The following is a 57,671-nucleotide window of genomic DNA, read 5'->3' on the forward strand; positions in this document are numbered from 1 at the left end:
CTTGTCCACATCATTTGACCATGTACCTGCAGCGCTCAGAATGAGCGGCCTCTTCGCGCTCGAACGCGAGATGCTACGCGTCGACCCTTCCGGAGGACTCGCCTTGACGAACCATCCGGAAGGTCTCGGTGATAAAGCGGTTCATCCGTACATCACGACCGATTTCGCGGAGAGCCAAGTCGAACTGATCACACCGCCATTCACACGGGTAGAGGATGCCCATGACTTTCTCGATGCCTTGTATGATATCGTCTCGAACGAATTGACCGATGAACTCCTCTGGCCGCAATCGATGCCTTGCCGCCTGCCCGATGACGGGGTGATCCCGCTTGCCGACTTCGGGGATGCCGGTCTCGCAGCCACAGATTATCGCCGTCATCTGCTTGAAAAATACGGTGCCAAGAAGCAACTCATCTCAGGCATCCATTTCAATTTCTCGTTCCCTGACGAATTCGTCGCAGCGCTCCATGCCGGTTCTCCCGAAAGAATCGAGCAGTTCAGGTCGGATCTCTATCTGAAGCTGACACGTAACTTCCTGCGCTATCGCTGGCTCATCGTCTATCTCTTCGGCAGTACGCCGCTCGTCCACTCGACCTATGAGCAACGCTGCGTCAGTCAGATGCAGGCCTTGTCTTCCGATGCCTTTTCGAACGAAGTCGCTTTGTCCTACCGAAATAGTGATTGCGGCTATACGAACGCGGAACCGCTTTTCCCGGACTACTCGTCGCTTTCACGTTACATCGACAGTGTGCAGGCGTTCATCGACGACGGCCGGATCGCTCAGCCGAGCGAGCTCTACTCGCCGATCCGGATCAAGACCTCGAACGGACGCAACGACCTGTCTGCGCTCGCGGATCACGGAATCGAGTACATCGAGATCCGCAACATCGACCTCAACCCGTTCGAGAAGGCCGGCATCGCCCTCGACGATCTCCGATTCCTCCACCTGTTCCTCCTCTACATGGCGCTGAAGGAGGAAGCCGATTCGGACGATTGGCAGCGTGAAGCGTTCCATAATCAGCAGCTCGTCGCGAAACATGGTCTACTGCCTGAATTAAAACTTCTCTCTTCCGGCAGGGAGGTCGACTTCAAGGAGATGCGGGAGGACCTGCTCGATCAGCTCATGGCGTTCGCGAAGCATTATGAGCTCGGAGGCAGTGATGTCCTTGCGTCCGTCCGCTCTCGCCTGTCGGACACGCACAACACCTACTCACACCTTGCAAAGGAAGCAGTCCGTACATCCGGTTTCATCGAATGGTCGCTCGAGCTCGCCCGGGACTACCAGCGACAAGCTTTCGAAAAGCGCTTCTCCCTGAAGGGATACACCGACATGGAACTCTCGACCCAGATCGTCATGAAGTCGGCCATGAAACGCGGTCTTCGGACGGAGGTGATCGATCGGGCCGATCAGTTCATCCGCATCCACGGCAGGAAGCGAACCGAATATCTCAAGCAGGCGACGAAGACGTCGCGCGATTCCTACATCAGCGTCCTGATGATGGAGAACAAGACGGTGACGAAACAGGTGCTCGCTGAAGCAGGCATCCGTGTGCCGACAGGCGTCGAACTCCGGAACGAGGACGAATTGACGGCCATTCATGCCGACTATTCGTCCGGTATCGTCCTGAAACCGAAATCGACCAACTTCGGACTCGGCGTCACGATCTTCCCGGGTCGGGCGACACTCGAGGACGCGCTTGCTGCCTTTCGATTCGCGAGGACGTTCGACGACACCGTCCTGCTCGAGACGTTTCTGCGGGGCAAGGAATACCGCTTCCTCGTGATTGATGATGCGGTCGAAGGCGTCCTCCACCGCGTCCCGGCAAACGTCGAAGGCGACGGTCACTCGACGATCAAAGAACTCGTCAACCGCAAGAATGAGGATCCGCTCCGCGGCAAGGGCTACAAGACGCCGCTCGAGAAGATCGAGCTTGATGCGATCGCTCTTCACTTCCTGCAGCAGCAAGGCAAGTCGGTCGATTCGATTCCCGTGCCGGGCGAGACCGTTTTTCTGCGCGAGAATTCGAACATCAGCACGGGCGGCGACAGCGTCGATTATACGGACAGTGTTCCCGACTACTATAAACAGATTGCCGTCAAGGCGGCGAAGGCCGTCGGTGCGAAGGTATGCGGAGTCGATATGATGATTCCTGACTTGACGAGCGAAGGGGAATACGGCATCATCGAGCTCAACTTCAATCCGGCGATCCACATCCACTGCTTCCCTCACATCGGGCGTGAACGGGACATCGGCAGCAAAGTGCTCGACCTCGTCTTCAACAAGAGGACTTGATTCGCGTATAATCCTCTTTGCTCACCTGCAACGGGTTCTATGCTATACTGTTTGCAGAATTCTAAAAGGACGCAGGTGAGTCAGATGAAAATCGGAATCGATATCGACGGCACGATCACACATCCGTCATCGTGCTTCAACTATATGAACAAATATCTCGGTACGACGATCGACTTCGCGAACGCTGCCGAGTACGAACTCCACACGTATACGGACATGGAGCAGATCGAGTTTTGGGAGTTCATGGTCAAGTCCGGGCATGAATCCGGCATCTACCGGGAGTCCCTCCCGCAAGACCTCGTCAAGGAACATCTGTGGCAACTACGGAAACACTACTCGCTCCATTACGTGACGGCTCGCTCCGAAGCTGTCCGTCCAGTCACGGAGGAGTGGATCAAGCAGCATGAGTTGCCGCTCGATTCGCTCATCATGACCGGCAGCCACGACAAGGTGCAAGTCGTCCGGGACCTCTCGCTCGACCTGTTCATGGAGGACCGGCTCGAGAACGCGCTGCAGATTGCCGAGGAGACGTCGATTCCGGTCATCCTGTTCGACGCTCCATACAACAGGAAGTCCCTGCCGAGCGGTATCGTCCGTGTCAACACATGGGACGAGGCCGTGCAAGAAATCCATAAGTTCGCACCGACCCGTTAAGCAAAAGAATGGCCCTCGTTCCGCCACTGGAACGAGGGCCATTCTTTTGCTCTATCGAAACGGTCGAATTCACCGAATCAACGCTCTGCGAGATTCGCGTGCAGGAGACGGAACTGGACGTCCTCGTTCCCTTTCAGCTTCGCCTCGAAGACGGTCTCGTCCTTTTCGATGTCGTGGATCTGGACGAAGACGATCCCCTCCTTCGCATCCTGCTTTTGCTGTGCCAGGACGAGCTTGCCGTCGACCACATCGATCATCCGGTCACCCTCCTTCGCCGTCGAACGGGCAGGAAGCTTTAATTCTTTTCCTTTCATCGTTCTCAGATCGAAAATCGTCACCTCATGTCTCGGTTCATTCTCCTCTTCGTTCGGCAGCTGGACGAGCAGATCGCCATATTGCGAAAGACCGTATGAGTCCTTCCTGACGAGACGGTCCAGTTCAGGGAACGGGACGAGTTTCCCAGCTTCGAGCACGAAATGGCTCTGCGATTCCACTTCTTCCCCGTCACTGATGGTTCGCACGAAGATCGCATTCTCCCGAGTTGTCCGTTCCTGGTCGAAGATGACGGTCAAATCCCCGTTGTGAGACGTACCTTCCTCGATCATGCGCTTCGACATCCGTTTCCCCTTCAAATCGACGGTCACGATCGAGAACTTGCTCGTCACCTCCTCGTTCTGATAATCGAATTCCTCGAGCAGCAGGTCGGCGGTATTCCCGTCCGCTGAGATCAGCCGGTGCAGTGTCGCATCTTCAGCGATGTCCTGTTTCGGAATGACTGTCGTCGTCAGCTTCGATTTCTTTTTCTCCCATACTCTCACTTCGATCGTCTTTTCATTCAGTCCGTAAAGCGAGACTCGTTCCTCCGATTCCGAGACGACGTTCACATACGGTTGCCCGCGCATCAGTTCAGGATAAGCCGCGTCCATCTCGTACATATCATTCCCGAGTGTCTGGTCTGCGAGGAAGAATCTCGATGATGTCTCCACCTTTCCGTTCCCCCGGACAGTGAACCAGTCTTCATCATTAATGACCCCCGTCAGTTCGAGGCGATCTTTCCAAGAAATGTCTCCCTGTTGCTCTACGAGGCGGAATCTAAGATCCGGCTGAGCCGCAGCATAGCCGAAGAACGACCCGATCCCGATCGTGATGACGGCGAGCATTGCTGTCAAGTGCATGTATTTTCGCATAGATTTCTCCTTATACCGTTATTTTTTTCGAGACTGTCCGTAAACCGATGATGACGAGGAACGCCAGATAGAGGAAGGTGAACGCGAGGAAGAGCATCCCCTTCTCGTTCGCGAATAGATGATCACTGTTGATCACTAACAGCGTCGCCCCATATACCGCCCCAAGGATCACAAATTGAAGAAAAATACGGATGACTTTTTTTCCTTTGCGGTAAGACCGTTCAATCAAGACGAGAGTGAAGATGAAGACGATCAACAATAACGCAAACAGGTAGATGAGAGCAAAATTCGGTAAGTAGAAGTCGTACAGATACATCAGACCTGAGCGTTCGAGCACCGCCGCGATCGACACCCGCTCGAACAGCTCAGGCGGAAGCAGCAAATCATGCAACGGGGCAAGAACGAAGAACATCAGCCACTGGATTGCGACGAATCCGAACATCAGCAGGACGATCGTCGTCAATTTAGCGAAGTAGATCGACGAACGGCTTCCCGGGAGCAACAGCAGACGATATATGTAGTTTGTCTTGCCGAACCAGTCCCGATACCAGATGACGAACGCGCTGATCAAAATGACCATCATCCCTGCTCCGAGAATGAGCAGGAACGGTCCGGACGCGACGACTTGCGCGAAGGACGACTTCCCGTAAGCGTCAATCGCCTCCTGCATCGACACGCCATTCTCCCGCATGAAGGTTTCGATTTTCCCCTCGTGCATTTTTGTGATGGCTGCCGTCAAGATGAACTCAAGCAACATGAGGACGGCGACTACGATCAAATATGGTTTCGCAGTCCGCTTCAGTTCCTCGTTCGTAAGCAACAGATACTTCTTCATCGCGCGTACACCTCCCGCATCCGGTCCTGGACCGATTTTCCGTGCAGTTCCCGCATCTCTTCCGCGTCGTGTTCGTCGATGACCCGGCCGTCCTGCAGAAAGATGACGCGGTCGATCAAGTGCTCGATCTCGTCGATCTCGTGCGTCGTCATCAGAATGCCCCGTCCTTCCATGAATTCGCTCGTGAAGATCCAGGCGATTTGCTCCTTCGTGAAGATATCGATGCCTGCGAGCGGCTCGTCGAGAATCAAATAGGGACGGTCGAGCGCGAATCCGAGAATCAGGTTGAACTTCGCCTGGTTTCCTTTCGACAGGTCGGTGATCACGTCGGTCCGCATCAATTGGAACGTCCGGAGCAGACTTTCAGCCGTCTCACCGTTCCAGTCCGCATAGTGGTCGTTCATATAGTCGAGAGCATCTCCGACCGTCATATGACCGGGCATCGTCTGGAGGTCTGGTATGTAGGCGACGGCATCCTTACTGCCTGTGCCGTCGATGAGGACTGTTCCAGAGTCGAGCGGGATCAGCCCCATGATACCTTTCAAAATCGTCGATTTCCCTGCACCGTTCAATCCGATCAGGCACGTCAGCGTATTCGGTTGGACGGTGAACGAGACATTATCAAGCACGTTTTTTCTTCCGTAACGTTTCTTTAATCCGTGTACCTCAAGCATGCTGTTTCCCCCTGTTCGCGTAAGCTTGTTCGATCTTACCTACCACTTCCGGAAGCGGTGCGCCGATCGCCTGGACGGACTGAATGAATTCAGTGACTGCCGCCTCCAGAAGCTCGCTCCGGATTTTCTCGACGATTCGTTCATCCATCGTGATTCGGCTCGGTACGTTTCGTTCGGTCGTGATCAATTGTTGTTCCTCCATTTCCTTATATGCGCGCTGCGCAGTGTTCGGGTTGATCCCGAGCTGTGCCGCCAGTTCACGCCGGGACGGAATCTCCTGACCGGGCGCGAGTTCCCTCGTCGCGATGCGTTGCTTGAACAGCGCGATGACTTGAAGATAGACGGGAATCCGTTGGTCGAATTCGTAGGACATCCGGGCATCATCCTTCCTTACTGTATTAAGTGAGTAATACACCTGTTAACTGTATGATATGCATAATACACTTTTTCGTCAACAAAAAAACCACCTTTTTTGTAAAAGGTGATTCACGATTCCATCCCGAGTGCATCAATCACATCCGTCGCGAGCATCGTCGAGGGCGCCTTCCGGACGGCGGTCGAGGCCGCCGCGTACCAGGCGACGCCCGCAGCGAGCAACCGTCCCGTCTCCCAGTCACTGTAATGGCTCCTGCTTTGTGCAAGGAGAGCAGTCAACAGACCGAACAGCGCATCGCCCGTCCCGCCTTTCGCGAGGCCACTCGATCCGCCTGCGACGACATACCCATTACCGTCAGGTTCCGCGATGAAGACGCTCTCTGTCTTCAAGACGACGTAGACACCGTGTTTCGCCGCGTACCCGCTTGCATGACCGATCGGATCATCGGCGACGTCACTCGCATGTATGCCGTTCAGTTTCGCGAACTCGCCAAGATGAGGCGTGATGACGAGCGGTGCCGAACGTTTCGGATAATCTGCGTGCAAGAGTGCCCCCGCGTCGAGGACGAGCGGGATTTCCGACTCGAACAACACGCCGAGCCATTCGCCGACCTTTCGTTGATCATCGAGCCCGGGACCGATTCCTGCCGCGGTCGCTTGGTCCAACATCTCGCTAATCGCCTGCGTCTCCTGCTCGATCAGCATCGCCTCCGGCAAATTCACTGTGATCGCAAGACGCGATGCCTCCGGACAAGCCACCTGCAGTTTTCCCGCACCTGCGCGCAGACAGGCTCTCGCGGCCATCTGAATCGATCCTGGCATCTTCCTGCTTCCGCCGACGAGCAGAGCCGTCCCGTACGTCCCTTTGTGACCGAACTTGTCACGCGCGAGCAACGGTTCGATTTCCTGCGCTTCCACCAAGCGCCAATCCGACTGATCAGGAAGACCGATGTCGATTCGGACGAGCTCACCATAATAAGGGGATGTCTTTTTCAGGAAGGCTGAGAATTTGTAGGCATGGAGAGAACAGGTGACATCCGCCATGATCGCCTTACCTGTGAATCCGTTCGCATCGTCCGCCGGTACACCGCTCGGGACGTCGATCGCGTATAGTACCGCACCATTCTCCCGCATCCGTCCAGTCCGTTCGATCCATTCCGCGAGCACCGGGTTCTCCCGGCTTGGATCATAACCGATACCATACATGGCGTCGACGATGACATCGTAGTGGTCTTTTTCCTCGCGATCGATCCCGAAGTTCGCCGCATATTCCGCGTGGATCCGTGCATGTTCCGTTTTCGGCTTGCCGGCGGGTGCGACGACCGTGACGGCATGGCCGTCCCGTGCAAGTTCGCGAGCGACGACGTAGCCGTCCCCCCCATTATTGCCTGTACCGCAGAGGACGAGGATGCTATTCTTACCGTTTATCCGCTTTTTCATCTCGCCGGCTATCCCCGCGCCGGCCCTCTCCATCAACACGGCCGGAGGAAGCCCCTTCTGTTCCGACCACGCGTCGATTCGTCTGATTTGTTCAGAACTGCATATCACGAACCTCACCTCCACTCGGATATTCCCCTTCACCAGAAATGAAAAACGCCCTTCCTCTCGCAAGGATGGGCGAATCGTACATCAATTCTTCAGGCATGCCGCGCAGCGGCCGTAGATTTCGAACTTGTGGTCCTCGATCTCGAAGCCCGATTCATTGACCGGGCCGAGCCACTCCATCGGACAGACGTCGAGCGTCTCCGTCTTCCCGCATGAGCGGCAGATCAGATGATGGTGATGGGTGCCGGAGACGCAGGCAGCCCGGTATTTCATCTCTCCGTCAAGTTCGGTCGTCTCGAGTATGTCGATCGCAGCGAAATCGTTCAAATTGCGATAGATCGTATCATAACTGAGCGACGGGTGAGAGAGGCGCAGTTCCTCAGCGACCTCCCGCGCGCTGACGTAACGGTTCGCTTCGAACAGGTAGCCGAGGAGGTCTAGCCGCTTCGGCGTCATCTTGAACCCGGACGTCTTCATGCGTTCACGCGCTCTTTCGAGTTGTTTTCCCATGGTGCTTCCCTCCTACGAATCGTTCAGCGGACATGACGATGATAAGTTCAAGTACGGCGAGCATGACGATCATCCCGCCCGGCGCGAGATCGAACTGGTAGGCGAGGATGAGTCCGGCGATGGTCGCGACCTCCCCGAACACGATCGACCAGAAGATGGTCGCCTTGAAGCTCTTCGCGAAGCGGAGAGCCGCTGCGACCGGTAAGGTGATCAGGCTCGACACGAGCAGAATACCGACGATCCGCATGCTGATCGCGATGACGAGAGCGACGACAATCATGAAGACGACATGGACGAGCTGAAGCCGGATACCGGACACCCGTGCCTGCTCCTCATCGAACGACAGGAAGAGGAGCTCCTTATAGAACAGGGAGACGAAGACGATGACGATGACCGCTACGATCAAAATCGTATAGACGTCGGTCAACGTCACAGCCGACACCGTCCCGAACAGGAAGGAGACGAGGTCCATCGAGAACCCGTTCGCCATGCTGATGAAAATCGCGCCGAGTCCCATACCGGTCGCCATCATGATCGGGATGGCGAGCTCCTGGAAATGACGATACTTCGAGCGTAGCCAGTCGATCAAAAGCGCCGCGATGACCGCCGTGACGATGCCGAGATAGAGCGGATTGAGACCGGCAAGGCTCGACACCATCCCGGAGATGAGCAAGCTGAGTGCGATTCCGGCAAGCGTCACATGTGACAGGGCATCCGCGATCAGACTCATCCGGCGGACGACGACGAATGATCCGATGAACGGTGCCGTGAATCCGATCAAGAGCGCTGCGACGAGTGCATATTGCAGAAATTTGAAGGTCATGAACGCTTCGATCATACGCGTTCACCTTCGTGGACGAGGACGCGTCCCGGAACAGGATAGAGTGACCGTATCTCCTTCTCGTCGAGCTCCCAGTATTCCTTGATGCCGCAATTGCAGCCGAGCTTACCGTCGATCAAGTGGACGACGTCGGTGACGAGCCGGCTGACGAAGTGGATATCGTGAGTGACGAGGACGAAAGTCCGCTTCTTATCCGCCCGCAGTTCTTCGAGTATCTCGTAGAACTCCTTGACGTAACGCTGGTCGACTCCGACAGTCGGTTCGTCGAGGATCATCAGCTCGGGGTCATTGACGAGCGCACGCGCGATGAAGACCCGTTGTTGTTGGCCTCCGGACAGGTCTCCCACCTTCGAGCTCCTCCGGTCCCACATCCCAACCGTCTCGAGCGCCTGGCGGACCTTAGTGCGATCCCCCTTCTTCAGCCGCTTGAACAGCCCTTTCTTTGCATATAATCCCATCTCGACTACCTCTTCGACGGTTACTGGAAAACCTGAATTGAACGAGGCCGCCTTCTGTGAGACATAGCTGATCCGCCACCACTCGTCGAACTGGTCGAGTTCGCGACCGAACAACCTGATCGACCCTTCAGGCTTCAGCAGGCCGAGTATACATTTGATGAGTGTCGATTTTCCCGAACCGTTCTCTCCGACGATCGCCAGGAACTCGCCTTGCCGGACGGCAAGCGAGATGTCGCTCAGAACACGGCGGTCTGGATAGTCATAGGACAGATGATTGATTTCGATGATTGGTTCTGACATGTCGTTCCTCCTTCCGTTCGCTTGTGACAAAACGGAATAATTACGTCTTACATAGCCCACTCATTATAGCGCCAAGCTTGAAAGAGCGCAATCACAGGGATTCGTCCACACTTCTTCCCCATGTTTCTCCCGTTTTCAAGAGGGGTTATGAGGGAAAGCATGGAAGTGAGAGTCTAGTGAACTGAAAGGGGTCGAACGATCGTGAAGAACGAACTTGCTGTCATCGATATCGGATCGAACTCGATTCGATATGTCATCTTCCACGCGACGGCCTCCCGTCGGCTTGAAGAAAAAATCAACGTCAAAGTGGTCGCCCGGCTGTCGGCGCATATCGACAAGAAGGGTGCTCTAAGCATTGAAGGAATCGAACTGCTGATCGATACGCTGAACCGCTTCCACGCGCTCGGTGAGTCCCATGCCGTCGAGGAGACGCTAGTCGTCGCGACGGCAGCAATCCGGAATGCGAGCAATCAGGAAGAGATCTCTGCTGCCGTAGAGACAGGCACTCCCTATGCGATGCGCATCCTGTCGGACGAACAGGAGGCCTACTACGGCTATTTCGCCATCATCAACTCGACGTTCCTCCGTGACGGATTTTCCGTCGACATCGGCGGCGGGTCCATGGAAGTGACGTGGATCGAGGATCGCGAAATGGTCGCTTATCACAGTTTTCCGTTTGGTGCCGTGACGCTGACGAAGCGCTTCGTCTCCGGTGAGACGATGACTGAGACGGAACGGAAACAACTGACGAAATTTTTAAGGAGCGAATTCGCGAAGCTGCCCTGGCTAAAGGGCAAGAAGCTTCCGCTGATCGGGGTCGGGGGGTCTGCCCGTAACTTCGTCAAGGTCCATCAGGCGAAGACCGACTACCCGCTTCCTGACGTCCATCAATATCAGGTCAAGGAGAAGGAACTCGAGAAGGTGATCGATGATTTGTTCGGTCTGTCGCAAAAACAGCTCGCGAAAGTCGACGGATTGTCGAAGGACCGGATCGACATCATCACCCCCGCCCTTCTCGCCATCCATGAACTTGCCCTCTATATCGGCGCCGAGCAGTTCGTGATGAGCAATTACGGTCTTCGCGAAGGACTGCTCTACGAGCACGCTCTCGAGGAGAAAGGCGAGACGCGGGTCCAGAACGTCAAGGAGGAGAGCATCCTTCAGCTCGAGACGGACTATCACGTGATCCGCGAGCGAAACGGTTATGTCGGTCGGCTTGCCCACTCCGTTTATGCAGGGCTTGTCGATACGGGCATCATCCCATTCCGCGAAGCGGATGAGCGTCTTCTTTCCTCCGCCTCCCGACTATTATATTGCGGGCGTTATATCAATCCGGACACAAGATCGGATCAGACATTCCATCTGTTGACGAATACAGGATTGAAAGGGCTGACGCATAAGGACCGAATCGCCCTTGCAGTCGTCAGTTCCTTTTCTTCGACCCGCCGGACGGAGCGATTCCTTTCGCCCTATAAGGACTGGTTCACCGCGAAATCGGTGCTAAGGTTCAATCTGCTTGGTGCGATCCTGAAATTTGCCGACGGGCTCGACGTAACGGAACGGAGCGCGATCGAACACGTCGACGTCTCCCATGATGGAAAGGAATTGCGGATTGCACTTCATGCCGACGGACACGATTGCCGCTTCGAGATCGAGCGCGGCGAAAAGCAGAAAAAACATCTCGAACGTATACTCGACACACGCATCAGGCTGGAAAAAGGAGACGATACTTAATGATACTGGATCAACCGGAACACTTTAATAACCGGGAACTCAGCTGGCTCAAATTCAATGAACGCGTCCTCGAGGAAGTCCGCGATACGAGAAACCCGCTGATGGAACGGCTCAAGTTTCTCGCCATCTTCAGTTCGAACCTTGATGAATTCTTCATGGTGCGCGTCGGTGGCTTGAAGGATGACGTCCTCGCAGGATTCAATAAACCGGAGAACAAGCAACAAATGACACCAAAGCAACAGTTGAAGGCGATTTCCGCCAAGACGAAAGAGCTTGTCGCAAGCGAGTACGAGGCGTTCAAGGAAGTGAGAATCGCCTTGGAACAGGAAGGGATTCGTTTCCTTCAGCCGCGACAGCTGAATCCGGATCAACTCTCGTATGTAAGCAGCTTCTTCCGCGAGAAGGTCTTCCCTGTCCTGACGCCCGTCGCGATCGATGCCTACCGCCCTTTCCCGATGCTATCCTCGAAGTCCCTCAACATCGCGACGATCGTCGAGGCGGAAGACGGCGCTCGGCGGCATCTCGCCCTCGTCCAGGTACCAAGCGTTCTTCCGCGCTTCGTCGACCTGCCTGTCGACGATGAGGAAACGACCTCCGTCATCCTGCTAGAGGATGTGATCAGTCTTTTCATCGACGCCCTGTTCAAGGGGTTCAGAGTCGTCTCCTCGATGCCGTTCCGGATCACTCGCAACGCCGATCTTCCTTTCCATGAGGAGGGGACGCACGATCTGTTGAAACTGATTGAAAAGGAATTGAAGAAACGTCGCTGGGGCGTCGCGATCCGTCTCGAGGTACAGGAGAACACCGTCAATGAAGAGCTGCTCAGCATGCTGCGAGACGTGCTCGACCTGCAGGAGCGCGACATCTTCACTGTCGACGGACCGATCGATCTGACCTTCGCCTTCTCGTTCTACTCGCAGATCGGCGTCGAATATGATCATCTGATCTATCAATCGATCATCTCGTTCGACCCACCGGACCTCGACCAGACGAAGAACCTGTTCAACGAAATCTTGAAGAAGGACCACCTGCTCCACCACCCGTACCAATCCTTCGACCCGGTCGTCCGCCTGATCGCGCAGGCCTCGAACGATCCGAGCGTCCTCGCGATCAAACAGACGCTCTATCGTGTATCAGGCGACTCCCCGATCATCAAGGCGCTCAAGACGGCAGCCGAGAACGGCAAGCAGGTGACGGTGCTCGTCGAATTGAAGGCTCGCTTCGATGAGGAGAAGAACATCGAATGGGCGAAGCAGCTCGAGAAGGCAGGCGCCCACGTGATCTATGGTTACAGCGACCTGAAGACCCACTCGAAGATCACCTTGATCGTCCGCATGAACGAAGGAAGGATCCAGCGGTTCGTCCATCTCGGCACCGGGAACTACAATGACTCGACGGCGAAACTTTACACCGACATCGGTTTGCTGACAGCTAAGGAAGAGATCGCTGAGGATGCGACGAACTTCTTCAACTGGCTGTCCGGTTACGGGGAACAGCCGGACTGGAACGTCATCCATACCTCGCCGAACTCGATGCTGACCCGCTTCCTCGCGCTCATCGACGAAGAGATCAAGTTTCATAAGAAAAATGGGGACGGCAGGATCGTCGCCAAGATGAACAGCCTGACCGAGAAGGAAATCATGCTCAAGCTGTATGAGGCCTCTCGGGCCGGTGTGAAAATCGACTTGATCGTCCGTGGCGTCTGCTGTCTTCGCTCCGGCATCAAAGACGTCTCGGAGAACATCCGCGTCATCTCGATCATCGACCGCTATCTCGAGCACTCACGGGTCTTCTACTTCCACCATGGAGGGGATGAACTCATCTACTGTTCAAGCGCCGACTGGATGACACGCAACATGCGTAAACGAATTGAGATCCTCTTCCCGATCACTGATGAATCCCACAAGGCATATCTGAAGAATTGTCTCGCACTCATGCTCGCCGATAACGTCAAGGCCCGTGAGCAGCTCGAGGATGGAACATACCGGTACGTCGAAAAAGGAAAGCGGACGTGCGAGTCACAAATCGCCATCCAGCACTACACGAACGGACGCCTTCGGATGGTTCCTTCCTTCGATGATCCGCTCGATAAGAAGTGGACTTCCGTCGCTTCGACCGAGCATTTGATCTCAAAGAACGGAAATAGCGGAAAATAATCGTTGTTTAACGTCAGACTTCTTCATATAATAGATGCTGTAAGCGTTTTTTTCATGAAGAAAGGACTGGAACTCATGGTTCAACAAATTTTATTATCGTTACTGGCTGGCGTCATCTGTGGCGTCGTCTTCACGGCACTTAAGCTGCCGATCCCGGCTCCGCCCGTATTCCCTGCGATCGTCGGAATTTTCGGCGTCTTCCTCGGCATGAAGATTTTCCTTTATGCGACGGAACACTGGCCATTCTAAACGGAACACTGGCCATTCTAAATCGAAAAAGCGAGCGTGGACATCATCGTCCCCGCTCGCTTTTTCATTTCATTTTTTCAATGCTTCCTGGATCACCTTATCCCAATTGACATCTTCACAAGCAGTTTTACACGTCGGCTCGATCTCACATGTCGCGCATTTTCCCTTCTTCGCCTTGTTCATGTAGCGATAAAGCGAATACCCTCCATATCCGAAAATCAAGGCACCGAGGATCACGTCGATCAAATGCATTTGTATTCCCCTCTCTTACGAAAATCCGAGTAACTTCCCACCTTGATAGATCAAGAACGAGACGGCATAGGCGACACCAAGGCCATAGAGGCTCGCAATCCAGGTCCACTTCGCGCTTCCGACCTCACGCCGGATGACAGCGACGGTAGCGAGACATGGAACGTAAAGCAACACGAAGGCCATGAAACTGTATGCACTCAGCGGCGTGAACTGCAACGCAAGATGGCGCCCAAGCTCCGATTCGTTGACCGCATAGATGATCGCCATCGTCGCGACGACGACCTCTTTTGCGAGGAACCCCGTGATCAGGGCTGCCCCCGCCTGCCATGTCCCGAATCCGAGCGGAAGCAGGAGCGGCGCGAGCACGCCCCCGATGATCGCGAGGAAACTCGTATCCATGTCGATGCCGAATCCGGTCGGCCCGGCGTATGCGAGCATCCAGATGACTACAGACCCGCCAAAGATGAACGTCCCAGCCTTACGAACGAACCCTTTCCCCTTCTCCCATGTGCTGCGCCAGAGCGTCAGCCATTGCGGGAAACGATATGGTGGCTGCTCGACGACGAAGAGGCTCGTCGCGTCTTCCTTCGCGAGTATTCGTGTGAACACTTTTGCCGCGATCAAGGCGAGGATGATTCCGAGAACATAGAGCGAAAGGACGATCAGCGCCTGGTTGCTCGCAAAGAAACTTCCCGCGAAAACGGCATAGATTGGCAGACGCGCCGAACACGACATGAATGGCGAGATGAAGATCGTCACGAGACGTTCCCGCTCCTCCTCGACGGAGCGCGCAGCCATGACCCCCGGTACGTTGCATCCGAATCCGATGATCATCGGGATGAAACTCTTTCCGTTCAACCCGACCATTTGCATGAAGCGGTCCATCACGATGGCGACGCGTGCCATGTAACCCGAATCCTCGAGGAACGAGATGAAGAAGAACAGGACGAAAATCTGCGGGACGAATACGAGCACCCCGCCGACCCCTGCGATGATTCCATCCAGGATGAGCGCCTGGATGAAACTTGATGCACCGAGCGCCTGCAATGCGGATTCCAATCCGCTTGAGAGCGGTCCTGCGAAAAATCCGTCGAGCAAGTCAGACATCGGTGCACCGATCCAGTCGAACGTGACATGGAACAGTGAGTAAAGGACCGCAAAGAAAATCGGAAGTCCGAGAATCGGGTGCGTCACGACGGCATCGATCCGGTCCGTCCAGTTGAGTCGATTAGAGACTTCGCTTACGGTCGCGTTCGAGCGGATCGCGATCGCCCAGTTGCGTCTGCATTCCGAGATGTGGGCATGGATGAAACGCCCAATCTCCTGCTCGAGCGCTTTTTTCGTCAGGCTGACGTCTGGCGTTTTTTTCTCGAGCGCCTCGACGAACACCCGGTTGCCGGAAAGATACTGGACTGCCATCCAGCGCTCGTTTGGTCGCAGTGACGCTTGAGTCATGATCTGCCGGATCGACCGCTCCGTCTCTTCCCCGTAATCGATATGGAGCGGTTCGGTCTCCTTCGTCGCGATCGACGTCAACAACACCTCACAACCTTCTCCGGTCCGGGCGACGATCGGGAATACGTCGACGCCAAGCAGCCGTTGCAGTTTCTCTAGATCGATTTCCGTGCCGCGACCTTCAGCGACATCGATCATGTTTAGGCCGATTTGGAGCGGTTTTCCGATTTCAAGCAACTGTGCCGTCAGCTGAAGGTTCCGCTCGAGCTGGGAGGCGTCGACGATGTTGATCATGCCGTCATACTCTTCTTCCATCAGGAAACGCGCGACGACCGCTTCGTCCGCTGACAGCGGATCAAGATCATAAATACCAGGCAAGTCGATCAGTTGTCCTGTATCCCCGCGGAGCTGACCGATTTTCTTCTCGACCGTCACGCCGGACCAGTTGCCGACATGGGCATAGGAGCCGGTCAAGCGGTTGAAGAGCGACGTTTTGCCGGTATTCGGATTTCCTAGCAATGCGATTCTGCTGCTCATGCCGAAAACACCTCGATTCGTCTCGCGTCGCTACGGCGAATCGCGATCGTCTGCCGATGTTCGCGTTGCTCGATCGTCAGCGGACCGCCGAAGATTGCACGTCTGCGAACGGCGACGGGACAACCTTCATAGAATCCTAATGCGATCAATCGTCTTCTGAGTCTTTCTTCGATTTTGCTCAAATCGACGAGGACGACATCCTGTCCGATCGGCACGCCCGCTAAATGCTTCATTTCGAAATCCCCCAATTCATTTCTACACTGATAATGATTCTCGTTAGCGATTATAGCATGATTAGCTAACAAAGAGAACTATCGTTTTTGTCCGATTATCGACCAGTCCGCAAAAAGGCAGCTGCCCCGTCTTGAGGGAACAGCTGCCTTTGCGCGTCAATCGCGAGGCATCATTTTCTTCATCGCATCGAGTTCCTCATCGATTCGGTCCATCTCGAGACCGATTCGTTGTCTTGCATCTTCAATCCCTTGGTTATAGGACGGAATGACGAGGAGCGGTTCGAGTACTCGAATCAATTCACTCGCACCGAGGTGTCCGATTTCGACGTCATGGTCGAGTTCTAGCGTCTCCATCAATTGTTCGATTGCACGTTCACGTTGCATGTTCGTCAGCATAAGCCACTTCCTCCCGGTGAATTTTCGCATGGCAGTTCGGGCAGACCGTCTCGAATGCTTCTCCATTCAGATGCCATTCGAGGATCGCATGGTCCGTCAATCCACATTTCGAACAGTTCTCATCCAACGGCTTGAAGTGATTGCGTTCCAAGAAGTTCTCGCGTCTTCGCTTTTTCGCTTCAGCGATAGTCTGGACATGGTTCTGACCGTACCCTTCCCTCCATGCCTGCAGCAACAAGCAACGCTGATCACTCGTCACCTTGCCCTCCTCGAAGGATAACAGTTCCTTCTTCAGCAACGGATGCCGGAGATCGACGCCAATCAGATCGAGGCAGACGTAGTCCCCTTCCGTCTCATCGGTTTCCGCCACCCAAAACGGATCCTCAGGACGCTTCGTCCGTTCCTGGAACAGCACCTCGGCGTAGGCGACGATTCCATCGGACGTCGCCAGGAACACATCCTCCCCCTCCGAAAGGGAGCAAGGCAAATAAAACGGTTCCTTCGTCTCATGATAGGCTACGACCGCTTCGCGCAGCCGGTAATCCTGTTCATCGATCATCAGCACGTAAGTCAAGGAAACCCCTCCTGATCAGACTGTCGTCAACAGTGGCAGGCGCCACTCTGCATCGAAATTGCCGGAACGAAGCATGGCGATTTCTTCTTTATACGGTGCGACCTTGTTCTTGGCATCAATTCCGATGTATGGTGTCTCGAGAATTTTCGGCAAATGAGCAAGGTCCTTGTGATGGACGATGCGGTGGAGCGCATCGAAGCCGATTTCACCGAACCCAATGTTCTCATGCCGGTCTTTGCGAGCGCCGCGGACGTTCTTCGAATCATTGACGTGGATGACGCCGAGACGGTCGAGACCGACGATTCGGTCGAATTCGGCGAGTACGCCGTCAAGGTCATGGACGATGTCGTATCCCGCGTCATGGACGTGGCATGTATCGAGACAGACCGAGAGACGGTCGTTGTGCGTCACGCCGGAGATGATCGCAGCGAGCTCTTCGAACGTCTTCCCGATTTCAGACCCTTTTCCAGCCATCGTCTCAAGAGCGATCTTGACCGTCTCGTCCCCCGTCAGCACTTCGTTCAGTCCTTCGATGATCCGATTGATCCCGACCTCTTCTCCGGCACCGACGTGCGCTCCAGGATGAAGGACGATCTGACGCGCCTTCTCGAGTGCCTCCGCCCGGCGAATCTCTTCCCCGAGGAATGAGACGGCAAGTTCGAACGTCTCCGGTTTCGTCGTATTCCCGAGGTTGATGATATACGGAGCATGGACGACGATCTCCTCGATCCCGTTCTGTGCCATATGGTCAAGCGCCTCCGGGATACGCAAGTCTTCGATTGGCTTACGTCGCGTGTTTTGAGGGGCGCCCGTGTAGACCATCATCGTCGTCGCACCGTACGATACCGCCTCCTCGCTCGCTCCGAGCAACATCTTCTTTCCTGAAACGGAAACATGTGAACCGATTTTCATAATGAAATTCCACCTTTCTGCTATTCTCAGTGTACCAAATCCGCCACACAAAAAAAGCCTGAGCCTCACAGGTGGAGGTTCAGGCGACATCAATCAGCGTTTGTTCGCTTTCCGTTCTGCACGGCCTTCTGCACGTTGGCCTTTGATCCGTTCACGTTTCGCTGTCTCTTTCAACTTGTACTGATGCTTCTTTTTATAGCCTGGTTTGACGCGTTTCTTCGCTTTCGCCGCTTCACCGGACAGGCGGCTGTGTGCCGTCTTCGATACGGCCGTCTTCATGTGCGGCTTCGCACGGCGGCGTTCCTTGATTTCGACGACCTGTCCGCTCTTGACGTCGACGTTCGTGAATACGATGCCGCGATCCTCAAGTCGGTTGATCATCCCGTTCTCATGATCCTCGAACAGCGTGTAGGCAAGACCGTCCTGATCGACGCGTCCCGTCCGTCCGACACGGTGGACATAGAAATCGAGATCTTTCGGGATACCGTGGTTGATGACATGTGTCACGCCTGAAATATCGATTCCGCGTGCCGCAAGATCCGTCACGATGACATATTGATACTTCGCTTCGTTGATTTCCTTGATCGCCTGCTTACGGCGGCGTGCGGGCAAATCGCCATGGAGCGCCCCTACGTTAAGACCGGCTTCGAGGAACGCCGCCTCGACGTCGTTCGCTTCCTGCTTCGTATTCGTAAAGACGAGACAGACGTAAGGATTGAGCGCCTTCGCAAGCTTGAGCGCGAGCGCCGTCCGGTCGCGGTGCTTGACCGGTACCGTATGGTGGACGATCTTCTTCGCCGTCTGCTGCTTCGGATCCACTTGTGCGAAGCGCGGGTCCGTCAAATATTTTTTCAGGAACGGCTGAAGCTTCTCAGGAATCGTTGCCGAGAAGACCATCATTTGAAGCTTCTCAGGCAGCGACTGTGCGATACGGTCGACTTCAGGCAGGAAACCCATGTCGAGCATCTGATCCGCTTCATCGATGACGTACTGCTTGACGTAGTGGGGTTTCAATGCCTGTTCCTTGAACAAGTCGAGGATTCGTCCCGGCGTCCCGACGACGATTTGCGGCGAGACCTTTACGCGGTCCATCTGACGTTCACGATCCATTCCGCCCGTGATGAGGCTCGTCTTGATGAAGTCGGGCTTCTTGACGAGGATCGACTTCAATTCTTCATGGATCTGCCACGCGAGCTCGCGCGTCGGTGCGACGATGATCGCTTGAAGTTCCTGAAGCGTCGGGTCGATGTTCTGGACGATCGGCAAGAGAAACGCAAGCGTCTTCCCTGTACCTGTCTGAGATTGTCCAATGATGTCGCGCCCTTTAAGGGCAGCAGGGATGATCCGTGACTGGATATCCGTAGGTTTTTTAATGCGTGCGTCATCGAGTGCTTCGACGACGAACGGGTGCAAATCGAAATGGCTGAATCCATTCATGTTTGACACCATCCTTTCTTTGTATCTTGACCTTATCAACGGTTCAACATGGGTATCGGTCGGCTTCCATCGTATAGATAGGAATACGTATAGAAATGCTCTGGAATCTTTTTATTTTGCAAGTGCAGCCGCAGCGCGCTGAAGGCGACTTCGATCATTTCCTCAGCCGACTGGACGACTGTCGCATCCATCTCGTTCATGTCAACAGCTTTTAATATAGCACGATTCCCGTCGATGCCGACAACTATTTTTCCGGACAGGCCGGCTTTTCTCAAGGCGTCGAGTGCACCGCGCGCAATATCGTCATTGTGACAGTAGATTGCATCGAACTCGACACCTGACGCGATGATCTCGCTCAGAACCCTTTCCGACGTGAAGGAATCATAGTTCCCATTCGCCGTCATCACGACTTCAAGCGCCGGGGATGAGCTGATGGCACTTTTGAACCCGTTGTGGCGCTCGATCGTCGTGTAGACGTTCGGCGTTCCACTCAGCTCGATGATGCGGCCTTTCGGCTGACCGGTCCGCTTCGTCAGTTCAGATTTGATGTAATTCGCAAGCTGCCGGCCAATCAAACGATTATTGGAGGTGACCGAACTGACCACACCATCCATCTGAATTTCCCGGTCGATCGCGAACACAGGAATCCCCGCCTGCTTCGCCTTCATCACCGAACTTTCTATATATGATTCGTCAAGCGTGGTCACGAAAATCGCATCCACACCGGCTTCGACGAACTCCAATATCTGTTCCTTCTCATTGATCCTCGAGTCCTGTGTAGTGACGACGATCGTCTCATATCCGTTCCTCTCCGCTTCGCTCCGGAAGGCTTCGAGGATTTTCTGGGCGAACTCGTGCTTCGCGCTGACCATCGAAAAGGCGATGACCTTCTTCTCTCCCGTTTCCTCCTGCCCGACGAACGCGTTCGAAATCAACAGCACTCCCGCCACCCAGGCCATCAGGAGGATGATCAATATCCGTTTTACCGTCACGCTTCGTCCTCCTCTGCGCGAGGGAAGTGGATCAGCACCTTCGTCCCGACACCGACTTCACTTTCAAACTCGATTCTTCCGCCTTGTTGTTTGATGATTTCCTTCGACATATAGATACCGAAGCCGTTCCCGTCAGCCTTCGTCGTCGCGAATTTATGCCCGAGTGATTCAAGTTGTTCCTTCGTCATCCCAACGCCGTTGTCCTGGACAGTGAAGAGGAATTCCTCCGGGTAGACTTGGAGATGAATATGGCAAACCCCGTCAGAACCTTTCCCTTCGACGGCATCGATTGCATTTCTGACACAATTCGAGAGTATCTGCAGCAATGCGTCCTCTGCCGCATAGAGTGACGGGATTGCGCTCGGTGTATAGATTTTGCATACGACGGGCTGATTGTAAGCCTCCGCTTCGACGATGAAGCGGAATTGGTTCATGAACTGCTTCATGTCGATCCACTTCTTCTCATATCTGCGCTGATCGCCCTTCGATAAATCAAGCATCGTCTGGATCAGGTCATTTGCCCTTCTGAGCTCTGACAGGGCGACCTTCGTCATTTCCGCGTCTTCCTCGCTTCGTTCAGCTATCATCTGGAGCGTGATTTGCACAGGCGTAAGCGGATTACGGATTTCGTGCGCAATTCCTGCGGCGAGTTGCCCGAGTGATGCCAGCTTCTCTTGCTGGAGAATCAGCTGTTGCTGGCTGAGCTGCTCGAGACGCGAGCTCTCCATCCGTCTGGCGTAATCGTTATATGCCGAGACGAGCGTCTTCACCTCGTTCGAACCGGAACGTTCGAGTTCAATCGGCTGCGGGGTCGTGTTCGTCTCGATTTTTTGGACGAGTTCAAGGAGCGGTGCCGTCAATTGACGCGACATCAGGTATCCGACGATCAGGCTGAGAACGAGCGTCAACGTCGCGATGATCAGATACTGTTGACGTGTCGTGTAGACCGGTTCGTAAAAATTGCTTCTCGGTGTGCGGACGAGGATCTTCCAATCCGTCACCTTCAAATCATTCGCGAAGTAATACATGTCCTTGTTCGAGCTGAATATATCGAAGGACTCCGATGTCTTGAACGCGCGCTCGACGATGCTTCTTGAGAGGACACGTTCGCTGTCCGTGACGAGGTTCCGCGAAGTGGCGAGCGGCTCCCCTTGGCTGTTGAACAGATAGGCGATCGTTTCATCGTCGAACGATTCGAGGGAGTTGCGGAACAGGGAAGAGTTCATCAAGCTGATACCTCCGCCGAATATGCCGACCTGGTCCTTTCCTTCCTGGACCGCGACATACATATATGTCACATAGTCCGCATCGATCCGGTAGCGCGGACTCATATAGAACTCACCGCCGCCGAACGCCCGAGCGAATGCATCGTCCTGGCGGATCGCCTTCTCGCTGACTTGGCGGTCCTCTCCTGTCAACCAGGTGAACGTGTTCTTATCGAGGTCATAATAGAACAGACTCTTGAACCCGTCCACATCATTCAAGTAGCCGAACTGATCGACGCGCCGTTGCAGCTCTGCCGGATTGTTCACGTAGAGTTGAAGATTCATCAGGTTCTCATGGAGCTTCCCTACATTTTTTCGCAAGGCGTTGCTTGACACCTCGACGCTTTTCGCACTTTGGCGTTCTGTCTGACTTTCGACCCGTGAGATGGTCACCCGGTCTGCTGTGAAGGCGAGGGCCGAAATGACCAAACAGATCAGAATGAACAGCACCCCCGTAATTTGGAAGAAGTACGACCTCATCACTTTTTTCGTTTCCATCCACCCACCTCCTTTTCCCGATATTCCATCCCGATTTTGGCAACCTTTCTAGTATACCACGGCTCCAGTTGCGCCCGGCATGTTTTCATTCCTCGAAGATCAATGGTACACTAAAAATAATTCACTCTTTTCAAGAAGGAGAAGCGATATCATGTTAGTCAAAAAAATCAGCCCACGCGGCTACTGTTACGGCGTCGTCGATGCGATGAAGCTCGCTCAGCAAGCGGCCCTTAATCCGGAACTTCCGCGCCCGATCCATATACTTGGTATGATCGTCCATAACGCTCACGTCACACGTGAGTTCGAAAATCTAGGGGTCATCACGGTCGACGGTCCCGATCGCCTCGAAGCGCTCGAACGCATCGAAGGCGGAACGGTCATCTTCACAGCGCACGGCATCTCTCCTGCCGTCTACCGACGCGCCGAAGAAAAGGGACTGACGGTAGTCGACGCGACTTGCCCGGATGTCACGCGCACACACGACTTGATCCGTGAAGTCGTCGCGAAGGATTACGAAGTCATCTACGTCGGGAAACATGGTCATCCGGAACCTGAGGGTGCCGTCGGCGTCGCGCCGGAGCATGTCCATTTGATCGAGAACGTAGACGATGTCCCGAAACTTCCAGATCGATTGAACGATAAGAAAATCATCGTCACGAACCAGACGACGATGAGCCAGTGGGACGTCCAGGCTTTGATGGAACACGTCCGTCTGCGTTTCCCTCACGTAGAGGTCCATAACGAGATCTGCAATGCGACCCAAGTACGACAAGAAGCTGTCGCCGAACAGGCTGGCGAGTGCGACCTCGTCATCGTCGTCGGCGACCCGCGTTCGAACAACTCGAACCGTCTTGCTCAAGTCTCGTTCGACATCGCCGGAACGCCAGCTTACCGGATCGGTGACCTGACCGAACTCGAAATGTCTTGGCTCGAAGGCGTCGGGCACGTCGGCGTCACTTCCGGCGCATCGACCCCTACACCAATCACGAAGAAAGTCATCGACTTCCTGCAGCAGTATGATCCGGCAGACATCAGCACACATGATAAGACGCCGTTCCTCGAGCTGCGCCGCATCCTCCCTAAAGTGAAAGTGTTATGAACAGACAGAACGAAACGACCCGGCCTGTAAGGTTTCGGGTCGTTTTTTTCATGCGAAGCGGAAAGGATTCGTGTTCGCCGAGGAGGTCAGCAGCTCTACATCCTTGATTCTCGCTTCCGATAGGCGTCTTTCCATCTCCCGCTTGACTCCGTCCTTCATGATGGATTCAACATGATGTCCAGGGTCGACGACGTTCAAAGCAAGTGCCATCGCATCGTGGGCGACATGGAAATAGAGGTCTCCCGTTACGAGAACGTCGGCTCCGGCGAACTTGGCTGCATTGATGTACTTGTTGCCATCACCGCCAAGCACCGCGACCTTTTCAACGAGTTCGTCCGGGTTCCCGACGAAACGTACCCCTTCGACGCCGAAAGTAGTCTTCACATAGTCAGCAAAGGCCCGCATCTGCATCGGCTCCCGCAACTTTCCGACGCGCCCGAGACCGAGTGCCGGTGCTTGAAGCTTCTCCTCGAACAGATCATAAGCGACCTCCTCGTAAGGATGGGCCTTTTTCATCGCACGGATGACGGATGCCTTCTCAAGCTCCGTCACGATCGTCTCGATCCGGACCTCATCGACCCGCTCGAGCTCGCCGATCGTCCCGATTGCAGGGGATGTTCCCGTTCCCGGTCTGAACTGACCGATTCCGCTCGTGTGGAACTGGCATTCACTGTAGTCACCGATCGAGCCGGCTCCTGCACGTCCAAGCGCTTCCGCTACTTGTTCTGCATGTGTGGCCGGAACGAATACGATGAGTTTGTACAGTGTATTCTTGAATGTCGGCGTCAGCACCTTCACCTCGTGAAGACCAAGCGCTTCCGCCATCAAGTCATTCACTCCGCCTTCACATACGTCAAGATTCGTGTGGGCGGCGTAGACTGCGATGTCGTGTTTGATGCATTTCATGACGATCCTGCCCGATGCCGTCGTATCCGTGACATGCCCGAGCCTGCTGAATATCGGCGGATGATGGGCGATGATCAAGTCGATTTCTTTCTCGATCGCCTCATCTACGACCGTCTCAAGAACATCCAATGTGATCATGATGCGCTTTACTTCCTTGTTCAGCGACCCGATTTGCAGCCCGACCGGATCTCCCTCGAGTGCAAGCCGCTTAGGCGCGAATGATTCGAACAGTTCGATGACCCGTTGCCCGTTCGCCATCAGGAAATCACCTCCATCATCTCGTCGATCACAGCCTGCATCGCCTGTATCTTCCGCTTCAGTTCCTCGCTGTCAGTACCCGCACGCATCTGGGCAAGGATGTACTCACGCTTGTGCAGCTCCTCCGTCCATTTCTTGATGAATGTCGGTGATTTCTCCCGCATCAGCTGCGGACCGTAGCGGAGCTCCTTTTGGCGCACACGCTCTTCTTCCGAGTACAGGATTTCCTCGCCCTTTTCCGCAACGAGCACCTCATAGATTTTCGCATTTTCTTCGACGATCGCCTCTGACAGTAACTGATAGCCGTTCGAAAGCAGCCATACCCGGACATCGACGGCATCGACGTTCGGCTGAAGGATCAGCCGTTCATGTCCGTCGAGCTTTTCCTTCCCTTCTTCGAGGATCGTGGCGATCAACGTCCCGCCCATCCCTGCGATCGTGATCGCGTCAGCCTCTCCGCGTTCGAGGACGGAAAGTCCGCTTCCAAGCCGGACGTCGATTTCTTCTTCGAGGCCGACGAGCCGGACTTGTCCATCCGCCGCCTCCTTCGGACCTTGATTGACCTCTCCTGCGATCGCCCGCTTGATCAAGCCCTGTTGTATGCAATAGCACGGGACGAACGCGTGGTCGGAACCGATATCGGCCAGGACCGCCCCTTGCGGAATATAGGAGACGACCTTCTCCAGCCGTGTGTCTAACGTGACGTGTAATTGCATTTCCATCCAACCTTTCATAATAGCTCTACTTACTAAAAATAGCGGAAAATCAGAAAAAAAGAAACACCCGTCCAAGTCTCAGGACGAGTGTCGAGTTAGATCATTTCTTTTCAGCGAGCCATTTCGCGAGAACGCCTGCTTCATCTTCGTTCGCGAGACCTGCTGGCATCGCGCCTTTACCGTTGACGATGATGTTTTTGATGTCTTCTTCTTTCAGCTTAGCGCCGACTTTTGTCAAGTTCGGGCCAGCTCCGCCTTCGAGTTTACCACCGTGGCAGCCTGTGCAGCCTTTTGCTGCAAGCAATTCCTCGGGATTCAACTGCTCTGTAGCCGGTTTGTTTTTCGCTTGTTCGACTTGATTGACCCCAAAGTAAGACAATGAGACCATCGCGATGATCGCGATGATTGCAATCGTCGCGAACGGTACTAGTGGATTGCGCATTTTTGGTTTCCCCCCATATTCTTTACCCAATCATTAGGTTACTGAATGGTATTCCCCGTTACTATTCTACTGTAAAAAAAACAGAGAAGGAAGAAAAAACATCGAATTTTTTCTTCCTTCTCCCTCACTTTTCATATTTTCTTCACACTTTTATCTTAGTCGAGGAAATCCTTCAGGCGTTTCGAACGGCTTGGATGACGGAGTTTACGCAGCGCCTTCGCCTCGATCTGGCGAATCCGCTCGCGCGTCACGCCAAACACCTTACCGACTTCTTCAAGTGTGCGCGTCCGTCCGTCATCAAGACCGAAGCGGAGACGAAGCACGTTCTCTTCGCGATCCGTTAGCGTATCGAGCACATCTTCGAGTTGTTCCTTCAAAAGCTCGTAAGCAGCGGCGTCTTGCGGTGCCGTAGCATCCTGGTCCTCGATGAAATCACCGAGGTGCGAATCGTCTTCTTCCCCGATCGGCGTCTCGAGCGACACCGGCTCTTGTGCGATCTTCAGAATTTCACGGACCTTTTCAGGCGTGAGTTCCATCTCCTTCGAGATTTCTTCAGGAGTAGGTTCACGTCCGAGGTCTTGCAGGAGTTGACGCTGGACACGAATCAGCTTGTTGATCGTCTCGACCATGTGGACCGGGATACGGATCGTACGAGCCTGGTCAGCGATCGCACGCGTGATCGCTTGACGAATCCACCACGTCGCATATGTCGAGAACTTGTAGCCCTTCGTATAGTCAAACTTCTCAACTGCCTTGATGAGCCCCATGTTTCCTTCTTGAATCAAATCAAGGAACAGCATGCCGCGTCCGACGTAACGTTTCGCGATCGAAACAACGAGACGCAAGTTTGCTTCCGCAAGCCGCTTTTTGGCCTCTTCATCGTTTTGTTCGATCCGTTTCGCGAGCTCGACTTCGTCTTCCGCACTCAAAAGATCGACGCGTCCGATTTCCTTCAGGTACATCCGTACCGGGTCGTTGATCTTGACGCCAGGGGGGACCGATAGATCATTGATATCGATTTCGTCCTTGGAGATTTCTTTGACGATCTCGACGCCATTCTCCTTGAGCCAGTCCTGGTAGTCTTCGATTGCATCCGGTTCTATCTCGAACATGTGCAGTTTATCATTGAAGGCACTTTCCGTGATTTCCCCATCATTTTTCTTCCCTAACGCGAGAAGTTCGTCCAGCGCTTGCCGTAATGCTTCTTCTTGATTTGCTTTTTCTGCCATCGAACCATACACTCCTTCCACATCGTGCCGCAGGTCATCGACCCTTCAAGCGCCGTTTCCGCTCGATGATCGCCTGCATCAATTCCGCCTGTGCGCGGATATCTGTTTGCTGACGCAGCTGGACTTTTTCCTCGTCGAGCTGCTTTCTTCGTTCTTCGTTTAGAATCGCTTGAATGTAATGATCAAGCAGCTCAGGATCGTACTCAGGCATCAGCATGAACTCGAGATCAGCAACGATTCGTTGTAATCCAGGATCATGAAGGACAGTCAGAAACCGGTCTGGATCTGCCTCAGCCCCACTGCCGTAATATTCATATAATTTTGCGGCGATCATCTGATGCGCCGGATCGTTGAATGCCACACCGAGTGCATCCCGGACCTCAAGCCCTACTTCTTCTGATCGAATCATATAAGCGAGCAAGAAGCGTTCCGCCCTCTTCCAGTTCGGGAAGGAACGTGTCTCCGGTTCAACAGCGGGTGTGAAGGAAGGTCTCTCCTTCACCGGCTTTCGAACGGTCTTGACTTGTGCCGTCAGGGCGTCCTTTGATAAACGGAATTCTTCCGCAAGTTTGCCAAGATACATCTCTTGGAGCAATGGATTCGCCGTACGCCCGACTTCCTCAAGCATAGTTTCAATATATCGGAGCCGTTCTCCTTCTATTCGCAAATTTTTTCCTTGACGAAAATAGAAAGATTTAAATTCGAGACCTGAAATACGCTCTTCTTCGAGCATCCGAAGAAAGACTTCAGCGCCTTCTCGTCCAATCAGGGAATCAGGATCATCCCCCTCACCTAGCCGGACGACCGAACAATCCACGGCCGCTTCCTCAAGGAGCCGAAGCGCCTTGACGGTTGCGGCCTGCCCAGCCTTGTCTCCGTCATAGCAGATGATGACTTCATCGACGATGCGGGCCAGATTGTCCGCGTGCCGGGCCGTCAATGCCGTACCGAGGGAAGCTACCGTATAGGGTATACCCGCTTGTGCGACGCGAACAACGTCTAAGTTCCCTTCGACGAGCACGACCTGCTTCGCCTTTCTCATCGCGCCGCGCGCTTGTGAGAATCCAAATAGCAGGTCACTTTTGTTGAAGAGCGGACTTTCGGATGTGTTGACGTATTTTGGATCACGGCCATCGATCGAACGGCCGGAGAAACCGACGACCGTCCCGTCACGATCGGCAATCGGGAAGACGACGCGCCCGTGGAAGCGGTCGCGGTAATCTCCTTCCCTGCCCTTCGTGATCAGGCCGCCTTCGACCATCTCTTCGAGGTCGAACCCCCTCCTCTCGAGGGAGTCGACAGTGAATCGCTCAAGATCCGGTGCATAGCCGAGTTTGAATGCCTTCATCGAAGCCTCCTCGATGCCCCGTCCCTCGAGATAGAGGCGTCCGGCCTCGCCGGCAGCCGTTTGAATCAGCACTTCATGATAGAGGTCCGAGACGATCCGGTGCGCCTCCCGCATGCGGCGTTTCTTCTCCTGTTCCGGCGTCGATTCCGTCTGATCAGACTGTTCGAGCTCAGGCAGCGTGACGCCTGAACGGTCGGCAAGTTTCGAGACGGCTTCTGGAAAGCTCATGCCCTCCGTCTCCATGACGAAGGTGATCGCGTTTCCACCTGCCCCACAACCGAAACAGTAATACATCCCCTTATCCGGCGAGACGGAGAAGGAAGGAGATTTTTCGGAGTGGAACGGACAAAGCCCTGAATACCGATTCCCCTGTTTCTTCAGTTCTACTCGTTCCGATATCAATTCGACGATATCAGTCGACGTCCTGACCTGATCGACGAGTTCGTCCGGCAATCGCTTCATCCATTTCACCCCCTCGTTATCATCACTTTCTTATCTTTATACCCGCAACGAAACGGAACGAATACTCGTTCCGTTTCGAAGAAAAACATCTGATGGCATTCTTTCGCTACAATAGTATACTACACAATCACTGACTACTCATGTGTTCTGCCTGAGATTCCTGTCAAAATCAAGTTGGCCGTCTCTTCGACCGCCTTATTCGTGACGTCGATGACCTGGCATCCGATGCGTTCATACAGATTTCTCGCATATTCCAGTTCGCGATTGATCCTGTCCATCTGAGCATAAGCCGCTTCCGGCTTCAGTCCGAGCGAACGCAAACGTTCCATTCGGATATCGATCAATTTTTCCGGGGAAATAAGGAGACCGAAGCATTTCTCCGGCGGAATCTCGAACAGCTCCTGAGGTGGAATCGATTCCGGCACGAGCGGAACGTTCGCCACCTTGTACCGCTTCAACGCAAGGTACTGCGAAAGAGGGGTCTTAGACGTCCGCGACACGCCGATCAGGACGATGTCTGCACGTTTTATGCCGCGCGGGTCCCGACCGTCATCGTACTTGACAGCGAACTCGACAGCCTCGATTTTGCGGAAGTACTCTTCGTCAAGCCGGTAGATGAGACCCGGTTCCTCTTTCGGCTGGAGTCCAAGACGTGTCTCCATCGAATCGAGCAACGGACCGAGGACATCGATCGCCTCGACATGGTGTGCCCGTGCCGTCTCCTCGAGTACTTTGCGATGGACGGCGTGAACGATCGTATAGACGATCGTCGCACGCTCCTCCTTCGCATGGAGGACGAGATCGAAGATGACCTGTTCATCATCGACGAACGGGATCCGGACGGTCTCGAACGCCTGTTCAGGAAACTGGATGGCCGCTGCACGGACGACGAGTTCGCACGTTTCTCCGACTGAATCACTGACCACGTATATTCGTTGTTTCATCGACAAATCCCCCTTAGATCTCTTCGTCTCGCGCCAAGGCGACAAGGACTTTCGTCATGTTCGTCTTCGTCATCCGGCCGACTACCTTCAATACGCCGTCGACTCGTTCGACGACGGGCATCGAATCGATTTGTTTCTCGATCAGCTTCATCCCGGCACCAATCAAAGTCTCCGATTTCTCACATACCGTGAGGTTCGGCATCCGTGTCATGATGATATTCACCGGAAGCGTATCGAGTTCCTGGTTGCCGATTGCGGCACGAAGAAAATCTTTGCGTGACAACACACCGACCAGTTCCTGATTGTCTCCGACTACGAACAGTGAGCCGACATCCTCCAAAAAAAGATGGACGATGGCGTCATAGACTGTCATGCCTTCATGGATCACCTTCGCCGAGGACATGAACTCCCCGACGGTAAGCGAATCCAGTTTTTCATGCAGCATGGATGCATTTTTCTTGCCGACATACATATATCCGACGCGCGGTCGTGCTTCGAGCATTCCGGTCATCGTCAAAATCGACAAATCCGGGCGGAGCGTAGCACGCGTCAAGGACAGCAGGTGAGCTATCTGCTCACCCGTGATCGGTCCATTTTCCTTGACGATCTGAAGTATCTTTTTTTGCCGTTCATTTAACTTCATCGGCTCATCAGTCCTTTTTTCACACTAGGGTCAGTGCATTGAATCGAGCGACTTGCTGGATAGCGTCCGCGAATCGTTTCATTTCGCTCAAGCGGTTCGAACGAATTTCCTCGTCCTCAGCCATGACCATCGTCCCGTCGAAGTAAGCAGTGATATGCGGGACTGTCGCTTCGAGCGCTGCCATCGCAGCACGATAATCCGCCTTCTCGATCGCAGCCTCGACCAGCGGGATGGCACGTTCGATTTCCGAGTGGAGCGAACGCTCCGCCTCGTTCTCGAACAGGCTGGCATCGATCGCCTCGACCTTGTCCGCCTTCTTCGAGATATTCAGAACACGGCTTAGCTGTTCGACCGTGGTTTTGAAAGTAGACTCCTTAGCCGACTCCTCGAGCATCGAAGCCCGGTCCTCGACCGCTCCGACTGGCAGGTTCGTCGAGAGTGCTGCCTCGACGATGTCATGTCGGTGTCCAGCTTCAGAAAGACGGAACTTCAGACGCGTCCCGAAGAATTCACGGAGCGAGTCGATCAGCGTTTCAGCATCCGCGCTGTAAAGCCCTTCTTCAAGCTGTGTCTCAACGACGAAACGAATCAACTCGTCGAGCGTCATCGCAACATTCCGTTCCGACAGGATCTGTACGATTCCTTGCGCCTGGCGACGAAGGGCGTATGGATCCGCCGATCCGCTCGGCACCATTCCGACGCCGAAGAACCCAGCCACAGAATCCAGTTTGTCGAGGACGGCCAGGAGTGTCCCTGTCGCCGTTCTTGGACTTTCGTCGCCGGCGAAGCGCGGCATGTAGTGCTCACGGATCGCAGCAGCGACTTCCGGATCCTCCTGTTTCATCATCGCGTAACGTTCCCCCATCAAACCTTGCAGTTCCGTGAACTCGTACACCATCTGACTGACGAGGTCGAACTTATAGATCGCGCCTGCCCGGTCGACCTTCGACTGATCTGCGCCGAATCGGTCCGAGAGCGAGAGCGCCATCTTACGGACGCGTCGTACTTTCTCCCCTGTCGTCCCGAGCTTTTCATGGAAGACGATTTTATCGAGGCGCTTCGCCTGCGCATCGATGTCCGCCTTCTTGTCTTCTTCATAGAAGAACTGGGCGTCAGCGAGGCGTGCGCGAATCACCTTCTCGTTACCACGCGCTACGTTGTCGAGATGGTCAGCATTCCCGTTCCGGACCGTGACGAAGTACTGGAGCAGCTTTCCATCCTTTTTGACAGGGAAGTAACGCTGGTGTTCCTTCATCGTCGTGATGAGGACTTCTTCCGGCAACTCAAGATATGCAGGATCGAATCCGCCGAACAGGGCTGTCGGATATTCGACGAGATTCGTGACTTCTTCGAGCAACTCAGCGTCGATCGGGACCGTGAATCCTTCTTTTTCAGCAAGCTCACCGATTTGGCGCTCGATCAACTCGCGGCGCTCGCTGTAGCTCGCGATGACGTGCTCGCCCGCGAGTGCTTCAGCGTATGCGTTCGGGCGAAGAATCGTGATTTCCTGACCGAGGAAGCGGTGTCCGCGCGTCGTCCGGCCCGTCTCGACGCCGGCGACAGAAAACGGGATGACCTGATCATCAAGCAAGGCGATCAACCAGCGGATCGGACGCATGTAACGAAGCGCTCCTGTGCTCCAGCGCATGTTTTTCGGGAATGTCATCCCTTCGACGACCTGCTTGAGTCCGCCGAGCAGCGACGCCGTCTCTTTCCCTTCTTCCTTGCGTGTCGCGTAGACGTATTCGACACCTTTCTCTTCAGCGAAGAAGAGGTCATCGGCCGTAAGACCCTTGCCGCGCGCAAAGCCTTCTGCCGCCTTCGTCCAGTTGCCTTCCGCGTCGACAGCGATTTTCTTAGCCGGTCCTTTGAGTGTCTCCTCGAGGTCCGACTGCCGCTCCGACATTCCGTTGACGAGAACCGCAAGGCGGCGAGGCGTCGAGAACGTCTCAACGTTTTCGAACGTGATACGTGCATCGTTCAGGTAGTTCTCGACACGGTCCTTCAATTGTGCTTCTGACTGGAGGACGAACCGGGCAGGCATTTCCTCCAAACCGATTTCAAGTAGCAATTCATGCATGTGATTCACCTGCTTCCGATTTGATGAGTGGGAAGCCGAGGCGTTCCCGTTCTTCGATGAAGGCTTGCGCACAGCGGCGCGACATGTTGCGGACACGATGAATGAATCCTGTCCGTTCCGTCACCGAGATCGCCCCCTTCGCATCGAGGAGGTTGAATGTATGCGAGCATTTGAGGATATAGTCGTAAGCCGGGAAGACGAGATTCTCTTCGAGCGCACGGTTCGCTTCCTTCTCGTACTGATCGAACAGCGTAAACAGCAAATCGACGTCAGATGTCTCGAACGTATACTTCGAATGTTCATACTCCGGCTGATAGAAGATATCACCGTATTTGAATCCGTCCGTCCAGACGAGGTCGAAGACGCTCTCGACGTCCTGGATGTACGAGGCGAGGCGCTCGATGCCGTATGTGATCTCGACGGCGATCGGGCTGCACTCGATTCCTCCGACTTGCTGGAAGTATGTGAATTGCGTGATTTCCATCCCGTTCAACCAGACTTCCCATCCGAGGCCGGCTGCCCCGAACGTCGGATTCTCCCAGTTGTCCTCGACGAAGCGGATGTCGTGCTCAAGCGGATTGATGCCGAGCAGCTCAAGACTTTTCAGGTAGAGTTCCTGGATGTTGTCAGGTGACGGCTTCATGATCACCTGGAATTGGTGGTGTTGATAAAGACGGTTCGGGTTTTCTCCGTATCGACCATCGGCCGGACGGCGCGACGGCTCCGTGTAGCAGACGTTCCATGGCTCCGGTCCAAGGCTTCGAAGGAATGTCATCGGATTCATCGTCCCGGCGCCCTTCTCTACGTCATACGCTTGCATCGTCAAACAGCCTTGTTCGGCCCAAAATTTTTGCAGTGTCAAGATCATCTCTTGGACAGTCATCTTCAAAGGGTCCACCTCCATTTTTTTCGCGGAACGCAAAAACGCCCCTATGCACAACTCCGTTGTACATAGGGACGAGACTAGCCCGCGGTTCCACCCTACTTGCATGCAACGCATGCCACTCTTTCTTTGCGGAACGCTCAAAAATGCCTTTCCCATCCTGTCCCTTCCCGGCTCACACTGTCCCGGGATCGCTTGAAGAAACTTCAGATGGTACTCCTTTTTCTCAACGCGTTCACTATACATTTATACTATCGTCTACAATTCTACCGAACGTCGGAATGGATTGTCAATCCGTCCCGAGATCGCGCATCTGGTCGAGCACACGTTTTGAACGAAGACGAAGACCGCTGTATCGTTCCATATAGGCATCCATCAGCTGGCGAAGCAGACGCTTCGTTTCCGGTTTGATCGTCACCGTTCCGAGTCGGGAGAAATCGTAGACCGAAAATACGTAAAGCATCTTCGCGACTGATTCGCTCAAGAAGACCGACTGATCGTCCTCGTGCCGATGTCTTCGGCAAAGCAGGCCGCCGTGGGCGAGCGAAAAAGCGAAAGGAGGTTCCGTACCGCCGCAAATCGTACAACCGTTCAAATGAGGAGCGATGCCGAGATGCCTGAGCAGGCGAAGCTCGATGATCAATGCGACGACGTCCGGGTCAAGTCCTTCGTCCATCGCATTCAGCCCCTCGATGAAAAGGTCGTACAGCGCAGGGTGAGGCACGCGTTCGTCGAGCGCACGGTCTGCCAGCTCAAGGAGGTACATCGCGTATGACATCAGAAGGACATCTCGGCGTATATGTGAGAATCCCGTGATGATGTCCGCTGATTTCAACTGCCCGAGCCCACGTGCGCGCGGGTAGACGAAGACGCCTTGGACGAACGGCTGGCTCGCCGCATTGAATCGACTTCCGGGCTTTTTCGCACCGCGGGCCATCAGGCCGACCTTCCCGAAGTCCCGCGTGAACACCGTGACGATTTTATTCGATTCGCCGTAAGCGACCGTTCGCAAGACGAGTCCTTCCGCTTTATCGATCATCGCTTAGTACTCGTCGTCACGGAATCCGAGGTCGCGAAGCTGTGTCGATTTGTTGCGCCAGTCCTTTTGCACCTTCACCCACAGGTTCAAGTACACTTTCGAACCGAGCAGCATCTCGATGTCCGTCCGCGCCTCTGATCCGATTTCCTTGAGCAGCGATCCGCGCTTCCCGATGATGATCCCTTTTTGGGAATCGCGTTCGACGAGAATCGTAGCATGAATATCGACCATGTCCCCCTCTTCCCGCTGTTTGATCTGATCGATCGCGACCGCGATCGAGTGCGGGACTTCATCCCGGGTCTTTTGGAGCACCTTCTCCCGGATCATCTCCGAGATGATGAAACGTTCCGGATGATCGGTCACCTGATCCGCCGGATAGTACATCGGACCTTCCGGCAACACCTTCTTGATCTCACCGAGCAGCGGCTCGACGTTGTTTCCTTGCAGAGCGGAAATCGGAACGACGGCAGCGAACTCGAGTTCATTCATATACGACTCGATGATCGGCGGGAGGTCGTTCGGGTGAATCTTGTCGATCTTGTTGATGACGAGGATGACCGGCGTCTCGAGACCTTGCAGCTTCTCGATGATGAACTCGTCGCCCTTCCCTTTCGGCTCCGTCGCATTGACCATGAAGAGGATCGCATCCACCTCGCGGAGAGCGTTCGTCGCCACCTTCATCATGAAGTCGCCGAGCTTGTGCTTCGGCTTGTGGATGCCCGGCGTATCGATGAAGACCACTTGCGTGTCCTCCGTCGTGTAGACGCCTTGAACCTTATTGCGCGTCGTCTGGGGCTTATCGGACATGATAGCGATCTTCTGCCCGATCACATGGTTGAGGAACGTCGACTTCCCGACATTCGGTCGTCCGATGATCGAGACGAAACCGGATTTGAATCCATCCTTAAACATGTAGATCCCCTTTCGAGAATGCTCCAGGAAGAAGTTCTCCGACAGTCGTCTCAAGGACGTCACCCGTCAAGTTCGCAAGATATACTGGCATTTCAGGCGGGCAGAGCTCGACCATCACCTGACGGCACATGCCGCAAGGTGCGACCGGGCCTTCCGTATCGGCGACGACCGCCATCGCCACGTATTCGCGCGCGTCTTGCGCCCATGCTGAGAACATCGCCGTGCGCTCGGCACAGTTGCAAAGTCCGTATGCAGCGTTCTCGATGTTACATCCTTGGAAGACTTCACCTTCTTTTGTAAGAAGTGCTGCTCCGACTTGGAATTTCGAATATGGGACGTATGCTTTTTGACGAGCGACCTTCGCTTGTTCGATCAATTGTTCACGATTCATTTTAATTTCCCCTTTTACTTGTGGTCGGCTAAAAAGGCCGGATTCCTATTGTACCAAATGCGGAACGAATATGCATATAGCAATCAGCACAGATGTAAACGCCATCACGAGCACAGCTCCGCTTGCGATATCCTTTGCCGCCTTCGCGAGCGGATGCCATTCCTCCGTGACGAGATCGACCGTCCGCTCGAACGCCGTATTGAACAACTCAGCCGTGATGACAAGTCCATTCATCAGGAGGATGATAGCCCGCTCAGCGCCGGTCAGCGGAAAGACGAAGGTCGCTAAGGTGACGAGGAGTGCGATCGCGAAATGGACTTTCATATGTCGCTCTTCCTTGACCGCCTGCCTGATTCCTGACCAGGCGTGCCGAAATGGCAAGAACCACTTTCTCACAGCTCACCACGCCGGAGCTCGAAGTGACGAAGGATTTCCTCTTGCCGCTTCGTCATGACTGCTTCATCCGCCGGTTCGATGTGGTCGTATCCGAGCAGGTGCATGAATCCGTGGACGGCCAGGAACCCGAGTTCCCGTTCGAAGCGATGACCGTAGTCAGCCGCCTGCTCCTTGCATCGTTCGACGGAAATGATCAAGTCCCCGAGCAGGATCGGTTCATCCTCCCCCAGTTCGAAGTCGATCTCATCTTCGCCGAGCTCCTCCATGGCGAACGAGATGACGTCGGTTGCCTGATCCTTCCCACGCCAGTCGCGGTTGATTTCACGGATTTCCTCGTTCGTCACGAAAGTCACGGACACTTCGCTGTTCTTGTCGATTCCCTCCTGATCAGCCGCATAACCGAGAATCGCCTCGACGAGTTCGATTTGGTCAGATGTCAGCAAAGTTTGTTCGTCTGTCATGTAGATATTCATAAAGTAGCCTCTTTCTTGAGTTCAGGATATTCGATGCGTTGATGGAACAGGCCGGATAACGTCGTGCATGCACTTTCACCGACCCGGTTGATGTCCTGCGTCGTGATCGGACACTCGTCGAACTGTCCATCCATGACCTTCTCACGGATGATATGGGCGACGAGCTTCCGGATGCCCTCTTCTGTAGGCGCCTTCATCGAGCGGACCGCGGCCTCGATCGAATCGACGATCATGATGACGGCGGCCTCGCGTGTCCGCGGCTTGGGTCCCGGATAACGGAAATCGCCTTCTGCCACTTCTCCCTTTTCCTCCGCTTTGACATAGAAATAGCGGAGAAGGGAAGTCCCGTGATGTTCCCGGCAAATATCGATGATCGCTCGCGGAAGCTTGTACTGGGTCAGAAGATCAGCACCATCGGTCGTATGCGCCAGGATGACACGCGCCGATTCGATCGGCTCTAGCCTGTCATGCGGGTTGATGCCATGCTGGTTCTCGATGAAGTAAAGCGGCCGTCTCGTCTTTCCGAGGTCATGGTAGTAGGCTCCGACCCGTGCCAGCAGTCCGTCCGCACCGATCGTTTCACAAGCCGTCTCAGCCAGGTTCGCGACCATCATGCTGTGATGGTACGTACCGGGCGCTTCGACGAGCAGCTTCTTCAGGAGCGGATGCGTCGGATTCAACAGCTCAAGCAACCGGGTCGGTGCGAGAATCCCGAATGTCATCTCAAGGAACGGCAAGATGCCGATCGCGAGGATCGCGCTGAAGACACCACTAGCGGCGGCAAGGGCGAAGACGAATAGGAATTCACGCCAATCCGCCTGCCAGTTCCGGATCAATTGAAACGCTCCATACAAGAGGAAATTCGTCAGTCCGATGTAGAGACTGCTTATGAACACACGTCGCCGTGACAAGCTCGATCGCAGGAAGAATGTCGCGACCAGCCCGCCGACGACGAGATACAGCGAGACGATGAAACTGAAATTCTGATTCGTGCTGAAGAAGAACGTGCCGGCAAGCGCAGTGAAGAATACGCTCGCGAGTGCCACCCGCTCATTCATCAAGTTACGCAGTACGAGAGCAGAGAATGCGGTCGGTGTCGCAAGGAACAGATAGGTCGACACGTCATCCGTCAAATAAGCGATCGCGTAAGTGATCAGCAGCTGAGCCGTGATGACGATATATACGAGACTGAATATCTTCACTTGCCCCATCTTCGAATAACGAGGTTCTGAACGATTTATGAACAGGACGAGGAGCAACGTCATCATGGCGCTGAACAGGAGCGTGCCAATCAGCGGCTTGATCTTTTGCTGCTCACTGACGAGGCCCGTCAGTTCGAGTTGCCGGTAAGCATCCTGACTGATCACCTCGCCACGTTTGACGAGAACTTCGCCTTCAGAGATGATGATCGGCTCGACCTGGTCGCTCGCCTGCCTTTTCAACAGTTCCGTTCTCTCGGAGTCGTAGACATAGTTCGTCACGATCAGTTGATCCGTCAATGACTTCGCGATCGCTTCAAACGAGAACGACAGCAGGGAACGGTCGACGACAGCTCTCGCGTCTTCACGCGCTTTCGCGACTTCACCGCCGCCTGAAGCGATCCGCTCTTTCATCGTCTCCTCGATCGCTGTGACCGTCACATCCTTGACTGCATCCCTCGAGCCCTTGGCGGACCTTGCGAGCAGACGAAGTTCCTCGTCCTTCAGCAGGCTTTCGGCTTCCGTGCCACGTAGTCGTTGCTTCACTTTCGCGAAGTCGCTCCCCTTCTCGACCCCATCGAACGCTGCGAATAACTGTTCCGCCTTCGCGATCTGCTGCGAAGCGAACTCCTTCTTCACTGTATACTGGCCGACTACGGATGAGACCATCTCGTCCCGCAGTTCCGAGGTCGCCGCCTTGTCCTCGACGGTCAGCGGGGAACGGATGTCCTCGTTCGCAATCGAGAACATTTCTGATTGGATCGTTGCCGGACGCACGCTGACGTACATCAAGCTTGTCACTATTAGATAAAGACCGAGCGTCAAGAGCGTGACTCGGACATTCAGCTTACGCATCTTTCGCCCTCCCTGATTTTCGTGCACTTATTTGATTTCTTGACTGTAGGCGTCGATGATCTTTCGCACGAGCGGATGCCGTACGACGTCGCCTGAAGTGAAGTGTTCGAAATGAATTCCGCGAACTCCGGACAAAAGATGGAGCGCCTCTTGCAAGCCGGAAGCCTTTCCTTTCGGCAGGTCGACTTGGGTCAAGTCACCCGTGACGATCATCTTCGAATGAAAACCAAGACGCGTCAGAAACATCTTCATTTGTTCGCGTGTCGTATTCTGCGCTTCATCCAGGATGACGAAAGCATGTTCAAGCGTCCGTCCACGCATGTAAGCAAGCGGCGCGATCTCAATGACGCCTCTTTCGATCAGGCGGTTCGTATGTTCCACACCGAGAATGTCATGCAATGCGTCGTAAAGAGGTCGCAAGTACGGATCGACCTTTTCCTTCAAATCACCTGGCAAGAAACCTAGACTCTCTCCCGCCTCGACAGCGGGACGCGTCAGGACAAGACGTTTGACGGTGCCTTCCTTGAGCGCTTTCGCAGCCATCACGACCGCGAGATATGTCTTCCCTGTACCGGCTGGACCAATCCCAAACGACAGGTCGCATCGTTCGATCCCCCGAACATAACGTGCCTGACCGAGCGTCTTCGGGCGGAGCGGCTTCCCTTTGTGGTTCGTATGGACGACCGTCTCGTACAGTTCAAGCAATTCATCGACACGGTCCTGTCGCGCGAGCTGAATCGCACTCGTTGCGTCTCTTTCACTGAGGACGGCCCCCCGGCCGACCAGTTGCTTCAGCACACGAATGACGTCACGCGCGAGGACGACAGCTTCTTCAACCGGCGCTTGAACGATCAACTCGTCCCCACGGTGCGTCAGCAGGACATCAAGTTCCGCCTCGATCGTCTTCAATACGGCATCATTCGGACCAACGAACGCTTGGATTTGATCCGCGTTCGAGAAAAGAAATGGAATTCGTTCATTAAATGTCACTTTAAAGTGTGCCCCCTAATAAGAGTAGTCGTCGTTTAGAATCAACTCGTATATTTGTCTTCTTCACTTTACCATTTCAGACCCGAGACTTGAAGGATTATGAACACACGTTCCTTCAACGGAGGAGGACTCTCAGCCGTTCCCAGTATATATGTCACTGAACAGGAAAAGGTGATGCCGAATTCACTCGGCATCACCTTTTCCACTGTCTCACTTCCCTGTCAATCGCTTCGGAGCAGCCCCTTGGACCGGGCAGGAGCCGATCTACTTTCTTCCTTTGCGCCTCGACACGGGCCCTTCGAGTATCTCGTTCCAGATGATCGCTTGACGGATTTGTTCCTTCGACATTTTGACCGGACGTCTTTCATTTGCCCGCATCTCTGCTGCTTCGTCCGAAAAGACATCCGGTATGCTGCCGATGTCCGTCTTGGGATCCGGTACGGAGCGGACGCGGACGCGCTCCGGCATCCGTTCAGGCATACGATTCTCGACCTGTTCCACCTTCCGTTCGCTTCTCCTCCGGACAGGTGGTGGTGACGCTTGCTGCTCGATTTTCTCCTCAGCCTCGTTCACCATACGCTTCACATACTCACCGAACTCCTTCGAAGGGGTTCTTTTTTCTTCCGAACCCTTCTTGTCCGCGAGTTTCGAGACGGCAGAGATGATCCCGAAGACGATCAAGAGACCGACCCATAGAAATTCACCCATCGACGCTCACCACTCTCTCACTGCGTGTCGTTCGGAGAAGCTTGACCACCGATCGACTGACGCATTTTCGTGTCTGCCGTGACGTTCAGATAGTTCGCATAGTCCATGACACCGAAATTCCCGTCACGAAGCGCTTCTGCGATCGCAAGCGGCACTTCCGCTTCCGCCGCAACGACCTTCGCGCGCATCTCTTCTACGCGTGACTTCATTTCCTGTTCGCTCGCGATCGCCATCGCACGGCGTTCTTCCGCCTTCGCCTGTGCGATTTTCTTATCCGCTTCCGCCTGGTCAGCCTGCAAGACCGCCCCGATGTTCTTTCCGACATCGATATCGGCGATGTCGATCGACAAAATCTCAAAAGCCGTACCGGAGTCGAGTCCCTTCGCAAGGACGGTCCGGGAGATCATGTCCGGGTTCTCGAGGACTTGTTTCTGATCCTGACACGAACCGATCGTCGAGACGACACCTTCACCTACCCGGGCGATGACCGTCTCTTCGCCGGCACCGCCGACGAGACGTTCGATGTTCGCACGGACCGTGATTCGCGCTTTCGCCTTCACTTCGATCCCGTTCATGGCGACACCTGCGATGAACGGCGTCTCGATTACTTTCGGGTTAACAGACATTTGAACGGCCTCGAGGACATTCCGTCCGGCAAGGTCGATTGCAGCCGCACGCTCGAAACTGAGGTCGATGTCGGCACGGTGTGCTGCGATCAATGCATTGACGACGCGGTCGACGTTACCACCAGCAAGATAGTGGCTTTCGAGCTGGTTCGTGTTGAGGTTGATCCCCGCTTTGACGGCTTTGATCAATGGATTGACGATTTTCGACGGTGTGACCCGGCGAAGACGCATCCCGACGAGCGTGAAGATCGACACGCGCACACCGGCCGCAAGGGAACTGATCCAAAGCGGGATCGGGACGAGCGTGAAGAACAGAGTCAGGAAAATCAAGATTCCGCCCGCGACGAGCAATACTGTCAGCAATTCAGTTGTCATGTGAGTGATTCCTCCTTCGTTTTTGCGATCCTTACGATGACTCGGCCGTGCGTCACTTCCTTGACGACGACCTCTTCACCCGCACCGATGAAGCTTCCTTCAGTCACCGCATCGACCCGTTCCCCGTTGATCTCGATGATTCCGGCAGGCCGGAGAGGAGTCAGCGCCACGCCTGTCTGGTTCGTAAGCAATTCGCGCGGCTGGTGCGAAGAATAACCTTTCTCTCTAGAAGTGGAATCCGTCAAAATCAATCCCTTCCACAACAGTGACTGATTCGATTGGAGTCTTCGATATGCCCAGTACCCGATCGCAAGCGTCAAGAAGACGGCGAGTCCGATCGCAAGTCCAAGCTGTCCGACTGTCGCCCCTGCCATGACGAGGCTCGCGATGACAGCACCGATTCCAATGACACCGAACAATCCGAAACCTGTCACGAATATCTCGATGAGCAGCATGATGATCCCGATTAAAAATACAGCAAGGATCGTTCCTAAGCCGAATGACATCAGCTCATTCACCCCTTTTTCCAGAAAGTAGACGCACGAATCATTATGGTTCGACTGTTACATCCATTATATACGCAAAGCGACGGGAAAAGGTTTCACGATGCGTTAATTTTCAGATAATTTCACACACAAAAAAACAGGTGCCGGATTGGCACCTGTTCATCATGCTTGTTTCAATCGTTCCTTGACGAGACGATTGATCAATGCGCCGTCCGCCTTGCCTTTCAGCTGGCCAATGACGACACCCATCACTTTTCCCATGTCGGAAGGAGCCGAAGCACCCGTCTTCGCAATTGCTGCGTCGACGACCTCTTTGACTTCTTCTTCAGAAAGCTGTTCTGGCATATAAGCTTCGAGCACGATTATCTCTGCTTGAATTTTCTCGACGAGGTCAGGACGACCAGCGCTTTCGAATTCTCGGAGGGAGTCGTTGCGCTGCTTCATCTCACGTGCGAGCACGGTGAGTTCCTCCTCATCAGATAATTCTTGCTTCCCGAGTTTAATCGCTTCATTTTGCAGGGACGATTTCACCATGCGGATCGTCGTCAGACGGTCCTTTGCTTTCGCACGCATGGCTTCCTTCATATCCACTGTCAAACGCTCTTGAAGACTCATGAGGATACACCCTCTCTAACGTTAGAACTTCTTACGCTTACGCGCAGCCTCCGATTTAAGCTTACGTTTTACACTTGGTTTTTCGTAGTGTTTGCGTTTACGAACCTCTGCAAGCGTACCATCTTTTGAAACACCACGTTTGAAGCGGCGAAGAGCATCTTCAAGTGATTCATTTTTACGTACACGAGTTTCCACTAGTTTTCCCTCCCTCCGATATTACCGACTAAAGGAAACGTGTCAGACACGTCATACAACATTATAGTAGGAATATACAGAATGGTCAATAGTTGATTGACCTGTTCTTCCTGACCGGTCATATGCCTTTTATATTCCCTTATCGTCTCATGTCCTTCCTCGTTTGACAACCATTTCTCACAGCTGAAATTCATTTCAATTGAAATATCGATGTAACCGCTTTCGTAATGGAATTGAAATGTTTTGTCAATTCGGTGAACATTGTGTAAGAATGGAGACATTACGTTTGCAAGGAGTGGAACTATGAAAGAAGCAAAACGCATCCTTTGGGGTCTAGCGCTCGGAATCGTCGTCGGTCTCGTCCTCGCTGCCCTGCCGGATAAATCGATTTATACGAAAATCGATCTATACGCATTGAAACCGCTTGGGACGATTTTCCTGAACTTGATCAAGATGCTCGTCGTGCCGATCGTCTTCTTCTCGATCGCACTCGGTGTCATGGGTCTCGGCAATCCGAGGGAGCTCGGACGTGTCGGCGGCAAGGCGATCGGATACTTCCTGACGACGACGGCAGTCGCCATCGTCATCGCACTCGCACTCGCCTTGATCGTCAAACCGGGTGAGCGCGGTATCTTCGTCACGGAAGGACTGAAGAATGAAGTGGGAGAAATTCCTGACACGAGCCTCATCGGCACGATCACCGGGATGTTCCCGACGAACCCGATCGCTTCGATGGCGGAAGGCAACATGTTGCAGATCATCGTCTTCAGCGTCTTCATCGGGTTCGGGATCACGTTCCTCGGAAACAAGGTCCCTGTCCTTCGCCAGTTCATCGAGCAAGGCAACGATCTGATGACCTACCTGATCGGTCTCGTCATGAAGTTCGCACCAATCGGCGCGTTCGCATTGATCGCTTCCGCTGTCGGATCACAAGGATTCGATTCATTGAAAGCGATGTTCTGGTACATGATCGTCGTCATCGGTGCGCTCATCCTCCATTCAGTCATCACTTATGGCTCGACCGTCGCATTGATCGGCAAGATGAACCCGTTCTTCTTCTTCAGGAAGTTCGCACCGGTCATGTTGTTCGCCTTCTCGACGTCATCGTCGAATGCGACGCTCCCTGTCGCCATGCAGACTGCGCAGAAGGAATTGAAGGTGCCGCGCTCCGTCTCTAGCTTCGTCCAGCCCCTCGGTGCGACGATCAACATGGACGGTACGGCAATCATGCAGGGTGTCGCGACCGTCTTCATCGCGCAAGTCTATAGCCAGGAGCTTACCGTCGCTCAGCTCGCGACTGTCGTCCTGACGGCAGTGCTCGCTTCGGTCGGAACGGCCGGTGTACCAGGGGTCGGCCTCGTCATGTTGACGATGGTCCTCCAGTCCGTCAACCTTCCCGTCGAAGGAATCGCCCTCATCCTCGGCGTCGACCGTCTGCTCGACATGATGCGGACGGCCGTCAACATCACGGGTGACGCGGCATGCGCCGTCGTCGTCTCTAAATCGGAAGAGAAGAACCTCTCTGCCGAAGAGGACGAGGACGAAGAAGAACAGTACGCCTAAGAAGAAAATCACCTTTAAAAAAGCTGCACCTGTCCCCGAGGCCTCGAAGCCTCAGACAGGTGCAGCTTTTTCAGTTCTCCGTTCAAGTGAGTCGGACGAAGACGCATGTATCCTTCGTTCCACCGCCGTCGACCCGGAGACCTTCCTGCTCGAGGACTGCCTCAAGACGAAAACCGGCCTTCTCAGCGACGCGCCGGCTCGCATGGTTATCCGAGTCGCAGCGAATCTCGATTCGCTTCGCGCCGAGCTGAGAAAACGCCACCCTGCTCAGTCCCTCGACCGCTTCCGTGACGTACCCCTTTCCCGTCTCGTTCGTAACTGCCCAGTAACCGATTTCGAACTTCGGGATCGACCAGTTTATGCGCTGCAGACCACTCGAGGCGATGAAACGACCGCTTTCCTTCTCGAAGACGAGGTAGCGAAGATTGGTCCGGAGAATGAAGTCGGCGATCGCTTGCCTGAGGTTGACCTCGACATCATCGACCGTCTGATCGAGATGGGCGAACTCCATCCATGGCTTCAGCTCCTCGAGCGAAGCCTCGATGGCAGCATGGACTGCCTCACCGTCTCCTTTTCGCGGCATCCGGATCAGGAGACGGTCCGTCTCGAACGATTCCGGCACTTCAATCAATATCGGATTCATGAAAATTCCCCCCTTGTCTTCATCAGTCTAAGACAAGCGGGGAAGATTTCCTTATTTTTTTAAGACGAACGATGAGAGGCCTGACACTTCGACGATTCCGCTGACGTGCTTCAACGTCTTCGTTCCGGATCTCGTCCCGTCTGCGACGAGAGACCAGGTGCCTTCAGGCAGCTTGATGCTGACGCTGCCCTTGTTCGCGTTATGGATGACATAGAGGTCACCCTTCTCCTGCTCAACCTTATAGGCGACTACCTTCGCAGGCGCCTCCATGAATGAAAGGGCAGCCTTGATTTCCTTCGCTGTCGCCAGGCGCAGACCCGGGTTGTCCTTCCGGATCGCGATCAAGCCTTTCATGTAATCGACGTCTGCCTGACGGTCCATCTTCCGTTTCCAGTCGAGCTGGTTGACGCTGTCGGGAGACTTGTACGAGTTGTGGTCCCCGTTCTTCGTCCGCATGAAGTCCTGGCCGGCATGGATGAACGTCGTGCCTTGTGACGTCAGAACGATGCTCGAGGCGAGACGGTGCATCTTCGTTCTCGTCGCATCCGATTCAGCGGGGTTCGTCAGGTTCAGCTTATCCCAAAGCGTATGGTTGTCATGCGCCTCGACGTAAGTGATCGCCTGGTCCGGTTCCGTCGTGAACCCTTTGATGTTCTCGTCGTACTGGATTTCACCGACGATCCCGCGCTTGATCCGTGCCTCCATCCCATCCTTGCCGTTGACGAAGCCGGCATCGGTATCGAGGAAGACGCTGCCTTTCAGGGCGTCGCGCAAGTTATCATTGAAATGTCCGATATGCGGCATCTTAGCGGCATTGTTCTGGTTTGCCTTTTGCTCGGCGGCGAGCGGCGTGCCGAGATCCCAGCCCTCCCCGAAGACGAGAATCGTCGGATTGATGCTGTCGACCGTTTTTCGGACTTTATTCATCGTTTCGACGTCATGGATACCCATCAAGTCGAAGCGGAACCCATCCCAGTGATATTCAGAAGCCCAGTATGCGACCGAGTCGACGATCAGCTTCTGCATCATCTTACGCTCAGAAGCGGTATCGTTGCCGACACCCGTCCCGTTCGCGAGATCACCCGATTCCGTGTAGCGGTAATAATAACCAGGTACGATTTTATCGAGGTTCGACGCTTTCGCATCGAACATATGATTGTAGACGACGTCCATCACGGCGCGCAATCCATTATCGTGAAGTCCCTGGATCATCTGCTTCATCTCCATGATCCGGACTTTCGGCGCATATGGGTTCGTCGAGTACGAGCCTTCCGGCGCATTGTAGTTCTTCGGATCGTATCCCCAATTGTAGGTCTTGAGCGGATTCGTCTCATCGACTGAAGCCGTATTGAAATCGTAGACCGGGATGAACTGGACGTGTGTGATCCCAAGCTCTTTCAGATGGTCTAGCCCTGTCTTCGTCGCGAGCTTCTTACCGCCCTTCGTCAATCGTGTATCTTGTTCGATGACGCCGAGATACTTCCCTTTGTTCTTGATGCCTGAATCATAACCGCTGTCTGTCACGTCATACATCGAGAGATCACGGACATGCGTCTCATAGATGATGGCGTCCGTCGCTCGTCTCAACTTCGGTTTGTCAGACGACCAGCGCTTCGGATTGGTCTCTTTCATATCGACGATCACACCTTGATCGCCGTTGACCGATACGGCCGTCGCGTAAGGGTCGACCGCACGGACAGTGTCCTTCGCGTGTTTCACCTCGAACGTATATCCGATCTCATCGAGGTCGCCTTTGACTGTCGCGACCCACGTCCCCTTCGCCTCGCGCTTCATCTCGATTTCGCTATAGATGTCCTTCGCGGTCGTCGGCGACTTCTTTTGTAGACGGTACAGCTCGAGCTCGACCGTCTGCGCAGTCGGCGCCCACAGACGGAAAGACGTCTTCGATTTCTTGTACGACGTGCCGAGTTTGCCGTCGTAAGCGTATTTCGCATCGAATTCTTCTGAACGGAGCACTTTCCCCGCTTCGAGCGTCGCTCCTTCGAACGCAGGGTGCGTCGCTGTGATCGTCTTCGCGAGATCGATGTCTCTTTCGACCTTCACCTGAACCGTCTTCGAATCGATGAGCGTCAAGCCCGGCATCTCGAGGTTCGTAAAGCTGAACTCCTTCAACTGCGCCTCCGTCAAAGGCGTATTCGTCTTGAGCGTCATCTCGCGGAATGAGTCCGCAACGAAACTCGAGATTCGCGGCGTCCGGTCGATTTCAGGCTCACTGTAATAAATCGTCGAATCGCCCTGGATCAGCCAGATGTCCTTCGCTCCTGCATAGAAAAATCGATCTTCTCCGTCCTTCTCCGACCAGCCCTCCTTATGAGGGATGATGCCGGCGAGACGTTGCTTCGTCGCATTGTCGAGTTCGACTGTCGCGACTGCACCGAACGCATCCGTCTGATTGAATTCGAAACGTCTACCGTCGCCGTTCTTCGGCCACGACCATGCGCCGAATTGCGCGTAGTCGCCATTGTATCGATAGTAGTGGACGTTCGTCTTCACGTGTTCGACGTCTGTACCTTGAGTAGGATTTGACGTGTTGATCCCCGTCTTGCCGGACTCGATCCACACTTCAGCCACGCCGTCCTTGATCATGTCTTGCGTGATGAAACGATCATTTTCCGATCCTGCATCCTTCGACCAGTTGTCATCGCGGACGATGAATCCGATTTTTTCCGGCTGGTCGACCGGCAATTCGTAGATAGCAATCTTCCCGTATTCATCCTCCGCGTTGAAAGGATGGGCCTTGTTCGGGAAATGGTCCGGCCCGTTCGTCCAAAGCCACAGGTTCCAGTCATGCGGGTTCGCTGCATCCTCCTTGTAATGGATGATGACGAGTGTCTTGTCGTCGGCTGCAAGTCCCATGTTCGGGAACAGCGTCAATATCAGTGCAAACGTTAGCACAACTGCACATGCGCGTCTCAAAATATCCAATGTCGTTCCTCCCATTCGGTGAAATCGCTTTCACGAATAGTTTGCCTATAAAAAACATTCCTGTCAAAAGATATTTCACCACATGAAAAAAATAGGACTTTCTCCTCTTTTGTCAGACCACTGGACGGAGGATAAACAATCCCTCCTGTTCAAGCGATTCGTTCCAGACCAAAAAGACCGGCTTCCGATTGTGCGGAAGCCGGTCTCCTGTTGTTTTTTCAGCGCTCCTCGATCAGACGATCGAGCTTCTGCTTGACTGACGAGAGAGAACTTTCGTCCGCGAAGAAATACCAGACACCGTCCTTCGCGATGTACCCTTCCCCTTCGAGAGTCAGAGGACGCAGCTGATCAAATCCTTTCCTGTTCTCTTCCGCCAGCTGCGTCGCTTCCTCGAAGGTCACGTTCGTCTGGATGTTTTTCTCCATCACTTTCGCAAGCTTATCGTAACGGAACAGCGTGTCAGTACGCTTCAGTTTTTTGACGACGGCCTGCAGCACTTGACGCTGTCTGATTTGCCGGCCCGTATCCCCGAGTGGATCATCTTTTCGCATCCGCGCGTAGCCGCTCGCTTCCAATCCGTTCAACTCGATATTGCCTTTCGGGTAATCCTTTTGGAGACGCCGGTCATTCCAGCTGAAAGCAGACGGATTATCGACGGTTATCCCTCCGACCGCGTCGACGAGATCGATCAGACCTTCCATGTTGATTTTGGCGTAATAAGGGATGTCGATCTCAAGCAGCCGTTCGACGGCGCTGACAGTCTCATCCACTCCTCCGTAGGCATATGTGTGGTTGATTTTCGTCTTCTCCCCGCTTTCGAGCTCGACATGCAGATCACGCGGAATCGAAAGCGATTTCGCCTTTTCCGTCTTCGGATTGAACGAGAGGAGGAGAAGCGCATCCGCCCGCCCCTTGTCGTTTTCCCGTTCGTCGACTCCAATCAGAAGGATATGGAACGGTCGCATCGCGCGAAGCGGCTGTTTCTTCTCGCCGCTCATCGGTTTCAGCAAAGTGCTCGTCGTCTCTTGAATTTTCAAGAAGGCAAAACCGGACGTCGCACTGAGTACGAGGACCAGCAGCAGCAGGACTGTGCTGATGATGCGCCAGACATTCCTCTTTCCTTTCCGGTTCGTTCGTGATTGCAATGGGAGCACCTCCTTACAGAGTCCGTTCGTACATCGGCATCATACCTGAGATGTTCGAGTTGTGGAGGAACAGGACGGCATCGACCTGCTTTTCCTTCGCATAGTCCGACACATCGAACGACTTCTTCGTGTAGCGAATGTCGACGACCTCGATATCCATGCTGCGCGCAAGGAAAGGCAAGACAGGATTTGCGAAGGAGTCCTTGACGACGAGAATCCTCGGACCATCCTCTTTCGAGCTGATCGACATCAATCCATGGTTTCCGTTGAGAAAAGCCTCGTACCGGTCGACATAATCTCCCTTCTTCCGCATGAAGGACTCATCGATGACCTTGTTTCCACATTTACCGTCGTAACAGACGTCGAGCCCCTTGAATTGTTCTGGTCCGTAATACTCGATCGTATCAGCGCTCTGCACATAGGCGAGAGTCGTCTTGCGGGCGAGTGAGCCGTAATAGCTTTCCCCGCTCCGCTTCTTGTCTGCCGGATTCATTTCAGATAACTCGATCTCAGGAAACTTCTGTTTGAGCGCTCCTGTGATTTCCGCATAGGCGATATATGCCCCGTCGATGTTCCAGTGGTGGTCGGTCTTGAAGTAGTTCTCGATCCGCAGATCATCAAGTGAGATCGACTCTATCCCTTTCGCCTCGACCTGGTCGATCATGGCATCGTGCCGCTCGGTCGCGTTCGAGGCGACATAGGACGGTAAAATCCCCTGCTTCTCCGCTATGACGGTCTTCGACGGAGCCAAGGCGAAATAAACAGGTACGCCGACGTCACTCGCGAATTTCTTGAATGCTTCCGGCACCGGTCGAGTCTTCGTGTCGGCAGGTTCAATCATGTAACCGTTGCGTGCGGTATAGATTCCGTTTCGGAACGGCTGTCTGAGGAATTCCCGCGCGACGAGCGCCTGTGCTTCGACGAGCGTCCCTCTGAGCGCGAGCTGATCAGTGAAGTATTTCTCGAACGATTGTGCATATTCTCCGCTGACGACACTGTCGACGGTCGGTGACTGGAGCGTCGCGAGCTTTCGGTTCTCGAGCTGGGAAGCGACACGGTCCTCCTTGATGATCGTCCACGTCCCGACGGCCAGCAGGACGATGAGGAAGGAGGCGATCGTCAAACGCATCATCCAGTCTTCGAAGTTGAATTTCCGCTTCACGGGCAACGACTTACGCTCTTCGTTTTGACCAGGTCGCACTATCCGTTGCATGATTGCACCTCCTTAAAATCTGAAATAAATGAACGGATTGAACGTGCTCGCGACAAGTGCGGCAGTCGCGAGGAAAAATAGAAGCATCGCATATCCGTATTGCACGGAAAGTCCGACCGGTCCGAGTTTCTTGACGATGATCGTCCCGAAGTAGAGCGGAATCGGGGTGGCTGCGATGCAGGCGATGACCAGCAATACACCGTTTTGGACGAGCTGATAGGTCGCCCTCGCATCCCATACTTCTTGCGGCAGGAACATCGCTTGCAGATACGCGATGGCGTCCGGGAAGGTCTCCGCCCGGAAGAACACCCAGCCGACGAGCACGAGAATCAATGTCGTGACGTGCGCGAGCGCCGGCACTTTTTTCAGCCATTTCCCGAGGAACGCCTTCTCGATCATGATCCAGATGCCGTAATAGGCACCCCATGCGACGAATGTCCAGCTCGCCCCGTGCCATAGCCCGGTCAAGAGCCAGACGATCGCCAGGTTTCTGTACTGATTGAATGGCCCCTTCCGGTTACCTCCAAGCGGGATGTAGACGTAGTCACGAAACCACGTCCCGAGCGAGATATGCCAACGTCTCCAAAATTCAGTCACCGAACGCGAGATATACGGATAGTTGAAGTTCTCGAGGAAATGGAAGCCGAACATGAGACCGAGGCCGATTGCCATATCGCTGTATCCGGAGAAGTCGAAATAGATTTGTAACGCATATGCGATGACCCCGATCCAGGCGAGGCCCATCGACAAATCATTCATATTGAAGATCGTGTCTGCCACCTGCCCGCAACCGTTCGCGAGAATCAGCTTCTTCGACAGACCGACGATGAAACGCCTTACCCCGTGTGCGAATTCCGGCACCGTCTCATGCCGGTCATTGATTTCGGTCGCGACCGTCTCATAGCGCACGATCGGACCCGCGATCAACTGGGGGAACAGGGCGATATAAAGCGCAAGATCAAGCGGATTCTTTTGCACCTGTCCCTTCTCGCGATAGACATCGATGACGTAGCTCATTGCCTGGAACGTAAAGAAGGAGATCCCGATCGGCAAGACGACGTTCGGGACGAACAACTCGAGACCGAATGACTGATTGACTGTCGTCATGAAGAAGCCGCTGTACTTGAACCAGCCGAGGATCGAAAGGTTGACGACGATCATCGCCGCCATGATCCATTTGACCGAGACATGCTCCCGGTAGCGGTGAACGAACAGCGCGAACAAGTAGTTCACGCAGATGCTGAGCAACATGATCGTCACGAACTTCGGCTCCCCCCAGGCATAGAAGAACAGACTTGCAAGCAAGAGCCACAGGTTTCGGAACCGGCGGGGCAACGTGTGATAGACGATCAAGACGAGCGGCAGGAACAGGAACAAAAAGACTGTCGAGCTAAATAACATGATCCTGCCCCCTTTCAGCAAAGGATATCAACTCGCAGGACAGGTTCGTCAATCGCACCGCGAAATCGCCTGTCCCTATGAACTTGAACGCAATTTTGAAATAGACGGCACCTTCGACCCGTTCGATTTCGACCGGTAGTGATTCGTGCCCCGAGAGGACGACCGTCTCCGTCTCGGATCGCATCCTCTTCGTGTTCCCGTATTGCATTTTGAACAGCTGGACTTCGAGGGGCGACTCCACTTCGAAGGTGAAGATGAACCTTATCCGGTCTGAGTCGTTGAAGCTCGCATCCTTGCGATACACCTTCGACGGCGGGTATTGAAAGGATTGGTCGAACAGCTGGACATACAGCTTGTCCTCCTCTTCCGCGCCGTTGAACTCGAACTTGATTCCGGCCTCTGTCTCGAGGATCGTCGCCTTCTCTTTCGTCCCTTGCGGATAGAACTGGTAGCATGCGAGCCGCAAAGGACGGATTTCATTCATACCGTGACCTCTTCCAACATGATGGCATCGACGATTCGTTCGGAAGCATGCCCGTCTCCGTATGGGTTACTCGCTTGCGCCATCTTGGCACATGCCGCTGGATCGCTCAGGAGTTCATCTCCCGATTCGAAGATGGAACGCGGATTCGTCCCGACGAGGCGAAGTGTCCCGGCCGCCACTCCTTCTCCCCGCTCCGTCGTATCCCGCAGGACGAGCACCGGCACACCGAGCGACGGCGCTTCTTCCTGTATTCCGCCAGAATCCGTCAAAATCAGCGTCGAGCGCGCCGCGAAGTTATGGAAGTCGAACACATCGAGCGGCTCAATCAAATGGATTCGCTCAATCCCCTCAAGTTTCCGCGAAGCCTCCAGCACGACCGGATTCGGATGGACGGGGAAGACGATTTCGATGTCGGGGTGTGCGGCATGCAACCGGATGATCGCGTCGAAAATGACTGAAAGACGCTCGTGATTTTCCCGCCGATGGACCGTCAGCAGCACAAGGCGCCTCTCCCCGATTCGCTCGAGCACCGGATGTACATAGGAGTCCTTCACCGTCGTCTTGAGCGCATCGATCACCGTGTTTCCCGTGACGTGGACATTCGTAACCTTACCTTCGCGCCGGAGATTTTCTGCCGCCTGTTCCGTCGGAGCGAAATGAATGTCCGCGAGAACGCCGGTCAGCTGACGGTTCATTTCCTCCGGGAACGGCGAATATTTCTCATATGTCCTTAGACCGGCCTCGACATGCCCGATCGGAATCTGCTGATAGAAGGCGGCGAGCGACGTAGCGAACGTCGTCGTCGTGTCTCCATGGACGAGGACGAGATCAGGCTTTTCCGTCTCGAGCACTGCCTTCATCCCACTGAGGATTCGAGCCGTCAATTCCTCGAGCGTCTGGCGAGGAGCCATCAAGTCGAGGTCATGGTCGGGCACGATTTGAAACAGATCGAGTACCTGATCGAGCATTTCACGGTGTTGCGCCGTGACGACGACGACTGGCTTCACTCCCTCTCTTTTTTTCAGTGCTTCGCAAAGCGGTGCCATCTTGATTGCTTCTGGTCGTGTTCCGAATACTAGCATGACTTTTTTCATGAAGAGATTCTCCTGTCTGACTCGCTTTCGACGACGGTTTCACCACGGATCGATTCGACCGCTTCATTCCCTCGCTCCTGTCGCTTGCGTGTCACATAATCTGTGATTTGCCGTTTTGGCATCTGTTTGTGCCAGTGGAGGTATTTGTTGTACTCCGCCATGACCTCCTCGGTCGGACCGAACTCACGGATTTCCCCGTACTCGAGCCACATCACCTTCGAACAGAATTGGCGCACCTGACTGAGGGAATGACTGATGAAGAAGATCGTCTTTCCTCGGTCACGGAACTCACGCATCTTATCGAGGCACTTCTCCGTGAACGTCTGATCCCCGACCGACAACGCCTCGTCGATGACGAGGATGTCCGGGTCGATGTTGATCGAGATCGCGAATCCGAGCCTCGCCCTCATCCCGCTCGAGTACGTCTTGACCGGCTGATCGATGAAGTCGCCGATATCCGCGAATTCGAGGATATCCGGCGTGATAACATCGATCTGTTTCTTCGTCAACCCCATCATCAACCCTTTTAGTTCGATGTTGTCCCTGCCCGTCAACTGGTTGTTCAATCCGCTCGAGATGGCGATCAGCGCTGATTTCCCGCGTAGCGTCACCCGTCCGTATGTCGGTGGGGTGACGTTCGCGAGCAGCTGCGAAAGCGTCGACTTGCCGCTGCCGTTGATGCCGACGATGCCGACGATCTCGCCTTCCTCGACGGAGAATGAAATATTCTTGAGCGCATAGAATGCTTTTCCATTGATTTTTCCGAAGAGGACTTCCTTCAGCTTGTCGATCGGCTTGTCATACAGGACATAGCGTTTCGACACATTTTCAAACACGACGTGCTCCATCTTGCCCCTCCTTACACATAGTCGATGAAATACCGGCGGAACCTGACATGGACGGCCGCCCCGACGAACAGGATCAATCCGACGACACTCCAGAAGTAGACGCCGTACCAGACATGTTCCATCAGAAACCCTGTGCCGATGATGGCCGATCGGTAACCTTCGACGATGTAGACGAGCGGATTGATCATCAACAGCATCCGGAACAGCTCGTGGTCCGGCGGCACCCACATGATCGGTGTCAAATACATCAGCATCCGGATGCTCGATGTGACGACGTTCTGGACGTCCCGGATCATCGTCGCAAGCGCAGAAAGCAGCAGGGACAATGCATAGAGGAAGATGACGCCTGCCGGCACGATATAGAACAGCTGCAGCGTATGCCAGCCCGGCAGATAGCCGAATGCCGCAGCAAGGATGACCGTCAGGAAAATCATCGCGACGTGGCGATAGAATTGTGCCAGGATGACGTAAGCCGGTATCGTACTGAGCGGGAAATGCATCTTCGAGACGAGGGCGACCCTGCCGTAGATCGAACGCGTCCCTCCAGGAATACCGCTGCCGACGAAGAACCAGGCAATCAAGCCGCTGACGAGCCAGAGTACGAACGGGATGCCGTCGACCGGGCTGCCTCCCCTGATCCCGAACCCGAAAACGACCCAATAGACCGCAATCTGCAGAAGCGGGGTCATGATTTCCCAGAACCACCCGAGATACTGCATGCTGTACTGGCTCTTCATCTCATAAAGTGAAAGCCGAAAGATCAAATATAGATGATCTTTCAGCTCTTTTAGAACGGTCTGGATGGCGTTCATGCCGTATGCACATCCGCTTGCTCAGGACGGTACGTATGCAGGTTGCCGTAATTGAGTACCGTCACGCCGGCCATAGGGGCTACGATTGCCTTCGTATCGAATAGAAGCGTCTGACGCATCAGACTTTTCAACCGTACGGCGCTGAACTGCTTGAACTCATCGTGGTCGACGAGGACGAGTGCGAGGTCCGCACCTTGTAATGCGCTCGTCTCGTCAGTCAGTTCGAAGCGCGGAGAGATCGAACGCTCGACGTGCGGATCACAGACCGAGACGTCGATGCCCGAATCGAGCAACTGATGGATGACCTCGACGGCAGGACTTTCACGCATGTCGTCGACGTTCCCCTTATAGGTGACACCGAACACGGCGACTTTCGGATTCTTGATGTTCGAAAGGAGGTCTCTCGATCGCTCTGAAACGAATCGCGGCATCGAGGCGTTCGTCTCGCGGGCGGTCCGGATGATGCGTGCCTGCTCCGGAGCCTTCGCGACGATGAAATACGGATCGACCGCAAGGCAGTGTCCTCCGACACCCGGTCCCGGATGATGCAAGTTCACCCGTGGATGCATGTTCGCCATCTTGATGACATCGAGGACGTCGATTTCGAGATGATGACAGATTTTAGCGAGTTCGTTCGCAAGTGCGATGTTGACATCCCGGAACGTGTTCTCCATCAACTTCGACATCTCGGCCGTCTTCGCGTCCGTCTTGACGACCTCCCCTTGGACGAATGTCCCGTACACTTTCGCCCCTGCTTCCGCGCATGCCGGCGTGATGCCGCCGACGATCCGGTTATTGTAGATGAGTTCGTGCAGGATTTGACCAGGCAAGACGCGTTCCGGACAATGAACGAGGAAGAGGTCTCGACCGACCTTGAACCCTGCCGCTTCGATGAGCGGCAAGACGTGATCATCCATCGTTCGCGGTGCGATCGTCGACTCGACGATCAGGACATTCCCTGCTTCGAGATAAGGCAATGTATTCCGAACGGCAGATAGCACGTATGTGAGGTCGCATGATTTCTCAGCGTCGTCCCGGTTCGGCGTCGGGACGGCAATCAAAAACACATCCGACTTTTCGGGAACGAGAGAGGCACGGAACTTTCCATCTGCTACGACACGTTTGATCACGTCCTCCAGTCCAGGTTCTTCGATATGGATTTCTCCTGAGTTCAACGTCTCGACGATTGCCGGGTCGATGTCTACACCGACTACATCGACGCCGTGGGCAGCGAACATCGCGGATGATGGGAGACCGATATAGCCAAGTCCGATCGTACAAAGTTTCATGGTAGATTCCTCCGTCTAGTTGAATGATGGGTCACGCAAGCTACTGTCCTTTCATGACCTGACGTCTTGAGGTTATCGGGATTCCAATGGAAATCCAAGGGTTCTTACCATCTCTTAAACTACTCTTGACGTTACTTACAAACGGGACGATTTTTATAAATAACGTAAAGTTTCTGCGAAAAACCTGAACAATCCAGATGAAATATCCGCGCCTGAACTTATATGAAGTTGTATATACATGGAATTCCCTTTGTTTGACGAATAAGAAACCATATTTTCAATTTCCTCTTCCTTTTTCGACAGCCGACGCGTAACACGCAAGCAGGTACTTCTTCTCGGCGTCCCAGTGATAGACATCGCGCGCCTTGAGCGCATTCTGCTTCATCGTCAACCGCAGCCTTTCGTCCTTGACGATTTCGTTCACCGCATCAGCGATCGCTTTCGGATTTTCGGCATCGACGACGATTCCGGTCCCCTCCTTTTCAACGACTCGACGGATTTCAGGCAAGTCAGCCGCAACGACAGGCACGCCGGCAGCCATGTATTCGAACAGCTTGTTCGAGGAGGCCGAATAATGATTGAAGCAGATGTTCTGCAGGACTTGAAAGCCGACAGTGGCTGCAGCCGTGTAGCCCGGCAGGTCGGCGAGCGGCACCTTATCGATGAAATGGATTCTTCCCGTCCCTTGCTCTTTCGCCATGCGTATGAGCTTCTGCTTGATCTTTCCGTCCCCGATGAAGACAAGCGTCCCTTTCTCGATGAACGGCATCGCCTCGATCAGCTTCTCGAGCCCTCTGCCTTCCTGGATGCCGCCTTGATAAAGCAAAATCGCCTCATCTGCAGGAAGCCCGAGTTCAAGCCTGAGCGGACGTGCGACAGGTACTTCTGCCTGATAGAAGGGGTAATTGTGCAACACTCGAGGCAAAACACCATAGCGATGCTCATGGTAGGCTGCCCGCGTATCGTTTTCGACCATCGTCTCCGTCACATGACGAAGGAGCAGACGCTCGAGAATGCCTTGCGCTGGCCCGTAACCTGTCCGGTCCGTCTGTACTTCATGCGAATCATAGATGACCGGTTTCCCACTGCTTGCGATGACGGCCTGAGGCAGCGTATTGAGGTCGTTCGCATGGTAGATGTCGTATTCCTTCTTCATCGCCTGTCGCGTCATCCGGATGATTCCAAAGCTGTTGTAGAGGGCATACCTGACGAACCGGCTCTTCATCGAGACAGCTGTCCCGACCCCGAGGATGAGGAGCGGAGGGAAAGGGAGCAAGACGGCAAGTCCGAGCGTGGCTAAGAGAATTCGTTTTCGCCTGCTAAACTTCTTCAGGAATGCCGAGCCGATCGGAGCACGATTGATCCTGACAACTTTGAAACCTGCTTCGTTCCACTCTTGTTTCGGCAATTTCCCATCTGTCAGACAGAACAATTCCACTTCATACCCCGCCTCGACGAGCGCCGTACATTCCCTTAACACCCGCGCGTCGTTCGTGAACGTGTTCCAGACGAACATCGCTACTTGCTTCTTCATGCACGCACCTCCCGTCTGACCGAGGAAAGTGCCGTGAACAGCTTCTC

The 57,671-nt window shown here is 54.3% G+C and carries 58 protein-coding genes (2 of these 58 cut by a window edge); 8 read left to right on the forward strand and 50 right to left on the reverse strand.

Going from position 1 to position 57,671, the window contains the following annotated elements; translation table 11 throughout:
- From DFG60_RS03590 to DFG60_RS03600, 3 genes are all read left to right on the forward strand, one after another.
- Positions 1–18, forward strand: partial view of an MATE family efflux transporter gene (locus DFG60_RS03590; RefSeq protein WP_114570377.1) — the 3' portion only. It extends 1,311 nt beyond the left edge of the window; the window shows 18 of its 1,329 coding nt (coding positions 1,312–1,329); its start codon lies beyond the left edge, outside the window; the stop codon is at positions 16–18.
- On the forward strand, positions 2–2,293 hold the full coding sequence (gene gshAB, locus DFG60_RS03595) for a bifunctional glutamate--cysteine ligase GshA/glutathione synthetase GshB (protein WP_232818607.1): 2,292 nt from the start codon (positions 2–4) through the stop codon (positions 2,291–2,293). The genes DFG60_RS03590 and gshAB overlap by 17 nt, the downstream gene beginning before the upstream one ends.
- Positions 2,294–2,377: 84 nt before the next feature.
- Positions 2,378–2,947, forward strand: a complete 570-nt coding sequence (locus tag DFG60_RS03600; RefSeq protein WP_232818608.1) for a hypothetical protein — start codon at positions 2,378–2,380, stop codon at positions 2,945–2,947.
- A gap of 77 nt (positions 2,948–3,024) precedes the next feature.
- Here the strand turns inward: DFG60_RS03600 and DFG60_RS03605 are convergent, their stop codons facing one another.
- From DFG60_RS03605 to DFG60_RS03640, 8 genes are all read right to left on the reverse strand, one after another.
- On the reverse strand, positions 3,025–4,134 hold the full coding sequence (locus DFG60_RS03605) for a hypothetical protein (RefSeq protein ID WP_114570378.1): 1,110 nt from the start codon (positions 4,132–4,134) through the stop codon (positions 3,025–3,027).
- A 10-nt stretch (positions 4,135–4,144) separates the two neighbouring features.
- Positions 4,145–4,969, reverse strand: coding sequence for a hypothetical protein (locus DFG60_RS03610; protein ID WP_114570379.1), 825 nt, complete (start codon positions 4,967–4,969; stop codon positions 4,145–4,147).
- On the reverse strand, positions 4,966–5,643 hold the full coding sequence (locus DFG60_RS03615; RefSeq protein WP_114570380.1) for an ATP-binding cassette domain-containing protein: 678 nt from the start codon (positions 5,641–5,643) through the stop codon (positions 4,966–4,968). Before DFG60_RS03615 ends, DFG60_RS03610 begins: the two co-directional genes overlap by 4 nt.
- Complete coding sequence (locus DFG60_RS03620; RefSeq protein ID WP_114570381.1) at positions 5,636–6,016, reverse strand: GntR family transcriptional regulator; 381 nt, start codon at positions 6,014–6,016, stop codon at positions 5,636–5,638. The genes DFG60_RS03615 and DFG60_RS03620 overlap by 8 nt, the downstream gene beginning before the upstream one ends.
- 113 nt (positions 6,017–6,129) lie before the next feature.
- Positions 6,130–7,566: an NAD(P)H-hydrate dehydratase gene (locus DFG60_RS03625; RefSeq protein ID WP_114570382.1), complete on the reverse strand. Its 1,437-nt coding sequence runs from the start codon at positions 7,564–7,566 to the stop codon at positions 6,130–6,132.
- 81 nt (positions 7,567–7,647) lie between these two features.
- The gene (locus tag DFG60_RS03630; protein WP_114570383.1) at positions 7,648–8,073 is read right to left on the reverse strand and encodes a Fur family transcriptional regulator; all 426 of its coding nucleotides are present in this window, start codon (positions 8,071–8,073) and stop codon (positions 7,648–7,650) included.
- Complete coding sequence (locus DFG60_RS03635) at positions 8,045–8,911, reverse strand: metal ABC transporter permease (RefSeq protein ID WP_114570384.1); 867 nt, start codon at positions 8,909–8,911, stop codon at positions 8,045–8,047. Before DFG60_RS03635 ends, DFG60_RS03630 begins: the two co-directional genes overlap by 29 nt.
- Complete coding sequence (locus DFG60_RS03640; RefSeq protein ID WP_114570385.1) at positions 8,908–9,672, reverse strand: metal ABC transporter ATP-binding protein; 765 nt, start codon at positions 9,670–9,672, stop codon at positions 8,908–8,910. The genes DFG60_RS03635 and DFG60_RS03640 overlap by 4 nt, the downstream gene beginning before the upstream one ends.
- A 201-nt stretch (positions 9,673–9,873) precedes the next feature.
- On the opposite strand from DFG60_RS03640, the gene DFG60_RS03645 reads away from it, so the two are divergent.
- From DFG60_RS03645 to DFG60_RS03655, 3 genes are all read left to right on the forward strand, one after another.
- On the forward strand, positions 9,874–11,406 hold the full coding sequence (locus tag DFG60_RS03645; protein ID WP_114570386.1) for a Ppx/GppA family phosphatase: 1,533 nt from the start codon (positions 9,874–9,876) through the stop codon (positions 11,404–11,406).
- A complete protein-coding gene (locus DFG60_RS03650; RefSeq protein ID WP_114570387.1) occupies positions 11,406–13,562 on the forward strand; it encodes an RNA degradosome polyphosphate kinase in 2,157 nt (718 codons plus the stop codon). The genes DFG60_RS03645 and DFG60_RS03650 overlap by 1 nt, the downstream gene beginning before the upstream one ends.
- Before the next feature lie 75 nt (positions 13,563–13,637).
- Complete coding sequence (locus DFG60_RS03655) at positions 13,638–13,811, forward strand: XapX domain-containing protein (protein WP_114570388.1); 174 nt, start codon at positions 13,638–13,640, stop codon at positions 13,809–13,811.
- A gap of 69 nt (positions 13,812–13,880) precedes the next feature.
- On the opposite strand, the gene DFG60_RS03660 is transcribed toward DFG60_RS03655, so the two are convergent.
- The 9 genes from DFG60_RS03660 to DFG60_RS03700 all read right to left on the reverse strand — a co-directional run bounded on the left by DFG60_RS03660 (position 13,881) and on the right by DFG60_RS03700 (position 22,362).
- Positions 13,881–14,063, reverse strand: a complete 183-nt coding sequence (locus DFG60_RS03660; protein ID WP_114570389.1) for a FeoB-associated Cys-rich membrane protein — start codon at positions 14,061–14,063, stop codon at positions 13,881–13,883.
- A gap of 15 nt (positions 14,064–14,078) precedes the next feature.
- Positions 14,079–16,055, reverse strand: coding sequence for a ferrous iron transport protein B (gene feoB / locus DFG60_RS03665; RefSeq protein ID WP_114570390.1), 1,977 nt, complete (start codon positions 16,053–16,055; stop codon positions 14,079–14,081).
- Positions 16,052–16,288 (reverse strand): FeoA family protein, encoded by a 237-nt coding sequence (locus DFG60_RS03670; protein WP_114570391.1) that lies wholly within the window; start codon positions 16,286–16,288, stop codon positions 16,052–16,054. Before DFG60_RS03670 ends, feoB begins: the two co-directional genes overlap by 4 nt.
- Positions 16,289–16,444: 156 nt before the next feature.
- Positions 16,445–16,684 (reverse strand): DUF2164 family protein, encoded by a 240-nt coding sequence (locus DFG60_RS03675; RefSeq protein ID WP_157964475.1) that lies wholly within the window; start codon positions 16,682–16,684, stop codon positions 16,445–16,447.
- Entirely contained in the window at positions 16,662–17,249 is a 588-nt protein-coding gene (locus tag DFG60_RS03680; protein ID WP_408608651.1) for a hypothetical protein, read from the reverse strand. Before DFG60_RS03680 ends, DFG60_RS03675 begins: the two co-directional genes overlap by 23 nt.
- 24 nt (positions 17,250–17,273) lie before the next feature.
- A complete protein-coding gene (locus DFG60_RS03685; protein WP_198661543.1) occupies positions 17,274–18,173 on the reverse strand; it encodes a deoxyribonuclease IV in 900 nt (299 codons plus the stop codon).
- Positions 18,174–18,263: 90 nt separating this feature from the next.
- Positions 18,264–19,607 carry a DEAD/DEAH box helicase gene (locus DFG60_RS03690; protein WP_114570395.1) on the reverse strand — a complete coding sequence of 448 codons (1,344 nt, stop codon included), beginning with the start codon at positions 19,605–19,607 and terminating at the stop codon, positions 18,264–18,266.
- A 35-nt stretch (positions 19,608–19,642) separates the two neighbouring features.
- Positions 19,643–20,599, reverse strand: a complete 957-nt coding sequence (locus DFG60_RS03695; RefSeq protein WP_232818609.1) for a sugar ABC transporter substrate-binding protein — start codon at positions 20,597–20,599, stop codon at positions 19,643–19,645.
- Complete coding sequence (locus DFG60_RS03700) at positions 20,596–22,362, reverse strand: sensor histidine kinase (protein WP_114570396.1); 1,767 nt, start codon at positions 22,360–22,362, stop codon at positions 20,596–20,598. The genes DFG60_RS03695 and DFG60_RS03700 overlap by 4 nt, the downstream gene beginning before the upstream one ends.
- Positions 22,363–22,513: 151 nt before the next feature.
- Here DFG60_RS03700 and DFG60_RS03705 point away from each other — a divergent pair, with 151 nt between their 5' ends.
- Positions 22,514–23,461, forward strand: a complete 948-nt coding sequence (locus DFG60_RS03705; RefSeq protein ID WP_114570397.1) for a 4-hydroxy-3-methylbut-2-enyl diphosphate reductase — start codon at positions 22,514–22,516, stop codon at positions 23,459–23,461.
- 48 nt (positions 23,462–23,509) lie between these two features.
- On the opposite strand, the gene DFG60_RS03710 is transcribed toward DFG60_RS03705, so the two are convergent.
- The 21 genes from DFG60_RS03710 to rpsU all read right to left on the reverse strand — a co-directional run bounded on the left by DFG60_RS03710 (position 23,510) and on the right by rpsU (position 42,652).
- Positions 23,510–24,625 carry a Nif3-like dinuclear metal center hexameric protein gene (locus DFG60_RS03710; RefSeq protein WP_114570398.1) on the reverse strand — a complete coding sequence of 372 codons (1,116 nt, stop codon included), beginning with the start codon at positions 24,623–24,625 and terminating at the stop codon, positions 23,510–23,512.
- Positions 24,625–25,341, reverse strand: coding sequence for a tRNA (adenine(22)-N(1))-methyltransferase (locus DFG60_RS03715; RefSeq protein WP_114570560.1), 717 nt, complete (start codon positions 25,339–25,341; stop codon positions 24,625–24,627). The genes DFG60_RS03710 and DFG60_RS03715 overlap by 1 nt, the downstream gene beginning before the upstream one ends.
- 100 nt (positions 25,342–25,441) lie before the next feature.
- A complete protein-coding gene (cccA, locus tag DFG60_RS03720) occupies positions 25,442–25,783 on the reverse strand; it encodes a cytochrome c550 (RefSeq protein ID WP_114570399.1) in 342 nt (113 codons plus the stop codon).
- Positions 25,784–25,938: 155 nt separating this feature from the next.
- Positions 25,939–27,012 (reverse strand): RNA polymerase sigma factor RpoD, encoded by a 1,074-nt coding sequence (gene rpoD / locus DFG60_RS03725; RefSeq protein ID WP_114570400.1) that lies wholly within the window; start codon positions 27,010–27,012, stop codon positions 25,939–25,941.
- Between the two features lie 34 nt (positions 27,013–27,046).
- Positions 27,047–28,822 carry a DNA primase gene (dnaG, locus tag DFG60_RS03730; RefSeq protein WP_114570401.1) on the reverse strand — a complete coding sequence of 592 codons (1,776 nt, stop codon included), beginning with the start codon at positions 28,820–28,822 and terminating at the stop codon, positions 27,047–27,049.
- Positions 28,823–28,956: 134 nt separating this feature from the next.
- Positions 28,957–29,766 carry a pyruvate, water dikinase regulatory protein gene (locus DFG60_RS03735; protein ID WP_114570402.1) on the reverse strand — a complete coding sequence of 270 codons (810 nt, stop codon included), beginning with the start codon at positions 29,764–29,766 and terminating at the stop codon, positions 28,957–28,959.
- A 13-nt stretch (positions 29,767–29,779) separates the two neighbouring features.
- The gene (locus tag DFG60_RS03740; protein ID WP_114570403.1) at positions 29,780–30,409 is read right to left on the reverse strand and encodes a helix-turn-helix transcriptional regulator; all 630 of its coding nucleotides are present in this window, start codon (positions 30,407–30,409) and stop codon (positions 29,780–29,782) included.
- Between the two features lie 19 nt (positions 30,410–30,428).
- Positions 30,429–32,489 (reverse strand): glycine--tRNA ligase subunit beta, encoded by a 2,061-nt coding sequence (glyS, locus tag DFG60_RS03745; RefSeq protein WP_114570404.1) that lies wholly within the window; start codon positions 32,487–32,489, stop codon positions 30,429–30,431.
- Positions 32,482–33,372, reverse strand: coding sequence for a glycine--tRNA ligase subunit alpha (glyQ, locus tag DFG60_RS03750; protein WP_198661544.1), 891 nt, complete (start codon positions 33,370–33,372; stop codon positions 32,482–32,484). The genes glyS and glyQ overlap by 8 nt, the downstream gene beginning before the upstream one ends.
- A gap of 289 nt (positions 33,373–33,661) precedes the next feature.
- A complete protein-coding gene (gene recO / locus DFG60_RS03755; RefSeq protein ID WP_114570406.1) occupies positions 33,662–34,411 on the reverse strand; it encodes a DNA repair protein RecO in 750 nt (249 codons plus the stop codon).
- A gap of 3 nt (positions 34,412–34,414) precedes the next feature.
- Entirely contained in the window at positions 34,415–35,323 is a 909-nt protein-coding gene (gene era / locus DFG60_RS03760) for a GTPase Era (RefSeq protein ID WP_114570407.1), read from the reverse strand.
- On the reverse strand, positions 35,316–35,714 hold the full coding sequence (locus DFG60_RS03765; RefSeq protein ID WP_114570408.1) for a cytidine deaminase: 399 nt from the start codon (positions 35,712–35,714) through the stop codon (positions 35,316–35,318). The genes era and DFG60_RS03765 overlap by 8 nt, the downstream gene beginning before the upstream one ends.
- 45 nt (positions 35,715–35,759) lie before the next feature.
- Positions 35,760–36,110 (reverse strand): diacylglycerol kinase family protein, encoded by a 351-nt coding sequence (locus DFG60_RS03770; protein ID WP_114570409.1) that lies wholly within the window; start codon positions 36,108–36,110, stop codon positions 35,760–35,762.
- A complete protein-coding gene (gene ybeY / locus DFG60_RS03775) occupies positions 36,107–36,583 on the reverse strand; it encodes an rRNA maturation RNase YbeY (protein WP_114570410.1) in 477 nt (158 codons plus the stop codon). Before ybeY ends, DFG60_RS03770 begins: the two co-directional genes overlap by 4 nt.
- Positions 36,580–38,637, reverse strand: coding sequence for an HD family phosphohydrolase (locus tag DFG60_RS03780; RefSeq protein ID WP_114570411.1), 2,058 nt, complete (start codon positions 38,635–38,637; stop codon positions 36,580–36,582). The genes ybeY and DFG60_RS03780 overlap by 4 nt, the downstream gene beginning before the upstream one ends.
- Before the next feature lie 27 nt (positions 38,638–38,664).
- On the reverse strand, positions 38,665–39,627 hold the full coding sequence (locus tag DFG60_RS03785) for a PhoH family protein (protein WP_114570412.1): 963 nt from the start codon (positions 39,625–39,627) through the stop codon (positions 38,665–38,667).
- Positions 39,628–39,891: 264 nt separating this feature from the next.
- Positions 39,892–40,335, reverse strand: coding sequence for a hypothetical protein (locus tag DFG60_RS03790; RefSeq protein WP_114570413.1), 444 nt, complete (start codon positions 40,333–40,335; stop codon positions 39,892–39,894).
- Positions 40,336–40,352: 17 nt separating this feature from the next.
- Positions 40,353–41,336 carry a flotillin-like protein FloA gene (gene floA, locus DFG60_RS03795; protein ID WP_114570414.1) on the reverse strand — a complete coding sequence of 328 codons (984 nt, stop codon included), beginning with the start codon at positions 41,334–41,336 and terminating at the stop codon, positions 40,353–40,355.
- Positions 41,333–41,842: an NfeD family protein gene (locus DFG60_RS03800; protein WP_114570415.1), complete on the reverse strand. Its 510-nt coding sequence runs from the start codon at positions 41,840–41,842 to the stop codon at positions 41,333–41,335. Before DFG60_RS03800 ends, floA begins: the two co-directional genes overlap by 4 nt.
- 162 nt (positions 41,843–42,004) lie before the next feature.
- Positions 42,005–42,457 (reverse strand): GatB/YqeY domain-containing protein, encoded by a 453-nt coding sequence (locus DFG60_RS03805; protein ID WP_114570416.1) that lies wholly within the window; start codon positions 42,455–42,457, stop codon positions 42,005–42,007.
- Between the two features lie 21 nt (positions 42,458–42,478).
- Entirely contained in the window at positions 42,479–42,652 is a 174-nt protein-coding gene (gene rpsU, locus DFG60_RS03810; protein ID WP_012369719.1) for a 30S ribosomal protein S21, read from the reverse strand.
- 303 nt (positions 42,653–42,955) lie between these two features.
- Between rpsU and DFG60_RS03815 the strand changes: the two genes are divergently transcribed.
- Positions 42,956–44,215 carry a dicarboxylate/amino acid:cation symporter gene (locus tag DFG60_RS03815; protein WP_114570417.1) on the forward strand — a complete coding sequence of 420 codons (1,260 nt, stop codon included), beginning with the start codon at positions 42,956–42,958 and terminating at the stop codon, positions 44,213–44,215.
- Positions 44,216–44,297: 82 nt separating this feature from the next.
- On the opposite strand, the gene DFG60_RS03820 is transcribed toward DFG60_RS03815, so the two are convergent.
- From DFG60_RS03820 to DFG60_RS03875, 12 genes are all read right to left on the reverse strand, one after another.
- Positions 44,298–44,858, reverse strand: coding sequence for a GNAT family N-acetyltransferase (locus DFG60_RS03820; RefSeq protein WP_114570418.1), 561 nt, complete (start codon positions 44,856–44,858; stop codon positions 44,298–44,300).
- Positions 44,859–44,909: 51 nt separating this feature from the next.
- Entirely contained in the window at positions 44,910–47,819 is a 2,910-nt protein-coding gene (pulA, locus tag DFG60_RS03825; protein ID WP_114570419.1) for a type I pullulanase, read from the reverse strand.
- Positions 47,820–48,022: 203 nt separating this feature from the next.
- On the reverse strand, positions 48,023–48,958 hold the full coding sequence (locus tag DFG60_RS03830; protein ID WP_408608650.1) for an LCP family protein: 936 nt from the start codon (positions 48,956–48,958) through the stop codon (positions 48,023–48,025).
- A 4-nt stretch (positions 48,959–48,962) separates the two neighbouring features.
- Positions 48,963–50,162 (reverse strand): DHHW family protein, encoded by a 1,200-nt coding sequence (locus tag DFG60_RS03835; RefSeq protein WP_114570421.1) that lies wholly within the window; start codon positions 50,160–50,162, stop codon positions 48,963–48,965.
- A gap of 12 nt (positions 50,163–50,174) precedes the next feature.
- The gene (locus DFG60_RS03840) at positions 50,175–51,563 is read right to left on the reverse strand and encodes an MBOAT family O-acyltransferase (protein WP_114570422.1); all 1,389 of its coding nucleotides are present in this window, start codon (positions 51,561–51,563) and stop codon (positions 50,175–50,177) included.
- Positions 51,553–52,047 (reverse strand): hypothetical protein, encoded by a 495-nt coding sequence (locus tag DFG60_RS03845; RefSeq protein ID WP_114570423.1) that lies wholly within the window; start codon positions 52,045–52,047, stop codon positions 51,553–51,555. Before DFG60_RS03845 ends, DFG60_RS03840 begins: the two co-directional genes overlap by 11 nt.
- Positions 52,044–53,141, reverse strand: coding sequence for a non-hydrolyzing UDP-N-acetylglucosamine 2-epimerase (wecB, locus tag DFG60_RS03850; protein ID WP_114570424.1), 1,098 nt, complete (start codon positions 53,139–53,141; stop codon positions 52,044–52,046). Before wecB ends, DFG60_RS03845 begins: the two co-directional genes overlap by 4 nt.
- Positions 53,138–53,989 (reverse strand): teichoic acids export ABC transporter ATP-binding subunit TagH, encoded by an 852-nt coding sequence (tagH, locus tag DFG60_RS03855; protein ID WP_114570425.1) that lies wholly within the window; start codon positions 53,987–53,989, stop codon positions 53,138–53,140. Before tagH ends, wecB begins: the two co-directional genes overlap by 4 nt.
- Positions 53,990–54,000: 11 nt before the next feature.
- A complete protein-coding gene (locus tag DFG60_RS03860) occupies positions 54,001–54,801 on the reverse strand; it encodes an ABC transporter permease (protein ID WP_114570426.1) in 801 nt (266 codons plus the stop codon).
- Entirely contained in the window at positions 54,798–56,090 is a 1,293-nt protein-coding gene (locus DFG60_RS03865) for a nucleotide sugar dehydrogenase (RefSeq protein ID WP_114570427.1), read from the reverse strand. Before DFG60_RS03865 ends, DFG60_RS03860 begins: the two co-directional genes overlap by 4 nt.
- Positions 56,091–56,367: 277 nt before the next feature.
- Positions 56,368–57,624, reverse strand: a complete 1,257-nt coding sequence (locus DFG60_RS03870; protein WP_232818611.1) for a glycosyltransferase — start codon at positions 57,622–57,624, stop codon at positions 56,368–56,370.
- A protein-coding gene (locus tag DFG60_RS03875) for a glycosyltransferase family 4 protein (RefSeq protein WP_232818612.1) crosses the window boundary here: on the reverse strand, positions 57,621–57,671 show its 3' portion. It continues 1,263 nt past the right edge of the window; 51 of the gene's 1,314 nt are visible here — the last part of the coding sequence; the start codon falls outside the window, past its right edge — the gene reads right to left on this strand; the stop codon is at positions 57,621–57,623. Before DFG60_RS03875 ends, DFG60_RS03870 begins: the two co-directional genes overlap by 4 nt.

The organism is Exiguobacterium flavidum, from assembly GCF_003344535.1.
GTDB classification, from domain to species: Bacteria; Bacillota; Bacilli; order Exiguobacteriales; family Exiguobacteriaceae; genus Exiguobacterium_A; species Exiguobacterium_A flavidum.

Coding starts and splice junctions, on each gene's coding strand:
- DFG60_RS03700 (WP_114570396.1), bottom strand. CDS start 22,362: ATGGAAACGAAAAAAGTGATGAGGTCGTACTTCTTCCAAATTACGGGG.
- DFG60_RS03815 (WP_114570417.1), top strand. CDS start 42,956: ATGAAAGAAGCAAAACGCATCCTTTGGGGTCTAGCGCTCGGAATCGTC.
- DFG60_RS03630 (WP_114570383.1), bottom strand. CDS start 8,073: ATGGGAAAACAACTCGAAAGAGCGCGTGAACGCATGAAGACGTCCGGG.
- DFG60_RS03805 (WP_114570416.1), bottom strand. CDS start 42,457: ATGAGTCTTCAAGAGCGTTTGACAGTGGATATGAAGGAAGCCATGCGT.
- DFG60_RS03610 (WP_114570379.1), bottom strand. CDS start 4,969: ATGAAGAAGTATCTGTTGCTTACGAACGAGGAACTGAAGCGGACTGCG.
- DFG60_RS03790 (WP_114570413.1), bottom strand. CDS start 40,335: ATGGGTGAATTTCTATGGGTCGGTCTCTTGATCGTCTTCGGGATCATC.
- DFG60_RS03615 (WP_114570380.1), bottom strand. CDS start 5,643: ATGCTTGAGGTACACGGATTAAAGAAACGTTACGGAAGAAAAAACGTG.
- DFG60_RS03840 (WP_114570422.1), bottom strand. CDS start 51,563: ATGTTATTTAGCTCGACAGTCTTTTTGTTCCTGTTCCTGCCGCTCGTC.
- DFG60_RS03820 (WP_114570418.1), bottom strand. CDS start 44,858: ATGAATCCGATATTGATTGAAGTGCCGGAATCGTTCGAGACGGACCGT.
- tagH (WP_114570425.1), bottom strand. CDS start 53,989: ATGGAGCACGTCGTGTTTGAAAATGTGTCGAAACGCTATGTCCTGTAT.
- DFG60_RS03800 (WP_114570415.1), bottom strand. CDS start 41,842: ATGTCATTCGGCTTAGGAACGATCCTTGCTGTATTTTTAATCGGGATC.
- DFG60_RS03660 (WP_114570389.1), bottom strand. CDS start 14,063: ATGCATTTGATCGACGTGATCCTCGGTGCCTTGATTTTCGGATATGGA.
- DFG60_RS03870 (WP_232818611.1), bottom strand. CDS start 57,624: ATGAAGAAGCAAGTAGCGATGTTCGTCTGGAACACGTTCACGAACGAC.
- DFG60_RS03690 (WP_114570395.1), bottom strand. CDS start 19,607: ATGAATGGATTCAGCCATTTCGATTTGCACCCGTTCGTCGTCGAAGCA.
- recO (WP_114570406.1), bottom strand. CDS start 34,411: ATGATCGATAAAGCGGAAGGACTCGTCTTGCGAACGGTCGCTTACGGC.
- DFG60_RS03705 (WP_114570397.1), top strand. CDS start 22,514: ATGTTAGTCAAAAAAATCAGCCCACGCGGCTACTGTTACGGCGTCGTC.
- DFG60_RS03635 (WP_114570384.1), bottom strand. CDS start 8,911: ATGATCGAAGCGTTCATGACCTTCAAATTTCTGCAATATGCACTCGTC.
- DFG60_RS03600 (WP_232818608.1), top strand. CDS start 2,378: ATGAAAATCGGAATCGATATCGACGGCACGATCACACATCCGTCATCG.
- DFG60_RS03620 (WP_114570381.1), bottom strand. CDS start 6,016: ATGTCCTACGAATTCGACCAACGGATTCCCGTCTATCTTCAAGTCATC.
- DFG60_RS03835 (WP_114570421.1), bottom strand. CDS start 50,162: ATGCAACGGATAGTGCGACCTGGTCAAAACGAAGAGCGTAAGTCGTTG.
- DFG60_RS03780 (WP_114570411.1), bottom strand. CDS start 38,637: ATGCGTAAGCTGAATGTCCGAGTCACGCTCTTGACGCTCGGTCTTTAT.
- DFG60_RS03710 (WP_114570398.1), bottom strand. CDS start 24,625: ATGGCGAACGGGCAACGGGTCATCGAACTGTTCGAATCATTCGCGCCT.
- DFG60_RS03640 (WP_114570385.1), bottom strand. CDS start 9,672: ATGTCAGAACCAATCATCGAAATCAATCATCTGTCCTATGACTATCCA.
- rpoD (WP_114570400.1), bottom strand. CDS start 27,012: ATGGCAGAAAAAGCAAATCAAGAAGAAGCATTACGGCAAGCGCTGGAC.
- DFG60_RS03715 (WP_114570560.1), bottom strand. CDS start 25,341: ATGCAATTACACGTCACGTTAGACACACGGCTGGAGAAGGTCGTCTCC.
- DFG60_RS03670 (WP_114570391.1), bottom strand. CDS start 16,288: ATGAAGCATTTAGCGGGCGTGCCGATCGGACAGGATGTCGTCCTCGTC.
- DFG60_RS03740 (WP_114570403.1), bottom strand. CDS start 30,409: ATGAAGTTAAATGAACGGCAAAAAAAGATACTTCAGATCGTCAAGGAA.
- DFG60_RS03865 (WP_114570427.1), bottom strand. CDS start 56,090: ATGAAACTTTGTACGATCGGACTTGGCTATATCGGTCTCCCATCATCC.
- cccA (WP_114570399.1), bottom strand. CDS start 25,783: ATGCGCAATCCACTAGTACCGTTCGCGACGATTGCAATCATCGCGATC.
- DFG60_RS03735 (WP_114570402.1), bottom strand. CDS start 29,766: ATGAAACAACGAATATACGTGGTCAGTGATTCAGTCGGAGAAACGTGC.
- glyQ (WP_198661544.1), bottom strand. CDS start 33,372: ATGACTGTCCAAGAGATGATCTTGACACTGCAAAAATTTTGGGCCGAA.
- era (WP_114570407.1), bottom strand. CDS start 35,323: ATGTTTAAGGATGGATTCAAATCCGGTTTCGTCTCGATCATCGGACGA.
- pulA (WP_114570419.1), bottom strand. CDS start 47,819: ATGGGAGGAACGACATTGGATATTTTGAGACGCGCATGTGCAGTTGTG.
- ybeY (WP_114570410.1), bottom strand. CDS start 36,583: ATGAATATCTACATGACAGACGAACAAACTTTGCTGACATCTGACCAA.
- DFG60_RS03845 (WP_114570423.1), bottom strand. CDS start 52,047: ATGAATGAAATCCGTCCTTTGCGGCTCGCATGCTACCAGTTCTATCCG.
- feoB (WP_114570390.1), bottom strand. CDS start 16,055: ATGAGCAGCAGAATCGCATTGCTAGGAAATCCGAATACCGGCAAAACG.
- glyS (WP_114570404.1), bottom strand. CDS start 32,489: ATGCATGAATTGCTACTTGAAATCGGTTTGGAGGAAATGCCTGCCCGG.
- DFG60_RS03675 (WP_157964475.1), bottom strand. CDS start 16,684: ATGCTGACGAACATGCAACGTGAACGTGCAATCGAACAATTGATGGAG.
- wecB (WP_114570424.1), bottom strand. CDS start 53,141: ATGAAAAAAGTCATGCTAGTATTCGGAACACGACCAGAAGCAATCAAG.
- DFG60_RS03860 (WP_114570426.1), bottom strand. CDS start 54,801: ATGAACGCCATCCAGACCGTTCTAAAAGAGCTGAAAGATCATCTATAT.
- DFG60_RS03605 (WP_114570378.1), bottom strand. CDS start 4,134: ATGCGAAAATACATGCACTTGACAGCAATGCTCGCCGTCATCACGATC.
- DFG60_RS03650 (WP_114570387.1), top strand. CDS start 11,406: ATGATACTGGATCAACCGGAACACTTTAATAACCGGGAACTCAGCTGG.
- DFG60_RS03765 (WP_114570408.1), bottom strand. CDS start 35,714: ATGAATCGTGAACAATTGATCGAACAAGCGAAGGTCGCTCGTCAAAAA.
- DFG60_RS03655 (WP_114570388.1), top strand. CDS start 13,638: ATGGTTCAACAAATTTTATTATCGTTACTGGCTGGCGTCATCTGTGGC.
- dnaG (WP_114570401.1), bottom strand. CDS start 28,822: ATGAAGCGATTGCCGGACGAACTCGTCGATCAGGTCAGGACGTCGACT.
- floA (WP_114570414.1), bottom strand. CDS start 41,336: ATGACAACTGAATTGCTGACAGTATTGCTCGTCGCGGGCGGAATCTTG.